The sequence below is a fragment of the Streptomyces sp. B15 genome (assembly GCF_018070605.1).
GTDB classification, from domain to species: domain Bacteria; phylum Actinomycetota; class Actinomycetes; order Streptomycetales; family Streptomycetaceae; genus Streptomyces; species Streptomyces smyrnaeus.
On the sequence record NZ_JAGPXJ010000027.1, the window covers coordinates 1 to 57,671 of the forward strand.

The 57,671-nt window shown below is 71.0% G+C and carries 40 protein-coding genes, 1 tRNA gene, 1 rRNA gene and 1 pseudogene (1 of these 43 running past the window's edge); 30 read left to right on the top strand and 13 right to left on the bottom strand.

From position 1 onward, the window contains the following. Positions 1–10 precede the first annotated feature (10 nt). The 3 genes from rrf (at position 11) to KBY19_RS14890 (ending at position 1,074) form a co-directional block, all read left to right on the top strand. Positions 11–127: ribosomal RNA gene (gene rrf / locus KBY19_RS14880) — 5S ribosomal RNA — on the top strand. A 98-nt stretch (positions 128–225) separates the two neighbouring features. Continuing rightward, positions 226–930 carry a DegT/DnrJ/EryC1/StrS family aminotransferase gene (locus KBY19_RS14885; RefSeq protein WP_185018270.1) on the top strand — a complete coding sequence of 235 codons (705 nt, stop codon included), beginning with the start codon at positions 226–228 and terminating at the stop codon, positions 928–930. Between the two features lie 71 nt (positions 931–1,001). After that, positions 1,002–1,074: transfer RNA gene (locus KBY19_RS14890), tRNA-Thr, on the top strand. Positions 1,075–1,149: 75 nt separating this feature from the next. Here the strand turns inward: KBY19_RS14890 and KBY19_RS14895 are convergent. Continuing rightward, positions 1,150–3,778: pseudogene (locus KBY19_RS14895) on the bottom strand (SpoIIE family protein phosphatase). A gap of 460 nt (positions 3,779–4,238) precedes the next feature. Here KBY19_RS14895 and KBY19_RS14900 point away from each other — a divergent pair. From KBY19_RS14900 to KBY19_RS14935, 8 genes are all read left to right on the top strand, one after another. Then, complete coding sequence (locus KBY19_RS14900) at positions 4,239–9,917, top strand: HAMP domain-containing protein (protein ID WP_099884739.1); 5,679 nt, start codon at positions 4,239–4,241, stop codon at positions 9,915–9,917. Positions 9,918–10,165: 248 nt separating this feature from the next. Then, positions 10,166–10,861 carry a two-component system response regulator gene (locus tag KBY19_RS14905; RefSeq protein WP_099884741.1) on the top strand — a complete coding sequence of 232 codons (696 nt, stop codon included), beginning with the start codon at positions 10,166–10,168 and terminating at the stop codon, positions 10,859–10,861. A 110-nt stretch (positions 10,862–10,971) separates the two neighbouring features. Beyond that, complete coding sequence (locus KBY19_RS14910) at positions 10,972–13,776, top strand: DNA translocase FtsK (protein WP_210965942.1); 2,805 nt, start codon at positions 10,972–10,974, stop codon at positions 13,774–13,776. A 415-nt stretch (positions 13,777–14,191) separates the two neighbouring features. Beyond that, positions 14,192–14,995, top strand: a complete 804-nt coding sequence (locus KBY19_RS14915; RefSeq protein ID WP_099884743.1) for a helix-turn-helix domain-containing protein — start codon at positions 14,192–14,194, stop codon at positions 14,993–14,995. A 173-nt stretch (positions 14,996–15,168) separates the two neighbouring features. Continuing rightward, positions 15,169–16,848 carry a 30S ribosomal protein S12 methylthiotransferase RimO gene (gene rimO / locus KBY19_RS14920; RefSeq protein ID WP_247690996.1) on the top strand — a complete coding sequence of 560 codons (1,680 nt, stop codon included), beginning with the start codon at positions 15,169–15,171 and terminating at the stop codon, positions 16,846–16,848. Then, positions 16,845–17,684: a CDP-diacylglycerol--glycerol-3-phosphate 3-phosphatidyltransferase gene (pgsA, locus tag KBY19_RS14925; RefSeq protein WP_185018272.1), complete on the top strand. Its 840-nt coding sequence runs from the start codon at positions 16,845–16,847 to the stop codon at positions 17,682–17,684. The genes rimO and pgsA overlap by 4 nt, the downstream gene beginning before the upstream one ends. Then, positions 17,681–18,265 (top strand): CinA family protein, encoded by a 585-nt coding sequence (locus KBY19_RS14930; RefSeq protein ID WP_221506922.1) that lies wholly within the window; start codon positions 17,681–17,683, stop codon positions 18,263–18,265. The genes pgsA and KBY19_RS14930 overlap by 4 nt, the downstream gene beginning before the upstream one ends. 130 nt (positions 18,266–18,395) lie before the next feature. Further along, positions 18,396–18,776: a helix-turn-helix domain-containing protein gene (locus KBY19_RS14935; RefSeq protein WP_019360111.1), complete on the top strand. Its 381-nt coding sequence runs from the start codon at positions 18,396–18,398 to the stop codon at positions 18,774–18,776. Between the two features lie 676 nt (positions 18,777–19,452). On the opposite strand, the gene KBY19_RS14940 is transcribed toward KBY19_RS14935, so the two are convergent. After that, positions 19,453–20,247 (bottom strand): SDR family NAD(P)-dependent oxidoreductase, encoded by a 795-nt coding sequence (locus tag KBY19_RS14940; RefSeq protein WP_210965943.1) that lies wholly within the window; start codon positions 20,245–20,247, stop codon positions 19,453–19,455. Positions 20,248–20,280: 33 nt separating this feature from the next. After that, positions 20,281–21,129: an Fpg/Nei family DNA glycosylase gene (locus KBY19_RS14945; protein WP_185018274.1), complete on the bottom strand. Its 849-nt coding sequence runs from the start codon at positions 21,127–21,129 to the stop codon at positions 20,281–20,283. A 156-nt stretch (positions 21,130–21,285) separates the two neighbouring features. On the opposite strand from KBY19_RS14945, the gene KBY19_RS14950 reads away from it, so the two are divergent. Beyond that, positions 21,286–21,909: a MarR family winged helix-turn-helix transcriptional regulator gene (locus tag KBY19_RS14950; protein ID WP_210965944.1), complete on the top strand. Its 624-nt coding sequence runs from the start codon at positions 21,286–21,288 to the stop codon at positions 21,907–21,909. Positions 21,910–22,127: 218 nt separating this feature from the next. On the opposite strand, the gene KBY19_RS14955 is transcribed toward KBY19_RS14950, so the two are convergent. Further along, positions 22,128–26,957: a crosslink repair DNA glycosylase YcaQ family protein gene (locus KBY19_RS14955; RefSeq protein ID WP_210965945.1), complete on the bottom strand. Its 4,830-nt coding sequence runs from the start codon at positions 26,955–26,957 to the stop codon at positions 22,128–22,130. A 121-nt stretch (positions 26,958–27,078) separates the two neighbouring features. Between KBY19_RS14955 and KBY19_RS14960 the strand changes: the two genes are divergently transcribed. The 3 genes from KBY19_RS14960 to KBY19_RS14970 all read left to right on the top strand — a co-directional run bounded on the left by KBY19_RS14960 (position 27,079) and on the right by KBY19_RS14970 (position 29,075). After that, positions 27,079–27,930, top strand: coding sequence for an AraC family transcriptional regulator (locus KBY19_RS14960; RefSeq protein WP_210965946.1), 852 nt, complete (start codon positions 27,079–27,081; stop codon positions 27,928–27,930). 78 nt (positions 27,931–28,008) lie between these two features. Further along, entirely contained in the window at positions 28,009–28,773 is a 765-nt protein-coding gene (locus KBY19_RS14965; RefSeq protein WP_099886827.1) for an AzlC family ABC transporter permease, read from the top strand. Continuing rightward, positions 28,770–29,075 (top strand): AzlD domain-containing protein, encoded by a 306-nt coding sequence (locus KBY19_RS14970; RefSeq protein WP_099884755.1) that lies wholly within the window; start codon positions 28,770–28,772, stop codon positions 29,073–29,075. Before KBY19_RS14965 ends, KBY19_RS14970 begins: the two co-directional genes overlap by 4 nt. 121 nt (positions 29,076–29,196) lie before the next feature. Here the strand turns inward: KBY19_RS14970 and KBY19_RS14975 are convergent, their stop codons facing one another. Next, complete coding sequence (locus tag KBY19_RS14975; RefSeq protein WP_210965947.1) at positions 29,197–30,102, bottom strand: hypothetical protein; 906 nt, start codon at positions 30,100–30,102, stop codon at positions 29,197–29,199. A 79-nt stretch (positions 30,103–30,181) separates the two neighbouring features. Between KBY19_RS14975 and KBY19_RS14980 the strand changes: the two genes are divergently transcribed. The 4 genes from KBY19_RS14980 to recX all read left to right on the top strand — a co-directional run bounded on the left by KBY19_RS14980 (position 30,182) and on the right by recX (position 33,889). Next, positions 30,182–30,376: a DUF3046 domain-containing protein gene (locus tag KBY19_RS14980; RefSeq protein ID WP_099884759.1), complete on the top strand. Its 195-nt coding sequence runs from the start codon at positions 30,182–30,184 to the stop codon at positions 30,374–30,376. A 258-nt stretch (positions 30,377–30,634) separates the two neighbouring features. Continuing rightward, positions 30,635–31,738 (top strand): AI-2E family transporter, encoded by a 1,104-nt coding sequence (locus KBY19_RS14985; protein WP_210965960.1) that lies wholly within the window; start codon positions 30,635–30,637, stop codon positions 31,736–31,738. A gap of 258 nt (positions 31,739–31,996) precedes the next feature. Continuing rightward, complete coding sequence (recA, locus tag KBY19_RS14990) at positions 31,997–33,172, top strand: recombinase RecA (protein WP_099884761.1); 1,176 nt, start codon at positions 31,997–31,999, stop codon at positions 33,170–33,172. A gap of 3 nt (positions 33,173–33,175) precedes the next feature. Then, positions 33,176–33,889: a recombination regulator RecX gene (recX, locus tag KBY19_RS14995; protein ID WP_307842423.1), complete on the top strand. Its 714-nt coding sequence runs from the start codon at positions 33,176–33,178 to the stop codon at positions 33,887–33,889. A gap of 149 nt (positions 33,890–34,038) precedes the next feature. Here the strand turns inward: recX and KBY19_RS15000 are convergent, their stop codons facing one another. The 5 genes from KBY19_RS15000 to KBY19_RS15020 all read right to left on the bottom strand — a co-directional run bounded on the left by KBY19_RS15000 (position 34,039) and on the right by KBY19_RS15020 (position 39,465). Then, on the bottom strand, positions 34,039–35,733 hold the full coding sequence (locus tag KBY19_RS15000; protein ID WP_210955818.1) for an FAD-dependent monooxygenase: 1,695 nt from the start codon (positions 35,731–35,733) through the stop codon (positions 34,039–34,041). Between the two features lie 217 nt (positions 35,734–35,950). Next, positions 35,951–36,853, bottom strand: a complete 903-nt coding sequence (locus KBY19_RS15005) for an amino acid ABC transporter permease (RefSeq protein WP_099884765.1) — start codon at positions 36,851–36,853, stop codon at positions 35,951–35,953. Continuing rightward, the gene (locus KBY19_RS15010) at positions 36,850–37,497 is read right to left on the bottom strand and encodes an amino acid ABC transporter permease (protein WP_099884767.1); all 648 of its coding nucleotides are present in this window, start codon (positions 37,495–37,497) and stop codon (positions 36,850–36,852) included. The genes KBY19_RS15005 and KBY19_RS15010 overlap by 4 nt, the downstream gene beginning before the upstream one ends. Positions 37,498–37,657: 160 nt before the next feature. After that, positions 37,658–38,569: a glutamate ABC transporter substrate-binding protein gene (locus KBY19_RS15015; RefSeq protein ID WP_099884769.1), complete on the bottom strand. Its 912-nt coding sequence runs from the start codon at positions 38,567–38,569 to the stop codon at positions 37,658–37,660. A gap of 110 nt (positions 38,570–38,679) precedes the next feature. Continuing rightward, positions 38,680–39,465 carry an amino acid ABC transporter ATP-binding protein gene (locus tag KBY19_RS15020; RefSeq protein WP_099884771.1) on the bottom strand — a complete coding sequence of 262 codons (786 nt, stop codon included), beginning with the start codon at positions 39,463–39,465 and terminating at the stop codon, positions 38,680–38,682. Positions 39,466–39,806: 341 nt separating this feature from the next. Here KBY19_RS15020 and KBY19_RS15025 point away from each other — a divergent pair, with 341 nt between their 5' ends. Both KBY19_RS15025 and KBY19_RS15030 read left to right on the top strand, forming a co-directional pair. Continuing rightward, entirely contained in the window at positions 39,807–40,532 is a 726-nt protein-coding gene (locus KBY19_RS15025; RefSeq protein ID WP_099884772.1) for a response regulator transcription factor, read from the top strand. A 27-nt stretch (positions 40,533–40,559) separates the two neighbouring features. Next, on the top strand, positions 40,560–41,987 hold the full coding sequence (locus tag KBY19_RS15030) for a HAMP domain-containing sensor histidine kinase (RefSeq protein WP_185018280.1): 1,428 nt from the start codon (positions 40,560–40,562) through the stop codon (positions 41,985–41,987). Here KBY19_RS15030 and KBY19_RS15035 read toward each other — a convergent pair. Together KBY19_RS15035 and KBY19_RS15040 are read right to left on the bottom strand one after the other, a co-directional pair. Continuing rightward, positions 41,953–45,048 carry a glycoside hydrolase family 38 C-terminal domain-containing protein gene (locus KBY19_RS15035; RefSeq protein WP_210965948.1) on the bottom strand — a complete coding sequence of 1,032 codons (3,096 nt, stop codon included), beginning with the start codon at positions 45,046–45,048 and terminating at the stop codon, positions 41,953–41,955. The genes KBY19_RS15030 and KBY19_RS15035 overlap by 35 nt on opposite strands. A 142-nt stretch (positions 45,049–45,190) precedes the next feature. After that, the gene (locus KBY19_RS15040) at positions 45,191–46,225 is read right to left on the bottom strand and encodes a TAXI family TRAP transporter solute-binding subunit (RefSeq protein ID WP_210965949.1); all 1,035 of its coding nucleotides are present in this window, start codon (positions 46,223–46,225) and stop codon (positions 45,191–45,193) included. A gap of 207 nt (positions 46,226–46,432) precedes the next feature. Here KBY19_RS15040 and KBY19_RS15045 point away from each other — a divergent pair, with 207 nt between their 5' ends. The 3 genes from KBY19_RS15045 to KBY19_RS15055 all read left to right on the top strand — a co-directional run bounded on the left by KBY19_RS15045 (position 46,433) and on the right by KBY19_RS15055 (position 49,425). After that, positions 46,433–46,981, top strand: a complete 549-nt coding sequence (locus tag KBY19_RS15045; RefSeq protein WP_180289778.1) for an ATP-binding protein — start codon at positions 46,433–46,435, stop codon at positions 46,979–46,981. 83 nt (positions 46,982–47,064) lie between these two features. Further along, positions 47,065–48,582: a tRNA (N6-isopentenyl adenosine(37)-C2)-methylthiotransferase MiaB gene (gene miaB, locus KBY19_RS15050; RefSeq protein WP_210965950.1), complete on the top strand. Its 1,518-nt coding sequence runs from the start codon at positions 47,065–47,067 to the stop codon at positions 48,580–48,582. A gap of 135 nt (positions 48,583–48,717) precedes the next feature. Continuing rightward, positions 48,718–49,425, top strand: coding sequence for a class III extradiol dioxygenase subunit B-like domain-containing protein (locus tag KBY19_RS15055; protein WP_099884775.1), 708 nt, complete (start codon positions 48,718–48,720; stop codon positions 49,423–49,425). A gap of 150 nt (positions 49,426–49,575) precedes the next feature. On the opposite strand, the gene KBY19_RS15060 is transcribed toward KBY19_RS15055, so the two are convergent. Further along, the gene (locus KBY19_RS15060; protein ID WP_099884777.1) at positions 49,576–49,869 is read right to left on the bottom strand and encodes an antitoxin; all 294 of its coding nucleotides are present in this window, start codon (positions 49,867–49,869) and stop codon (positions 49,576–49,578) included. Positions 49,870–50,489: 620 nt separating this feature from the next. Here KBY19_RS15060 and miaA point away from each other — a divergent pair. The 6 genes from miaA to hflX all read left to right on the top strand — a co-directional run. Beyond that, positions 50,490–51,449, top strand: coding sequence for a tRNA (adenosine(37)-N6)-dimethylallyltransferase MiaA (gene miaA, locus KBY19_RS15065; protein ID WP_210955814.1), 960 nt, complete (start codon positions 50,490–50,492; stop codon positions 51,447–51,449). Between the two features lie 107 nt (positions 51,450–51,556). Beyond that, entirely contained in the window at positions 51,557–52,027 is a 471-nt protein-coding gene (locus KBY19_RS15070; protein ID WP_185018283.1) for a hypothetical protein, read from the top strand. 152 nt (positions 52,028–52,179) lie between these two features. Then, positions 52,180–53,061, top strand: coding sequence for a diaminopimelate epimerase (dapF, locus tag KBY19_RS15075; protein ID WP_210965951.1), 882 nt, complete (start codon positions 52,180–52,182; stop codon positions 53,059–53,061). Between the two features lie 191 nt (positions 53,062–53,252). After that, positions 53,253–55,514 carry a bifunctional (p)ppGpp synthetase/guanosine-3',5'-bis(diphosphate) 3'-pyrophosphohydrolase gene (locus tag KBY19_RS15080; RefSeq protein ID WP_210965952.1) on the top strand — a complete coding sequence of 754 codons (2,262 nt, stop codon included), beginning with the start codon at positions 53,253–53,255 and terminating at the stop codon, positions 55,512–55,514. Positions 55,515–55,637: 123 nt separating this feature from the next. After that, a complete protein-coding gene (locus KBY19_RS15085; RefSeq protein WP_210965953.1) occupies positions 55,638–57,179 on the top strand; it encodes a M1 family metallopeptidase in 1,542 nt (513 codons plus the stop codon). A gap of 206 nt (positions 57,180–57,385) precedes the next feature. Beyond that, a protein-coding gene (hflX, locus tag KBY19_RS15090; RefSeq protein ID WP_185018286.1) for a GTPase HflX crosses the window boundary here: on the top strand, positions 57,386–57,671 show its start. The gene runs 1,214 nt beyond the window's last position; only the first 286 of its 1,500 coding nucleotides appear in the window; its start codon is at positions 57,386–57,388; its stop codon lies off the right edge, out of view.

Consider the following 57,671-nt stretch of genomic DNA (forward strand, 5'->3'; position numbering starts at 1 on the left):
TTCGCTGTGTTTCGGTGGTCATAGCGTGAGGGAAACGCCCGGTTACATTCCGAACCCGGAAGCTAAGCCTTTCAGCGCCGATGGTACTGCATGCGGGAGTGTGTGGGAGAGTAGGACGCCGCCGAACAATCTTTGAAAGTCGTGGTCCCTGGACGTCAGTTCGGGGACCACGACTTTTATGTGTGTGGTCACCGGCAGTTCACGTTGCCTGGACATCATCCGAGCATGGGGACACCACAGTTGACCGCAGCGGGCGTCAGTGCCGGGGACGAGGTCGTCGTGCCGTCGTTCGGCGGGGCCGACGTCGCGCGGGCCGTGCGGGAGCTCGGAGCGCGGCCCGTCTTTGCCGACATAGATGCCGACACCTACTGTCTCGATCCCGCGTCCGCAGCAGGTGCGGTGACTGCGCGGACCGCGGCCATCGTGCCTGTTCACCTCTTCGGTCGTGCTGCGGACCTTGCCGCACTGCGTGCGGCGGGGGAGCAGCTGGACGTTCGGGTCGTGGAGTGGGAGCCGCTGCCGCGTACGGATGCGATCGACGCGGTACGGCGGCGCCAGTACGCCACCTATCTGGGGCGTCGGCTCAGGGGAGTCGTGGTCCCCGTGGTCGGGGATGGCGTCGAACATGCCTGTACGGAGTTTGTGGTGCGGGTGCCTGGGAACGGGCGGCCCGATCGGGACGCCTTCCGGCGGGCGCTGCGTATGAAGGGCGTCGCGTGCGACGTTCCGGTGCGGGTGCCGGCCCACCGGCTGCCGGAGTACGCGCAGCACATGGAACAGGTGACGGCTGTCCGGCTTCCGGAGGCGGAGCGGGCTGCTGATGAGTGCCTGTCGTTGCCGTTGAGTGCGGCCATGACGAAGAAGGATCTGCACCGGGTGGTGTCGGCCTGCAACGCGCTCGGTGGACTGCTGCGGGAACGCGCCGGCTGAGTGCGGCGGGGCGCTCCGGTGCCAGTTCGATCCAGCGCCGTGGATCGGGTAAGATCCCTACCGCTGGCCGCGCCCCAATAGCTCAGTCGGCAGAGCGTCTCCATGGTAAGGAGAAGGTCAACGGTTCGATTCCGTTTTGGGGCTCTCCTTAAGCGAATTGAAGGCCCCCGCCCATCGGCGGGGGCCTTCTTCGTATGCGCTCTCAGCGCCGGAGCCGGGTCACTGGCACTCCGGGACGCGCATGGCGAGAATGGCCATGTCGTCCGAGGGGGCGTCGCTCGCGAAGCGTTCGACAGCGCGCATGATGCGGGCCGCCACCGCACCGGCGTTGAGGCCCGTGCAGGTGCCCAGGACGTCGGCCAGGCCGTCGTCGCCGAGCATGCGGGTGCCCTCGCGGCGCTCTGTCACGCCGTCGGTCACACACAGCAGGACGTCACCCGGGTCGAGGGAGACGGTCTGCTCGTACAGTTCCAGGTCCTCCATGACGCCGAGCAGGGGCTGGGGGTCGGCGGCCGGTTCCACGCTGCCGTCCTGACGCAGGCGCAGCGGGAGCGGGTGGCCCGCGCAGACGACCTTCAGCTCCGCGCTGCCGTCCTCCTGGGGGCGCATCTCGCCGTAGAGGAGGGTGAGGAAGCGACTGCGCGCTCCCTCGTCCAGGATGGCCGTGTTGAGGCGTTCCAGCACCGCCGGGCCGCCGAGGCCCTCGCGGGCGAGCAGGCGCAGCGCGTGGCGGGCCAGGCCGGTGACGGCAGCCGCCTCGGGACCCGTGCCGCAGACATCGCCGATGGCGAAGCCGTAGGTGCCCTCGCTGATCTCGAAGAGGTCGTAGAAGTCGCCGCCGACCTCGTTGCCCTCGCCGGCCGCGCGATAGATGACCTCGACCTCGACGCCGCCTTCGACCTCGGGCGTTTCGGGCGGCAGCGAGGCTGCGCTGCAGGGACTGGCTGATGGCGGTGCGCTCGGAGTAGAGGCGCGCGTTGTCCAGGGCCAGCGCGGCGCGGCGGGAGAGGTCCTCGGCGAGCTCCAGGATCTCCTGCCGGAACCGTTCGTCGGTGGGCTTGCCCAGGGTGAGCATGCCGATGACGCGGTTGCGCGCGACCAGGGGCAGCACGACGGTCTCACCGCCGACAGCGGCTGCCGTGGCCAGGGTGGTGCCGGGGGAGAGCTGGTGGTCCTCGCCGTCCAGCGAGACGTTGCGCAGCGAGGTGCGCAACGCCGCGGAGTGCGCGGCCTCGGTGGGGGCCGTCCAGACGCGTGCTCCGGGCGTGGGGACGGGCTCGGGCGGTTCGACCTTGGCGAGCAGCGCCTTGAGGTTGTCGATGCGGTCCTCGTCCTCGTGCAGGACGTAGGAGAGCTTGGGATCCGAGCCCTGGTCGGCGACGGTGTAGACGGCGCACCAGGTGGCCAGCGTCGGCACCGTCATCTGGGCCATCAGGGCGAGGGTCTGGTCGCGGTCGAGGGTTCCTGCGAGCAGGTCGGAGGCTTCGACGAGGAAGGAGAGCGACCCGCGGCGCAGGCGTTCCAGTTCGGTGAGGCGGGCGCGCTCGACGGCGAGGGCGATCCGGTCGGCGGCGAACTGGAGGCGCAGCGCCTCCTCGTTGGTGTAGCGGCCGGCGGCCTCGGTGGCGACACCGAGCGAGCCGGTGAGCCGGCCTTCCACCTTGAGGGGGACGGTGACCACGGAGCGCATGCCCGTCCCGTCGAGGAGGGGCACGGCGCCGGGGACCACGGTGAGGTCCTCGTGGACGGACGGCATCCGGGCGGAGCCGTAGCGGCCGCTGCCGGTCTCGACGGGGACGCGGGCGAACCGCTGTCGGGCCGAGGGGAGTCCGGTGGAGGCGCGGACCTCCAGCTCCGTCTCGTCGTCGGTGGCCAGCAGGAGGTACGCGGAGTCGCCGTCGAGCATGTCCCTGGCGCGTTCGACGGTGCGTTGGAGCAGGCCGTCGAGGTCGTCGGGGGCCGGGGAGCCGATGAAGACCTCGAAGGGGTCGGTGGCCGACTGCTCCTGGGAATCGCCTGCCGTACCGGTGTTGTCGTGCGAGTGGACGCGGGGCGGGGACTGCAGGACGGCCCGTTCGTGCTCGCGTACCAGCAGGCAGACGGTGGAGGGCTCGCCGTCGCTGTCCCGTACCCGTAGGTGGGAGGCGTAGACGGGGATGGTGCGGCCGTCCGAGCCGCGCATGCCGTAGGAGCCCTCCCAACGGGAGAGGCGCAGCGCCTCGGCGACCCCGGTGCCGGTGCCGGGGGTGTGGGGCCAGGCGGCGAAGTCGGTGAGCGGCTTGCCGATGACCTGGTCCGCGGGGTAGTCGAACAGCTCGGTGGCGTCCTCGTTCCAGGCGCTGATCGCGCCGCTGCGGTCGACCTGGACGACGGCGACACGGACGCGGGTGTCGGTGACCGGCAGTGCGGTGTCCGGGAGGGCGGGGCCTGCCGTGCGGGTGCCGACGGGGCGCTCGGGCAGGTCCAGACGGAACCAGACGCGCTTGTCGGAGGCGGTGTAGTCGACGCCCCAGCGGGTGGCCAGCGCCGAGGCGAGCAGCAGTCCGCGACCGCCTTCGCGGTCCGGGCCGGCGGGCTGCGGGTTGACCTCCTGGAGGGGCAGCTCGCGCTCGGGATAGCGGTCGATGACCTCGATGCGGACGCCGTCCTCGTCGCGCAGGCACAGCACCTCGGCGGCGGTTCCGGCGTGCACCACGGCGTTGGTGACCAACTCGCTGGTGAGTACGACGGCGTCGTCGACGATGTCGGACAGGCCCCAGCCCTGGAGGGTGTCGCGTACGAAGCCGCGCGCGGTGGCGACGGACCGGCCCACCGGTTCGAAGGTGGCGGCGGCTCGTGCGGTGATCACTGGTCTCCCCATGGATGTCCTGTCGGCCAGGCGCACTGGTGTGCGCTGTGCGGTCAGGGCCGTGACGGTCCCCGCCTCTTCGTTCGGGCCTTGTTGTGAGCCCACGGCGCTCGGGGGGATCCCGGTGGGAAATCCCCCGCGCTCGGCGCTCTGCTCTTGCGTCACCGCAGCGCCCCTCCGTCGCCCTTCGTACTCACACCGCTGCCCCCTGCGAAGCCCCTACCCATCGGACCCGGTCGGGCACCCCGCCGGCATGGGGGTGAACGGACAGCCGGGTGCCAGGTTACTTACGTATCCGCGACGAGTGGCTGCCGGATGCGGGTGATTTCCCTCCGGGTCCGCGAACGCAGTGCGATATGCCATGCTGCCGAACTGTTATCGCCGGGTTCGGGCAGGGTGAAACACTGGGAAGGCTCGGAGTACAGGGCCCGGGCAGGAAGGTCGACCCGCAGGAGGGGCAGTGGAGTCTGGCACAACCGCGCGTAGCGGCAACACGCGCGTGAAGGGCGGACGGTCCCGTAGGAGTGGGACGATCGAAGTGGACGCTGCGGCCGTCAACAAGCTCCTGGCGGGGCTGACAGCGATGCGGGACGGCAACTTCCGCAAGCGGCTCACCGTGACCGGTGAGGGCCCGATGGCCGAGATCGCCGCGGTCTTCAACGAGGTCGCGGACCAGAATCTGCATCTGACGGGCGAGCTGTCCCGGGTGCGGCGGGTGGTCGGACGTGAGGGAAAACTCACAGAGCGGCTGCAGACCGGCACCTGCGAGGGTTCCTGGGCGTCGGCGATCGACGCGGCGAACGCGCTGGTGGACGACCTGGTGTGGCCCGTCTCCGAGGTGGGCAGGGTGCTGTCGGCCGTCGCCGACGGTGACCTGGAGCAGCGTATGGACCTGCGCTCCCGGGGAGCCGAGGGCGGTGGGCACCCGCTGCGCGGGGAGTTCCTGAAGGTCGGCCGTACGGTCAACGGCCTGGTGGACCAGCTCTCGGCGTTCACGGACGAGGTGACGAGAGTCGCCAGTGAGGTCGGTACCGAGGGCAAGCTGGGCGGTCAGGCGCGGGTGCGCGGAATGTCCGGTTCCTGGAAGGACCTGACCGATTCCGTCAACACGATGGCGTCGCGGCTCACCGCTCAGGTGAGGGACATCGCGCTGGTGACGACGGCGGTCGCCAAGGGTGATCTGTCGCGCAAGGTGACCGTCCATGTCGCCGGCGAGATGCTGGAGCTGAAGAACACCGTCAACACGATGGTCGACCAGCTCTCCTCGTTCCAGTCCGAGGTCACCCGGGTCGCCCGCGAGGTCGGTACCGAGGGCGAGCTGGGCGGCCAGGCGCGGGTGCAGGGCGTCGCGGGCGTGTGGAAGGACCTGACGGACTCCGTCAACCTGATGGCGGGCAATCTGACGTCCCAGGTGCGGGAGATCGCGCAGGTGACCACGGCGGTCGCCAACGGCGACCTGTCGCAGAAGATCACCGTGAACGCGCGGGGCGAGGTGGCGCAGCTCGCCGAGACGATCAACGCGATGACGGACACGCTCCGTACGCTCGCGGACGAGGTGACGCGGGCCGCCAGCGAGGTCGGTACGGACGGCGTGCTGGGCGGCCAGGCGGTCGTCCCGGGCGCGGCCGGGATCTGGAAGGACCTGACCGACTCGGTCAACTCCGCTTTCCGCAATCTGACCGCTCAGGTGCGGGACATCGCGCAGGTGACGACGGCGGTGGCCAACGGTGATCTGTCGCAGAAGGTCACTGTGGACGTCTCCGGCGAGATGCAGGAGTTGAAGAACACCGTCAACACGATGGTGGACCAGCTGTCCGCTTTCGGTGCCGAGGTGACCCGGGTCGCCCGCGAGATCGGTGTCGAGGGTGAGCTGGGCGGTCAGGCGGCCGTGCCGGGCGCGGCCGGCACGTGGAAGGACCTGACCGACTCCGTCAACACCGCCTTCCGCAACCTGACGGGCCAGGTGCGCAACATCGCGCAGGTGACCACGGCGGTGGCCAACGGTGATCTGTCGCAGAAGGTCACTGTGGACGTCTCCGGCGAGATGCTGCAGTTGAAGAACACCGTCAACACGATGGTGGACCAGCTGTCGTCCTTCGCCGAGCAGGTGACCAGGATGGCCAGGGACGTGGGCACCGAGGGCCGGCTGGGCGGCCAGGCCCGGGTGGACGGCGTCTCGGGCACCTGGAAGGACCTGACGAACTCCGTCAACTTCATGGCCAACAACCTGACCTCCCAGGTGCGGCAGATCGCGCAGGTGACCACTGCGGTCGCCCGCGGTGACCTGTCGCAGAAGATCGAGGTCGACGCACGTGGCGAGATCCTGGAGCTGAAGAACACCATCAATACGATGGTCGACCAGCTCTCCGCCTTCGCCGACCAGGTCACTCGGGTGGCCCGGGAAGTCGGTACGGAGGGCAGGCTCGGCGGTCAGGCGCAGGTGCCGGGCGTCGCGGGCGTGTGGCGCGATCTGACCGACTCCGTGAACGGCATGGCGGGCAATCTGACCAGCCAGGTGCGTAACATCTCGCAGGTGGCGACCGCGGTCGCACGTGGTGATCTGTCGCAGAAGATCGACGTGGACGCGCGCGGCGAGATCCTGGAGCTGAAGACCACGCTGAACACGATGGTCGACCAACTGTCGTCGTTCGCCGAGCAGGTCACCCGGGTCGCCCGCGAGGTGGGCACGGAGGGCATCCTGGGCGGTCAGGCGGAGGTCAAGGGTGTCTCGGGCACCTGGAAGGACCTCACGCAGTCCGTGAACTTCATGGCGAACAACCTGACTTCGCAGGTGCGCAACATCGCCGAGGTCACCACGGCGGTGGCCCAGGGCGACCTGTCCAAGAAGATCACCGTCGACGCCAAGGGCGAGGTGCTCGCCCTGGTGACGACCGTCAACACCATGGTGGACACGCTCTCCTCGTTCGCCGAGCAGGTGACCCGGGTGGCCCGTGAGGTGGGCACCGAGGGCATTCTCGGCGGGCAGGCGCGGGTGCGTGACGTGTCGGGTATCTGGAAGGACCTGACCGACAACGTCAACATCATGGCCAACAACCTGACAAGTCAGGTCCGCAACATCTCCCAGGTCGCCACTGCGGTCGCCGGGGGTGACCTCACCAAGAAGGTCACCGTCGAGGCCAGTGGCGAGGTGGCGCAGCTCGCGGACACGGTCAACACGATGGTCACCACGCTCTCCTCGTTCGCCGAGCAGGTGACCCGGGTGGCCCGCGAGGTGGGCACCGACGGCGTGCTGGGCGGCCAGGCGCGCGTGCAGGGCGTCGCCGGCACGTGGAAGGACCTGACGGAGTCGGTGAACTCCATGGCGTCGAATCTGACCGGTCAGGTGCGGCAGATCGCGATGGTCACCACGGCCATCGCCAAGGGCGATCTGACCAAGAAGATCGACATCGAGGCCAACGGTGAGATCCTGCAGCTGAAGACGACCATCAACACGATGGTCGACCAGCTGTCGTCGTTCGCCGAGCAGGTGACCCGGGTGGCCCGCGAGGTGGGCACAGAGGGCCAGCTCGGCGGTCAGGCACGGGTACCGGGCGTCGCCGGTACGTGGAAGGACCTGACCGACTCCGTCAACGAGATGGCGGGTAACCTCACCCGCCAGGTGCGGGCCATCGCCGAGGTCGCCACCGCGGTGACCCGCGGCGACCACAACGTCCGTATCGACGTGGAGGCGGCCGGGGAGATCCTGGAGCTGCAGGGCTACATCAACACGATGATCGCCAACCTGCGGGACACCACCCAGGCCAACCAGGAGCAGGACTGGCTCAAGGGCAATCTGGCGCGCATCTCCGGACTGATGCAGGGCCGCCGGGACCTGCGGGACGTGGCGGGGCTGATCATGAGCGAGCTGACGCCGGTGGTCTCCGCGCAGCACGGCGCGTTCTTCATCTCGCTGCCCGAAGGCACTCCCGAGGGCGCGGTGGGCGTCGGCGCCGGACCGGGCGAGGACGGCAAGTACGAGCTGCGGATGCTGGGCAGCTACGGCTACTGCACCGACAGCATGCCCACCTCCTTCCTGCCGGGCGAGTCGCTGGTCGGTACGGCGGCGAAGGAGAAGCGCACCATCGAGATGGGCAATGTGCCGCCGGGCTATCTGAAGATCTCCTCGGGGCTCGGTGAGGCACCGCCCGCACATCTGGTGGTGCTGCCGGTCATCTTCGAGGGCACGGTGCTCGGTGTGATCGAGCTGGCGTCCTTCCAGCCGTTCGGGCAGATCCAGAAGGACTTCCTCAACCAGATCGCCGAAATGATCGCCACGAGTGTGAACACCATCAGCGTCAACATGCGTACCGAGCGACTGCTGGAACAGTCGCAGGAGCTGACGGCGCAGTTGAAGGAGCGCTCGGGAGAGCTGGAGAACCGGCAGAAAGCACTCCAGGAGTCCAACGCGGCGCTGGAGGAGAAGGCCGAACAGCTCGCGCAGACCAACAGCGACATCGAGATCAAGAACCGGGAGATCGAGGAGGCGCGTCAGGTCCTGGAGGAGCGTGCCGAGCAGTTGTCGGTCTCGATGCGCTACAAGTCCGAGTTCCTGGCCAACATGTCGCACGAGCTGCGCACGCCGCTCAACTCGCTGCTGATCCTGGCCAAGCTGCTGGCGGACAACGCGGAGAGCAATCTGTCGCCCAAGCAGGTCGAGTTCGCCGAGACGATCCACGGCGCGGGCTCCGACCTGCTGCAGCTGATCAACGACATCCTGGACCTGTCGAAGGTCGAGGCGGGCAAGATGGACGTCAGCCCGACACGGATCGCACTGGTGCAGCTGGTCGACTATGTGGAGGCCACTTTCCGGCCCCTGACGGTGGAGAAGGGGCTGGACTTCTCGGTGAGCGTCTCGCCGGAACTGCCGGCCACGCTCCACACCGACGAGCAGCGGCTGCTCCAGGTCCTGCGAAACCTGCTCTCGAACGCGGTCAAGTTCACCGACAGCGGCGCTGTCGAGCTGGTGATCCGGTCGGCCCGTTCGGATGTGCCCGATGCCATCCGGGAGCAGATGCTGGAGCACGGTTCGCTGCGGGATCCGGACTCGGATCTGATCGCCTTCTCGGTGACGGACACCGGTATCGGGATTGCGCAGAGCAAGATGCGGGTCATCTTCGAGGCGTTCAAGCAGGCCGACGGCACCACGTCGCGCAAGTACGGCGGCACGGGCCTGGGACTGTCCATCAGCCGGGAGATCGCGCGGCTGCTGGGCGGTGAGATCCACGCGGTCAGCGAGCCGGGCCGCGGTTCCACCTTCACGCTCTATCTGCCGCTGCACCCGACCGAGCTGCCTCCGCAGGGGTACGGGCAGCTCGCCTCGGGCAGCAATCCGCTGGCTCTGGCCCAGGCGCCCACGAGCGCGCCCGAGACGTCGGCCGCCGAGCTCGGCGAGGCGGCGCGGCCGGGGCAGGCAGAGCCCGCCGAGGGGGCCGGGGCGACGCCTGCTGCGCCCGAGCAGACCGCCGAGGAGGCGGCGCACTCGCTGGCCGACCGGCGTCGGCTGCGGGACGCCAGCGGGCAGGCGCAGCCCGAACTGCCCCCGGAGGCCCGCCCGTCGTCCCCGGCGGCCGAGAACGGTGCCGGGGCCGCCAACGGGACGGCGCGGGGCAACGGCGCGGCCGGGCGGACGGCCGCCCCCCGTGAGCAGCAGGACGGCGCGGAGGCCGAGACCGGTGGTGGGACCGCCGAGGCGCCCGGGCAGGGTGTGGCGGCCCGAGGCGACCAGGAGGCGCCGTCCACCGGGACGGGGGACACCGGCGGCCTGGCCGGCCGCAAGGTGCTGATCGTCGACGACGACATCCGCAACGTCTTCGCGCTCACCAGCGTGCTGGAGCAGCACGGTCTGCAGGTGCTCTACGCCGAGAACGGCCGGGAGGGCATCGAGGTGCTCGAACAGCACGACGACGCCGCCGTGGTGCTGATGGACATCATGATGCCGGAGATGGACGGCTACGCGACGACGGCGGCCATCCGCAAGATGCCGCAGTTCGCCGGTCTGCCGATCATCGCACTGACCGCCAAGGCGATGAAGGGCGACCGGGAGAAGAGCATCGAGGCGGGTGCCTCCGACTATGTCACCAAGCCGGTGGATACTGATCACCTGCTGGATGTCATGAGGCGGTGGATGGATGGCGGGTGAATATGACACCGTGTCGATGAGGGCCTTATGTTGACTCAGTGTGGTCAGGCGCGTGTGGAAACGCGGTAAACCGGGAACCTTTTGGTCCCCTGGGGCGTTTCTGCTACGTGCACAGTGACAACACGGTGACAGGGTGTGGCGGACCGCAGGGTGCGGCTACCATGACCGGCACAAGGACGGGCGGCGGCGACAGGAAGCCGCTCCCAGGGGCGGCGTCCGAGAGGCTGCCGGGGCGAGGAGGACGGGCCATGGTGCAGAAGGCCAAGATCCTCCTGGTCGATGACCGGCCGGAGAATCTGCTGGCGCTGGAGGCCATTCTCTCCGCGCTCGATCAGACGCTGGTACGGGCATCGTCAGGGGAGGAAGCGCTCAAAGCGCTGCTGACCGACGACTTCGCGGTCATTCTGCTGGATGTCCAGATGCCAGGTATGGACGGCTTCGAGACAGCCGCCCACATCAAGCGGCGTGAGCGCACCCGCGACATCCCGATCATCTTCCTCACGGCCATCAACCACGGTCCGCATCACACCTTCCGCGGCTACGCGGCCGGTGCGGTCGACTACATCTCCAAGCCGTTCGACCCCTGGGTGCTGCGGGCGAAGGTCTCGGTCTTCGTCGACCTCTACATGAAGAACGTGCAGCTGCGTGAGCAGGCGTCGCTGCTGCGGCTCCAGTTGGAGGGCAACGGCGGCGAGCGGCACCCCGGCGCCGGCGAGGACAGCGACGAGGCGCAGGGCCTGCTGGTCGAACTGTCCGCGCGGCTGGCGGCCGTCGAGGAGCAGGCCGAGGCGCTCACCAAGCAGCTGGGCGACTCGGCGGACGCCGCCACGGCAGCGACAGCCGCCCATCTGGAGCGCAAACTGGCCGGGTTGCGCAGGGCACTTGACGCGCTGGGGCCCGGCACGGACGGCGACCCTTCGGCTCAGGTGCCCTCCCAGAACTGACCGCCTCCCCGCCGTGTCTGACGTCGGCTCGGGAACAGGCGCCCCCGTGAGCGCATGCGGCCCCCCGGTCATCCGTGCCTCGGATGCCCGGCCCAGGTAACCTCACACCTATGGCCTCACGCGCGTCGGGAACAGGAAAGGCTGCCAAGAAAGCACCCGCCAAAAAGGCTGCCCCGAAAGCCGCGAAGGCGGCCCCGGCGAAGAAGGCGCCGCCCAAGAAGGCACCCGCCAAGAAGGCCGCGGCCAAGGGCGGCAAGGGTAAGGGGAAGGCCCAGGCGCCGTCCCCCACCAGCGGTGTGCTCAAGGTGCTGAAGGCTTGCTGGCTCGGCCTCGCGCACGCCGTCGGCGCCGTCCTCCGCGGGATAGGGCGCAGCGGCAAGGCGCTGGATCCGGCGCACCGCAAGGACGGTCTCGCGCTGCTGCTGCTGGGGCTGGCGCTGATCGTCGCCGCGGGCACCTGGTCGAATCTGCAGGGCCCGGTCGGCGACCTGGTGGAGATGCTGGTGACCGGCGCCTTCGGCAGGCTGGATCTGCTGGTGCCGATACTGCTCGCCGTCATCTCCGTGCGGCTGATCCGCCATCCGGAGAAGCCGGAGGCCAACGGCCGTATCGTGATCGGGCTTTCGGCGCTCCTGATCGGGGTGCTCGGGCTCGTCCACATCGGCTGCGGGGCGCCCGGCAGAGGCGAGGGCGACGACGCGCTGCGGGACGCGGGCGGCCTGGTCGGTTGGGGCGTCTCCCGGCCGCTGATCTTCACCGTGGGCGAGATGCTGGCGGTGGCGCTGCTGGCTCTCGTCACCGTCTTCGGGCTGCTGGTCGTGACGGCCACACCGGTCAACGCCATCCCGCAGCGGCTGCGGGCGGCCGGGATCCGGCTCGGCGTCATCCAGCCGGTGGCCGGCTACGACTACGACGTCGAGTCCGACGAGGAGGAGCCGGTCGCGGCGCGTCGTGCGCACAGCATGCGCAAGGAACAGATCGCGCCGGCACTCGCCGAGAAGGAAGCGCTCGACCGTCGTCGACGCGCCGGCCGGCAGGGCAGGCGGGGGGCCGGTACGCAGGAGCCGCTGCCCGAGGACGGTGTCGCCGCCGGCGCGAGTGCCGGGGAGACCGAGCGGACGCTGGACGCGTTCGATGTGGCCGCCGCTGCCGCAGCCTCGCTGGACGGAGCCGTGGTCAACGGCATCCAGCCCTCGCCGGTGGTCGCCGATCTGACCAGTTCGGTCGCCAAGTCCCGCGGCCGGAAGCGCCAGGACGGTGCTGCCGACTCCGCCGTGCCGGGCGCCCGGAGCAGGAGCGGAGCCAGCGGTGGGAACGCCTCTTCCTCCGGCCACTCCGACGATGAACACACCGAGCGGACCCCGGTGCCGGACCTGACCAGGGCACCGGCTCCGCCGGAGCCGGCCGAACTGCCTCCGCGTGCCGAACAGCTCCAGCTGGCGGGAGACATCACCTACGCGCTGCCGTCCCTGGACCTGCTGGAGCGCGGTGGGCCGGGGCGGTCCCGCAGCGCCGCCAACGACCAGGTGGTGCGGTCGCTGACCACCGTGTTCACCGAGTTCAAGGTGGACGCCGCCGTCACCGGCTTCACCCGTGGCCCGACCGTCACCCGTTACGAGATCGAGCTCGGCCCCGGGGTGAAGGTCGAGAAGATCACCGCGCTGGCCAAGAACATCGCCTACGCCGTCGCGAGCCCCGACGTACGCATCATCAACCCGATCCCCGGCAAGTCCGCGGTGGGCATCGAGATCCCCAACAGCGACCGCGAGATGGTCAACCTCGGCGATGTGCTGCGCTCCGCCGAGGCCGCGGGCGAGGAGCATCCGCTGCTGGTCGGGCTCGGCAAGGACGTCGAGGGCGGCTATGTCTCGGCCAACCTGGCGAAGATGCCGCACATCCTGGTCGCGGGCGCCACCGGCTCGGGCAAGTCCTCCTGCATCAACTGCCTCATCACTTCGGTGATGGCCCGGGCCACCCCGGAGGATGTGCGGATGGTCCTCGTCGACCCCAAACGCGTCGAGCTGACCGCCTACGAGGGCATCCCGCACCTGATCACGCCGATCATCACCAACCCGAAGAAGGCCGCCGAAGCACTCCAGTGGGTCGTCCGCGAGATGGACCTGCGCTACGACGATCTGGCGGCGTTCGGCTTCCGCCACATCGACGACTTCAACGAGGCGGTACGCGCCGGCCGGGTCTCGGCACCGGAGGGCAGCGAGCGGGAGCTGACGCCGTACCCCTATCTGCTGGTGATCGTGGACGAGCTGGCGGATCTGATGATGGTGGCGCCGCGCGACGTGGAGGACGCGATCGTGCGGATCACCCAGTTGGCGCGAGCCGCGGGCATCCATCTGGTGCTGGCCACCCAGCGGCCCTCGGTCGATGTGGTCACCGGTCTCATCAAGGCGAACGTCCCCTCCCGGCTCGGCTTTTCCACCTCCTCCCTCGCCGACAGCCGCGTCATCCTCGATCAGGGAGGCGCCGAGAAGTTGATCGGCAAGGGCGACGGGCTGTTCCTGCCGATGGGCGCCAGCAAGCCGACCCGGATGCAGGGCGCCTACGTCAACGAGCGGGAGGTCCAGGCGGTCGTCGAGCACTGCAAGGCGCAGATGACGCCCGTCTTCCGGGAGGACGTCACCGGCGGCCAGAGCAAGAAGAAGGAGATCGACGAGGAGATCGGCGACGACATGGATCTGCTCTGCCAGGCGGCGGAGCTGGTCGTGTCCACCCAGTTCGGCTCGACCTCGATGCTCCAGCGCAAGCTGCGGGTGGGCTTCGCCAAGGCCGGCCGGCTGATGGATCTCATGGAGTCGCGGGGCGTGGTGGGTCCGAGCGAGGGCTCCAAGGCGAGGGACGTACTGGTCAAGCCCGAGGAGCTGGACGGGGTGCTCACGGCCATCCGGGGCGGCGAGTAGGGCCTGCCGCGGCGGCCTGCGGACGGCGCACGGCAGCACGGGCGGTACGGGCAGGCGGTACGGGCAGCAAGGGTGGCGCAGGCGGCACTGACGGCGCCGGCGGCGCGCCGGGCGTCCGGCGCCACGGGGGGCCCGCTCGGCACCGGAACACCGTGCGGCACCCGCCGCACGGCGGGCACAGCTCACTCGAAAGGGCGAGCGAGGCAACCGTTTCCGTGGTGTATACGTCAAGTTGAGGGAAGGGACGGCTCAGGCGTCGGCGCACCCCGTTCGCGCGGGCGCCATCCGACGCAGCTCGGTCACACGTACGCCATACATATGGCGTACAAAGTTGCTCCGCCCGCTTGCCCCACCCTTTTGCCCCGCCCCTAGACTGAACCTCCAGCAGGTGGCTACACGCTCGAAAGGCGCCCCCGTGTCCATCGGCAACTCCCCGGAAGAAGACCGGCCCCCGGTCGGTCGAGCCCTCCAGCAGGCCCGAATCGACGCACGGTTGACCGTGGAGGAGATCAGTACCTCCACGCGGGTGCGAGTCCCGATCGTGCAGGCGATCGAGCAGGACGACTACTCCCGGTGCGGCGGGGACGTGTACGCGCGCGGCCACATCCGCACCCTCGCACGCGCCGTCGGGCTGGACGGCGACGCCCTGATCGCACAGTACGACGAGGAACACGGCGGCCGTCCCGAGCCCACCGCGCCCGCCACACTGTTCGAGGCCGAGCGCATCCGTCCCGAGCCGCGCCGGCCCAACTGGACCGCGGCCATGGTCGCGGCCATCGTCGCGGTGGTCGGTTTCGTCGGCTTCACCCTGGTCAGCGGAGGCGGTGAGGAATCCGGCAAGCAGGCCGCCGAGGAGGCGCCGTCACCGACCGCTTCCAAGGGCGCGTCCGAGGATCCGGCCCCCTCCAAGTCGAGCGATCCCAAGCCCTCCGAGAGCGCCATCGCGGGAGCACCCGCCGACAAGGTCACCGTGCGGATGACCGCGGAGAACGGCAGCAGCTGGGTTTCCGCCAAGGACCACAACGGGCGGCTGGTCCACGAAGGGGTGCTCAAGGAGGGGCAGTCGAAGACTCTCACCGACGACAAACGGCTCGACCTGGTGCTCGGTAACGCGGGCGGTGTGAAGCTCTACGTCAACGGCAAGCAGGTCAAACACGCGGGCGAGGTCGGCCAGGTGCAGCGGCTCAGCTACACCCGCGGCGACCCTGAGGCCGGCTGACCGGGCCGGGAGACCGGTCGACCGGCCGGGCTGCTCCGATCCACCCACCGTGGCCGACCTGCGCCCCGACCGGCCTGACCGGTTCACGGGTGACCGGACCCGCCCGGCGCGGTGAGCTGCGCGGCCGCAACCTCGCGGCGGGTGGTGCCTACCGGACGAAGTAGGCTGAGCCCATGCCCGAACGCCGTACCGTCGCCCTTGTCACTCTCGGTTGCGCACGTAACGAGGTGGACTCGGAAGAGCTCGCAGGCCGCCTGGCGGCGGATGGCTGGGATCTCGTCGAGGACGCCACCGATGCCGATGTCGCCGTCGTCAACACCTGCGGCTTCGTCGAGGCCGCCAAGAAGGACTCCGTCGACGCGCTGCTGGAGGCCAACGATCTCAAGAGCGCGGCCCGCGAGGGTGAGGGCAGAACCCAGGCCGTGGTGGCCGTCGGCTGTATGGCCGAGCGGTACGGCAAGGAGCTCGCCGACGCGCTCCCCGAGGCGGACGGAGTGCTCGGGTTCGACGACTACGCGAACATCTCCGACCGGCTCCAGACCATTCTGAGCGGTGGTGTGCACGCACCGCACGTCCCGCGCGACCGGCGCAAGCTGCTGCCCGTGAGCCCCGCCGAGCGCCAGGGCGCCGCTGTGGCACTGCCCGGGCACGGAGCTGCGGAGACCGCCGGTGCGCCGGACGCGCCTGGGACGTCGAGTTCTCCTGGGGCGCAGGAGTCCGCCGAGGCGGCCGAGTCCGCGCCCGCCGACCTGCCCGAGGGCGTCGCGCCCGCCTCGGGGCCGCGCGCGCCCCTGCGGCGGCGGCTGGGCAGCAGCCCCGTCGCCTCCGTCAAGCTCGCCTCCGGCTGCGACCGGCGCTGCTCCTTCTGCGCCATCCCCTCCTTCCGCGGCTCCTTCATCTCCCGGCGCCCCGCCGATGTGCTCACCGAGACCCGCTGGCTGGCCGAGCAGGGGGTACGCGAGATCATGCTCGTCTCGGAGAACAACACCTCCTACGGCAAGGACCTGGGCGACATCCGGCTGCTGGAGACGCTCCTGCCGGAGTTGGCCGCCGTCGACGGCATCGAGCGGGTGCGGGTGAGCTACCTCCAGCCCGCCGAGATGCGCCCGGGGCTGATCGACGTCCTCACCGGCACCGAGAAGGTCGCGCCGTACTTCGACCTGTCCTTCCAGCACTCGGCGCCGGGCGTGCTGCGCGCCATGCGGCGCTTCGGTGACACCGACCGCTTCCTCGGGCTGCTGGAGGAGATCCGCAAGCGTGCGCCGCAGGCCGGTGTGCGCTCCAACTTCATCGTCGGCTTCCCCGGCGAGAGCGAGCAGGACCTGGCCGAGCTGGAGCGCTTCTTGACCGCCGCCCGTCTCGACGCGATCGGTGTGTTCGGATACTCGGACGAGGACGGCACCGAGGCGGCCGGATACGCGGAAAAGGTGCCCGCCGACGAGGTCGCCGAGCGCCTCGCACACATGTCCAGGCTCGCCGAGGAGCTGACCTCCCAGCGCGCCGAGGAGCGTGTGGGGGAGACCGTGCGGGTACTGGTCGAGGCTGTGGACGAGGAAGAGGGACCCCTGGGGCGCGGTGCGCACCAGGCGCCGGAGACCGACGGCCAGGTGCGGCTGGTACGGCCGGCGGCGTCCGGGCCGGCGCCGGACGCGGACCAGGCCCTGAGGGTGGGCCGGATGGTCGAGGCGCGGGTCGTCGCGGCCGAGGGCGTCGACCTGGTCGCGGAGCCGCAGTCGCCGGTGGCCGCCGCGGCGGGGCACGGTGCGGTTCCGGCCACCCGTGCCGCTGCCGCGAGTGTGGTCGGCGGCGCCGACGACAGGCCTCGTGAGGTGAGCGGGGAGGCGGGCAGATGACCGGAGTCCCGGCTTCCGCGGCACGGCGTGGCGCCGTCCCGAAACCGAAGGCGGCGAGCACCGTACGCCCTGTGAGCCTGTGGAACATCGCGAACATCCTGACCATGGTGCGACTGCTGCTCGTGCCGGCGTTCGTGCTGCTCATGGTGGCGGACGACGGACACGATCCGGCCTGGCGCTCGTTCGCCTGGGCGGCGTTCACCGTCGCCATGATCACCGACCTGTTCGACGGGGAGCTTGCCCGCCGCTACGACCTCGTCACCGACTTCGGCAAGATCGCCGACCCCATAGCCGACAAGGCGATCATGGGGGCCGCGCTGATCTGTCTCTCCGCCCTGTCCGACCTGCCCTGGTGGGTCACGGGCGTGATTCTCTTCCGCGAGCTGGGCATCACGCTGATGCGCTTCTGGGTGATCAGACATGGAGTGATTCCGGCCAGCCGCGGCGGCAAGCTCAAAACGCTCGCCCAGGGCGTTGCCGTCGGGATGTACGTCCTGGCGCTGACCGGTCCGCTGGCGACGGCGCGGTGGTGGGCGATGGCGGTGGCTGTCGTGCTGACCGTCGTCACCGGGCTCGACTACGTACGCCAAGCCGTGGTGCTGCGCCGGGCCGGGCTGGCGGCCGAGAAGGCCACGCCCACGCCCTCCGGTGCATCGGCCCGGACCCCCTCGTCGGCCCCGTCGGCCCCGGCCGCCTCCGGGCGTGACGGTCGACGGGACGGCGAGAGGGCCGGTGACGGTGATGGGGATAACGCCGGGCCCGCTGGGAACACGGGGAATTCAGGAAGCGCTGAGAACGCTGGAAACAAGCGGAAGGCGGGGGGTGAAGGGTCCTGACAGATGTGGAGTCGCAGGCCGGCGGAGTGCTGGCGTTGCTCACCCAGCGAGGCCAGACGCTCGCCGTCGCCGAGTCGCTGACCGGGGGACTCGTCGCCGCTGAGATCACAGCCGTCCCAGGCGCCTCAGGAGCCTTCCGTGGTTCCGTGACGGCGTACGCTTCCGCGCTCAAGAGGGATGTACTCGGCGTGGACGGGGCACTCCTTGAGGAGCGGGGCGCTGTCGACCCCGAGATCGCGCGCCTGATGGCGTGCGGCGTACGCACCGCGCTGGGCGCCGACTGGGGCCTCGCGACAACGGGTGTGGCCGGGCCCGAGCCCCAGGACGGACAACCGGTCGGAACGGTGTACGTCGCTGTCGCCGGCCCCACGACCGAGGCAGTGGAGCGACTGCGGCTCGAAGGTAGCCGGAGCGGTGATCGAGCCGGTGACGCTGGCGAGGAAGCCGGGGAACGTGTGCGTGCCGGTATTCGTACGGAGAGTGTTCGAGGAGCGCTGGAGCTGCTCTACAAGGAACTGATCGAAAATGCTGGAGGGCAGGATAGGGAACAGACCGGGGGGAATGGATGTTTGCAGCCCTGAGTGAACACGACATCGCTCCCCGCACGGCTGCCTGCCAAGGCGGTACGGTGGAGCCTGAAGGAGTCGGGGCCAACTGGCCGTCCCGATACAGGCTGTGGAAGACGCCGCGCGTTGAGAGGGAGGAGCACCGATGATTCTGCTCCGTCGCCTGTTGGGTGACGTGCTGCGTCGGCAGCGCCAACGCCAGGGTCGTACCCTGCGCGAAGTCTCTTCGTCCGCCAGGGTCTCGCTCGGTTACCTCTCCGAGGTGGAGCGCGGCCAGAAGGAAGCCTCGTCCGAACTGCTCTCATCGATCTGTGATGCGCTCGATGTGCGGATGTCGGAGCTGATGCGAGAGGTCAGCGACGAGCTGGCACTCGCTGAGCTGGCCGAGTCCGCGGCGAGCGACGCTGTGCCCGCGCCCATGCGGCCGGTGCTCAACCCGCTGTCCGTCACCTCGGTCACCGGAGTGCCCGAGGAGCGTGTCACGATCAAGGCACCGACGGAGGCCGTGGACGTGGTGGCGGCCTGACCGCCGTACGACAGTCCGTGACCGTAGCTGCGGGCCGACCTTGTTCCCGCCGTCGAGGCCGGGGCACGGTAGGCGTGTGAGACGTGGAACGACAGGCCCCGCTGGAGGACACCGGCGGGGCCTTCGCGCGTCCACAGACGGTCGAGCGGGCCCTGCCTGAGGCACTCTGGGGGTGCAGACCTTGGGGGCGCCTTCCGAGGGGCGGGGGCGGGCGTTCGTAGGCGCGCGCCCCAAGTCGTTCGCGAGCGCCTTCATGGCGGAGGAGTGTGCCGCACGTAAGCGCACGCGGACTGCTCGTCGCACTGTGTGACCTACTTTCCGTGGTCGCGCGGTCGCTCGGAGTGCGGGACCATGGCTGTGTTCTCGACTTCGTCGACGGTCTTGTGTCCTTGCCGTGTGCGGCGTTCCCGCCGGGCCGGATGGACCGGCACCGTCGCGGGAGGTGGCGGCATGACGGCTGTGAGCCCCTTGCTGCTGTGCCGCTGGCTGCTCGGCAGCGCCTGCGCCGTCGGCTGGCTGTGCGCGATATGGCGGGTGGCCGTCGGGGAGGGCGGCCCGATAGAAGCTTCGGTGACGGCTGGGGGATGGGGGCTGAGCGTACTGCCCGTGCATGTGGCGCAGGGCGGCGCACGACGGGGAGCGCGGGGGGCGGCCGGGGGCGGCACCTGGAGGGGGACTACCACGGCATCGCGACGCCGCCGTTGGGGCGCAGGATCTGCCCCGTTGTGAAGGACGAGGCGTCCGAGACCAGATGCAGCACGGTGTGCGCGACCTCCTGGGCCTCGCCGACCCGTCCCAGCGGCGACATCCTCGCCAGCGCCTCCTCGGCCCGCTGCTGGCCGGCGGGGTCGCTCCGCTCCGTCATGGGTGTACGCACCCAGCCGGGTGCCACCGCATTGACCCGGATGCCATGCTCGCCGACCTCGGAGGCGAGGGTCCTGGTGAGCTGGACGACGGCGGCTTTGGCGGCGCCGTAGCACAGCAACCCGGTGGCGCCGGTGTCCACCGCGCCGGAGGCCATGGTCACCAGGGTGCCCCGGGTGCCGGTCCCGATCATGCTGCGGGCCGCTTCCTGGCAGGTGTACAGGACTCCTTTGAAGTTGACGGCGAGGACGCGGTCCAGATCGGAGTCCTGGGTGTCCAGCACCGAGCTGCGGTGCATGACTCCGGCGATGGCCGCCGGGATGTGGAGACTGCCGCCCGTGCGTACCGCCGCCGCGACAGCGGTGGTGAGTGCCGCGCGGTCGGTCACGTCGAGCGGATGCGCCCAGGCGTCGCCGCCGGCTTGCGTGATCAGCTCCGTGGTGCGTGCCAGGCCCTGCTCGTCCTGGTCCGCGCAGTGCACGGCGGCGCCCGCCCGGGCGAGCAGTACGGCTGTCGCGCGGCCGATCCCGCCGGCGGCGCCGGTCACCAGGGCGGTCCGGCCGGTCAGGTCGTACGCCGGGAGGTTCCCGTATGCCGGGAGGCTCATGGACAACGACGCTACGGAGAACCTGACGGCCCGTCAATTGGTCGTGCGGCTACGAGGGATGTCGGCCGCCGCGGACGGTGGTGGCTGGCAGTGCGGGCAGAACCAGACGGTGCGCGGGCGCTCCGGCGGACCGTGGGAGCCGGTGCGGATGGGGGTGCCGCAGCGGAAGCAGGGGCGGTTCTCCCGGCCGTAGACGGCCAGATTGCGATCGGGGCGCGGACTGTTGGTCGTACGGCGGCGAGCGCTGTCCTTGTTGGCCTCCAACAGCCGCTTGGCCGCCGCGAGCAGGCGCGCGGGCAGCGGCGGCGTCAGCGAACCCACCGGAGTCCAGGGAGAAGTGCGAGCGAGGAAGCACAACTCCGCCGCGTACACGTTGCCGATCCCCGCCAGGTTGCGCTGGTCCAGCAGCGCCTCGACCAGCGGTCGCGCCGGGTCGTGGAGCAGGCGCCGCTCCGCTTCGGCCGCGTCCCAGTCGGGGCCCAGCAGATCCGGCCCCAGATGGCCGACGACCGAGAACTCCTCCGCCGTGCGCAGCAGTTCCAGCACCGGAAGCCGAATCCCGGCCGCGGTTCGCTCCCCGGTCACCAGCAGGGCGCGGATCTGATGGGCAGGCCCGAAACCGCGCGCAGGGCTGCTGTTGTCCGCGGGATTGTCCTTCACCCGCCAGGCGCCCTCCATGCCCAGGTGCGAGTGCACCGTCAGGCCGCCTTCGACGCGCATCAGCAGATGTTTGCCGCGCGGGGTGACGTCCAGGAGCGTGCGGCCGGACAGATCGACGGTCGCCAGCCGGGGTACCCGGAAATCCGTGCGGGTCAGCACCTTCCTGGCCAGCGCGGAGTGCAGGGTGTGCGCCGTGCGCCAGACGGTGTCTCCCTCGGGCATCCGACCGCCACCCCTTCAGTGATCTTCCGGCATCCAGCGGGCATCCCGCGCCATCACCGGCTCCTTGAGGACATATGCCCATGATCGCAGGAACCACTGACGGAACCTGGAGAGCGGCGAGAAGTGGGAGACGATCACGGGATACGATCCGGAGCCATGGGGCAGTGGGGATACCGACGACAGCACGACGCGCTCGACGTGGACGGAGAGGCCGAGGCCGAGCAGCGGGACGCGCTCGAAGGGGCGCGGGACTGGGTCGACGATCATGTGGACCGCTGGCAGCCAGTGCTGCCCGACCTCAACCCCCACATCGAGGGCGCCGTCACCCGTATGCAGTTCCTCGCCGACCATCTGCGGCGGGCGGGGGAGCGGGCCCTGGCGGAGTTCGGACTGCGCCGTGAGGAGCACGAGACGCTGCACATGCTCGCCGGACACGGCGGGCGCAGGACCCTCACCGAGCTCGCCATGGACCTGGGGGCCGCCCCCAACACCTTGTCCGAGCGGCTGGACGTGCTGGAGAAGCGGGGCTTCGTGACCCGTACGACCACCGGCCGCCGCCGCGCCCTCGAGGACGAGCAGGGCGACGAGGTCGAGCTGACCGACGAAGGGCACGCCAACTGGCTCGCCGCCATAGAAGCGGCGGGCGCGGAAGAGCGGCGCCTGTTCGGCACCCTCGACTGGCATGAGCAGCGCCTCCTCGCCGGTCTCCTCCGCCAGATGATGCTGGCGACCGGGTCGCACGACGAGGCGAGCGGGGCCTACGACGACGAAGAGGGCTGAGGGCAGCCCTGTCGACCGACGGCCGGCGCAGTGCCGTGCCGCGCCGACGGCGCCCTGTCGTCGACCGACGGGTGCTCTGTCGTCGACCGATGGTCGCTGTGACGTGTCGATGGTCGCCGTGCCGTCCCGGCGACCGCCACGCCACGGGCGGGGCACCGTCGGCCTCGGCCGTACGGACCCGACCCGGGGCGCAGGCACCGGGCGGCGAAGCGGTCCGGCTACCCCGCCCGCAGCCGCAGACCGCGCGGGGTCGGGTGGAAGCCCGCGGCCTCCAGCGCCGTGCCCAGCGGTGAGGACAGTGCCGCCGTGCCGTTGACGCGCTCCACCGTGACGGTTCCCAGCGCGCCCTGGCGTGCTGCCTGGGCCAGCGCTTCGACGGCCGCCGCCAACCGGGCCGCACCCGCCTCGCCGTCGCTCCCGGCGGTCGAGGGCACCGGCTCGGACTCTCCGGTGGCGCCCTCCGGCGCCTCGGGATCCCGATTCCAGGCCAGCAGCGTCTTGCCGCCCCGCTCGACATACCGCGTCAGCACACCGTCGACCAGCACCACCAGCGCGCCCGCCTTGCGGCCCGGTTTGTGCGTGGCGCCCTGCGGGGGCGAGGGCCAGGGCAGCGCCGCGCCATAGGCGTTCGCCGGGTCGGCGGCGGCCAGCACCAGCGCGCGCGGGCCGGTGCGGTTGCCGCCCCCGCGCGATCCGCCGTACGCGCCCGGCGCCTCGTACGGGCCGCCGAACCCGCCCGATGCGCCGCTCTCCCGCTCGCGTGCCGTACTGACCGCGCGCAGCCTGTCCACGGCACCGTCCATCGCGAACTGCGCCGCCCCCAGGCCCTCGACCACATAGCCGCGCCGCGCCTGCCCGCTCTCCTCGAAGGCGGACAGCACCCGATACGCGGCCGAGAAACCGCCCTCCACACCCTCGGCGGACACCGCGCCGCGGGTCACCACACCGTGCCGGTCCAGCAGCGTACGGGCCAACGCGTGTGCCCGGTGGGTGGGCTCGCTCTCCGGCGGCGGCAGCAGCGACCAGCGTCCCGCGACGGTCGGCGGCGCGGAGGCCGGGGCGCGGCCCGGGCCACGACGGCCCACGCCGCTGCCCGCGGCCACCGCGGCTGCCGTGAAAGAGCCGTAACGCCCGCGCGGTGTGGGGCGCTTGGCACGGTGCGCCGTGGAGCCGGCCGTACGCCCCGAGCCCAGCAGCGCCCGCAACGGCGCGAGCGTGTCACCGGTGACCCTGCCCGACCACACCAGGTCCCACAGCGCCTCGGCCAGCTGCGGATCGGTCGCCTCGGGGTGGGCGGCGCGGGCCCGTTCGGCGATCTGCCGGAAGAACAGTCCGTACCCGCCCTCCAGCGCGGCGAGCACCGCCTGGTGGACCGGAGTCAGCTCCAGCGGATGTGGGTCAGGCAGCAGCAGCGGAGCGGCCTCGGCCAGATGGAGGGAGATCCAGCCGTCCTTGCCGGGCAGCGCACCCGCACCCGCCCAGACCACCTCCCCCGAGGCGGTCAGCTCGTCCAGCATGGGCGGCGCGTAGTCCGCGACCCGTCCGGGCAGCACCAGCTTCTCCAGCGCGGACGCCGGAACCGGAGCCCCCTGCAACTGCTCGACCGTGCGCAACAGCCCCTCCACGCCGCGCAGACTGTTGGTGCCCACGTGCTGCCACTGCGGCAGAAACGCCGCCAGCGACTGCGGGGCGACCGGCTCCAGCTCCTGCCGCAGCGCCGCCAGCGAACGGCGGCGCAGCCTGCGCAGCACCCCCGCGTCGCACCACTCCTGGCCGATCCCCGACGGGTGGAACTCGCCCTGCACCAGCCGGCCGCCGGCCGCCAGCCGGTGCAGCGCGCCGTCCGCGACGGCGGTGCCGAGGCCGAAGCGGGCCGCTGCATCGGCGGAGGTGAACGGGCCGTGCGTGCGGGCATAGCGTGAGAGCAGATCGCCCAGCGGGTCGGCGACCGGCTCGGTGAACGCCTCGGGAACACCCACGGGCAGCGCGGCACCCAGCGCGTCCCGCAGCCGCCCCGCGTCCTCGACGGCCGCCCAGTGCTCCTGACCGGCGATCCGTACCCGGATGGCGCGCCGGGTCGCCTCCAACTCAGGTGCCCAGCCCGGCTCGGCGCCCCGCTCCGCCAGCTCCTGGGAGGTGAGCGGGCCCAGCAGCCGCAGCAGGTCCGCCACGCCCTCCACATCCTTGAGGCGGCGGTCCTCGGTGCGCCACTGGAGCTCGGCCTCCAGCTCGTGCAGTACGTCGGCGTCCAGCAGCTCGCGCAGCTCCGCCTGGCCCAGCAGCTCCGACAGCAGCCGTGAATCCAGGGAGAGCGCTGCGGCACGGCGCTCGGCCAGGGGCGAGTCGCCCTCGTAGAGATACTGCGCCACATAGCCGAACAGCAGGGAGCGGGCGAACGGAGACGGCTCCGGCGTGGTGACCTCGACCACCCGCACCCGGCGGGACTCGATGTCGCCCATCAGCTCCGTGAGGCCCGGCAGGTCGAACACGTCCTGCAGGCACTCGCGGACCGCCTCCAGGATGATCGGGAAGGAGCCGAACTCACTGGCCACCTGGAGCAGCTGGGAGGCTCTCTGCCGCTGCTGCCACAGGGGAGTGCGCTTGCCAGGACTGCGGCGCGGCAGCAGCAGTGCCCGCGAGGCACACTCCCGGAAGCGGGCCGCGAACAGCGCCGAGTTGCCCACCTGATCGGTGACGGTCTGCTCGATCTCGCCCTTGTCGAAGAGCACGTCGCCGACGCCCAGCGGCGGCTGGTCCGGATCGGCCGGGAGTTCCTGTTCCGGGGTGCGCGGGGAGCGCGGCTCCGCGTCGAACAGATCGAGATCCATCAGCTCGGCGTCCGGCAGCCGCAGCACCAGGCCGTCATCGGCGTGCATGACCTGGGCGTCCATGCCGTACCGCTCCGTGAGCCGCGCACCGATCGCCAGCGCCCAGGGGGCGTGCACCTGAGCGCCGAACGGGGAGTGCACCACAATGCGCCAGTCGCCCAGCTCGTCGCGGAACCGCTCCACGACGATCGTCCTGTCGTCGGGCACATGACCGGACGCCTCGCGCTGCTCATCCAGATAGGCCAGCAGATTGCCGATCGCCAGCGCGTCCATACCGGAGGCGGCCAGCCGCTCCTCGGCCTGCTCACGGGTGAGCGAACCGATCTCGCGCAGGAACGCGCCCAGCGCCCGGCCAAGCTCCAGCGGCCTGCCCAGTTGGTCGCCGCGCCAGAACGGCAGCCGCCCCGGCACCCCGGGCGCGGGCGTGACCAGCACGCGGTCCCGGGTGATGTCCTCGATCCGCCAGGTCGTCGTCCCCAGGGTGAAGACATCACCCACCCGGGACTCGTAGACCATCTCCTCGTCCAGCTCACCCACACGGCCGCCGCCCTTCTTCGGGTCGGCACCCGCCAGGAACACCCCGAACAGACCCCGGTCCGGGATGGTGCCGCCGGAGGTGACGGCCAGCCGCTGCGCACCGGGGCGGCCGCTGACCGTGTTCGCCACCCGGTCCCACACCAGACGGGGACGCAGCTCGGCGAACGCGTCGGACGGATACCGCCCGGCGAGCATGTCCAGCACCGAGCTGTACGCGGACTCCGGGAGCGCGGCGAAGGGCGCCGCCCGCCGCACCAGCGTCAGCAACTCCTCCACGTCCCAGGTGTCGACCGCGACCATGGCGACGATCTGCTGGGCGAGCACGTCCAGCGGGTTGGCGGGGATGCGCAGCGCCTCGATGGCGCCCTCACGCATCCGCTCGGTGACCACCGCGGACTGCACCAGATCGCCCCGGTACTTCGGGAAGACCACGCCTGCCGAGACCGCCCCCACCTGGTGGCCCGCCCGCCCCACGCGTTGCAGCCCGGAGGCCACCGAGGGCGGTGACTCGACCTGGACGACCAGATCGACGGCGCCCATGTCGATACCCAGCTCCAGGCTGGAGGTGGCCACCACGGCAGGCAGCCTGCCCGCCTTCAGATCCTCCTCGACCTGGGAGCGCTGCTCCTTGGAGACCGAACCGTGGTGCGCCCGGGCGATCAACGGGGGCGCACCGGTGACCGCGCCCGCGTTGCCCATCAGCTCGGCGGGCGAGTGGTCCTCGGGCATGGGCTCGCCCGTGGCGCGCTCGTAGGCGATCTCGTTCAGCCTGTTGCACAGCCGCTCGGCCAGGCGCCGCGAGTTGGCGAAGACGATGGTGGAGCGGTGCTCCTGGATGAGATCGGTGATCCGTTCCTCCACCGAGGGCCAGATCGACGGTTTGCCGCCACCGCCCGGGCCTTCGGCACCCGTCGCGTCCTGCGCCGGGGAACTGCCCAGCTCCCCCATGTCCTCCACGGGGACCACGACCGACAGCTCGAACTGCTTGCCCGAGGGCGGCTGCACCACGGCGGCGTTTCTGCGGGGCGAGAGGAAACGGGCCACCTCGTCCACAGGGCGGACAGTGGCCGACAGCCCGATACGCCGCGCGGGGCGCTCCAGCAGGTGGTCCAGTCGTTCCAGGGAGAGGGCGAGATGGGCGCCGCGCTTGGTGCCGGCCACCGCGTGCACCTCGTCCACGATGACCGTCTCGACGCCGGAGAGCGCTTCCCGGGCGCTGGAGGTCAGCATCAAGAACAGCGACTCGGGCGTGGTGATCAGGATGTCCGGCGGGCGGCGGGCGATCGACCTGCGCTCGGCGGCGGGAGTGTCGCCGGAGCGGATCCCGACCCTGATCTCCGGCTCGGGCAGGCCCAGCCGCAGCGACTCCTGGCGGATGCCGGTGAGCGGGCTGCGCAGATTGCGTTCCACATCGACAGCCAGCGCTTTCAGCGGTGACACATACAGCACCCGGCAGCGCTTGAGCGGGTCGGCCGGCGGCGGCGTCGCCGCGAGCGCGTCGAGCGACGCGAGGAAGGCGGCCAGCGTCTTGCCGGACCCCGTCGGCGCCACCACCAGCGCGTCCGACTCCTCGGCCAGCGCACGCCAAGCCCCCTCCTGAGCAGCGGTGGGCTCGCTGAAGGCGCCCGTGAACCATGCACGGGTCGCTGGTGAGAAGGCGTCCAGCGCCGATGTCCGACCCATGCTCCCCATCGTGCAGCACGGCACTGACAGCGGCCCGCGACCGTCCAGGGCGGCGGGCCCGCGGCCGGACGGGGAACCGTGCGGTCGTACGGAGAACGGGGCCGGGACGGAGAATGGGGGCATGACGCACCGGGAGAGCGCGCACTACTGGCAGTCACCGAAGCTGCCCGGTGTCGACCTGCTGCGCGCCCGCTACATCCGCAAGACCTTCGCACGGCACACCCACGAGACGTATGTGATCGCCGCGATCACTCAAGGCGTGGAGGCGTTCCACCACGGCGGCAGTGTGCACCGGGTGGGGCCCGGCGGGCTGGCGCTGATCAACCCCGACACCATGCACACCGGGCACGCCGGGGAGCCCGAGGGCTGGACCTACGAGGTGCTCTACCCGGACGCCTCCCTGGTGACCCGGATAGCGGCCCAGACCACCACCATCCGGGGCACCCCCGGGTTCCGCGTCGCGGCGGCCGACGACCCGGTCTCATCCCGCCACGTCCAGTCGATACACCGGGCGCTCGAAGAGGGCAACGCGCTGGCCGCCGACACCCTCATGCACGCGGTGGTCGCCCGGTTGCTGCGGCTGCACGGTGGCCCGCTGCCCGAGCGGGCCATCCACACGGCGGGCGCCCGGAACGCCCTGCGGGCCCGCGCGGTGCTGGAGGAGCGCATGGCCGACCCGCCGTCCCTGGAGGGCCTCGCCGCCGAGCTGGGGACAAGCCCCTTCGCACTGCTGCGCGCCTTCCGCCGGACGTACGGGATGCCGCCGCACACCTGGCTGACGGACGCGCGCGTACACCGGGCACGCGCCCTGCTGGACGCGGGGCTGCCGCTCGCCGAGACCGCCACCGCTGTCGGCTTCACCGACCAGTCCCACCTGACGCGGCACTTCGGGCGGATCATAGGGGTCCCGCCCGGCGCCTATCGCCGGGGGCGCGCAAGAACGTACAAGAACAGAGCACGTCCGGTTCCCTAGCGTGGCCGCGTGCCACAGCAGAGAGACACCTTCGACCGACCGGAGGCCCCGGACGCCTCCGCACCGGATACCTCCGCCATACCCGAAGCGCCCGACGGGGGCGCATCGGAAAGCTCACCGGGCGGCCGCGACGACCGCGCTGTCGTGCGGGACGCGCTGGGCGTCGGCATCGCCGTCGGGCTCTCCGGCTTCGCCTTCGGCGTGACGGCCGCGGGCGCCGACATCTCCCTCGCGCAGACCTGTGCGCTGAGCCTGTTCGTGTTCACCGGGGCCTCCCAGTTCGCCCTGGTCAGCGCGCTCGCCGCCGGAGGCGGCCCGCTGACCGCCGCTGCCGGTGCCTTCTTCCTCGGCTTCCGGAACGCCTTCTACGGGCTGCGGCTGTCCCGTCTTCTGGGGCTGCGCGGCGGTGCGCGGATCGCGGCCGCGCACTGGGTGATCGACGAGACCTCGGCCGTCGCCCTGGCGCAGCGCGGACGGCACGCCGTCCGGCTGGGCTTCACCGTCACCGGCGCGACGCTCTTCGTCCTTTGGAACCTCACCACCCTGCTCGGTGCGCTGGGCGCGGAAGCACTGGGCGACACGGACGCCTGGGGCCTGGACGCTGCTGGCCCCGCGGTCTTCCTCGCCCTGCTGGCACCCATGCTCCGCACCGGTGTCGAGCGGGCGACGGCGGGACTCGCCGTCGTCCTGGGCCTGGGGCTGCTGCCGGTACTGCCGGCCGGCGTCCCGGTGCTGGTCGCCGCACTGGCGGCCCCTGTCGTCCTGCTGGTGCACAGCAGGATGCCGCCCGGGCGGCGCGGAGAGCGAGACGGAGAACGGACGGCGGAGGAGGAGTCCCGGTGAGTGTGTGGATCGCCATCGGGGCCACGGCCCTCGGCTGCTATCTGGTGAAGTTGCTCGGACTCTCGGTTCCCGCAGGAATGCTGGAGCGGCCGTTGGTCCAGCGGCTGGCCGCCCTCCTGCCGGTGGCGCTGCTGGCGGCACTGACCGCGCAGCAGACCTTCGAGCACCAGTTGTCCCTGGTCCTCGACGCCCGGGCGGCAGGTCTGGCCGCCGCCGCACTCGCGCTCTTGTTCCGGGCTCCGTTCCTGGTGGTCGTCGCCGCCGCGGTCCTGGTCACGGCAGGCGTACGGGCGCTCGGCTAGCCGCGCCGGCACGCGCGCCGAGCGACGCCCGGCAGCCTCGCACCCGCTCGGGGCGCGCGCCCCCGCGCTCCGAGCGGCTCTTGCGCTCCGGGCGGCGCCCCGCTCCCGTTCGGAGCCGCGCTCAGAGGCGGCCGTACGCGCGCAAGGTGTGCAGCGCCTCCAGCGTGACCAGCGGCCGCCCCTCCAGCGCCGTTCCCGGTGCCCAACTGCGCCAGTTGATGTCCCAGCCGCCGTCGTCCTGCTGACGGCTCTTGAGATGGTCGAGCGCGCGGTCCAGCTCCGCGTCGGAGAACCAGCGGCGGGCCAGTGAGTCGGGGCTGCGCGCGAAGTCGGTCACATAGCGGTACTCGCCCGGCGCGTACCCGTCGGGGAGGGGGAAGTCCGCCGCGCGGCCCGGGTCCGTGACCACGAGCCGCTGCTCGCGCACCAGCGTGCCGAGCCGCCCCGCGGCAGCCTCGGCGCGCGGCCGGTCGGGTACGCCGTCGAGGAAGGCGAGCGCCGCCCGCACCTCGTAGGGATGGGTCTTGTCCAGGGTCTCGATGGTGTTCCAGCAGTAGTCCGTTGCGCGGAACAGCCAGGCGTGCCAGACGCTGTTGCGGTGCAGTGTGCCGACCACCGGACCGGTCGCCAGCAGGTCGCTGGGCGGCGCGTCCTGGACGGGGATCCACGGTGCGGCGGGGTAGCCGTGCAGCGAGGGGTGCACAGCGGGCAGGGCGCCCTCCGGAGTGGAGACCGCCGTCAGATAGCGGCCGATGCGCTCGACCCGCTGTCCCGCACAGCGCCCGATGCTGTCCAGCACCCGGACGGCGGCGGCGGTGTGCAATGGCTGGCTCACGGGGCCCCGCAGGTCGGGCTCCAACGCGTGGCCGTAGCCGCCGTCGGCGTTGCGGTAGGCGTCGAGCGCCGTCTCGACGGTGCTCGGATCGCCGTCCAGGAAGTCGTGCTCGAAGCGCCGCTGTTCCAGCACGCGCGCTGTCAGCCAGATGAAGTTCTCCGCACGGGAGAGGACCGATCCACAGGGAGCCATTCTTCGACGGTAGGCCGCGCGGCCCCCCAGGTCACTGCTGTCGGCGAGAGCCAACCCTTGAGGGCGGGATACTGGAGTCATGCGGTTGACGGACTTCTGGCAGCGGATGGCGGAGCACTTCGGTGAGACGTACGCCGACTCCTTCGCACGCGATCATGTGATGGCCGGTCTCGGCGGGCGGACGGTGCACGAAGCGCTCGCCGCAGGCTGGGACGCGAAGGACGTCTGGCGCGTGGTGTGCGACGTCATGGAGGTCCCCGCACACAAGAGGTGAGCCCTCGGCGCGGGAGGCGAGTCCCGCCCGCAAGGGGGTGAGTCGTTTACCGCACGCGGTCTCCCCGGGCGCGAAACTTGCCCGGTGGGCGCGCCAGACGACGGTGACCGGGACCGGGACGAGAGGGACGGCGACGGGGAGCGGGAGGACCGCGCCCGCGGCCGCTCCGGGAACGTCGGTCCGGCCGGACCCGCAGACGGGAGCGCGGACTCGCAGGGCACGGTGCGCAACCCGGGGCGGGGGCCGCGGTCCGACGGGATGCCGCGCTGGCTGCCGCGGGCCCTCGTGCTCGCTCTGGCCCTCTTCGGCGCCTACCAACTCCTCAGCTGGGCGTTCCTGCGTACTCTCGGGCTGCTGCTGAACGTGCTGATCGCGTTCTTCCTGGCGCTGGCCATGGAACCCGCCGTCGCCGGGCTGGCCCGGCGCGGTATGCGCCGGGGGCCGGCCACCGCGCTCGTCTCCGTCGTCCTCCTGGTGGCGGCGGCCGGCTTCTTCGTGGCGCTCGGTTCGCTCTTCGTCGAGCAGATCAGCCGGATCGTGGAGAACCTGCCCCGGTACGTCTCCGAGGTGCTCCACTGGAGCAACGTCCATTTCCACACCGATCTCGACGTCGACAAGCTGCGCTCCAAGGTCATCCACTCCGACTGGGTGAGCGGCTATCTGCGCAGCGGCGCCCAGAACGTGTGGGGGATCTCCGCGACGCTGCTGGGCGGGGTCTTCCAACTGCTGACGGTCGCCCAGTTCACCTTCTACTTCGCCGCGGACGGGCCGCGGCTGCGGATGGCACTGTGCTCCGTACTGCCGCCCGCGCGACAGGCGGAAGTGCTGCGCGCATGGGAGATCGCGGTGACCAAGACCGGCGGCTACATCTACTCGCGGGCCCTGATGGCGCTGATCTCCGCCGGTGCGCACTATGTCTTCCTGGAACTGCTGGGGGTGCCCTACGCCGCCGCGCTGGCCGTCTGGGTCGGGGTGGTCTCACAGTTCGTGCCCACCGTCGGCACCTACCTCGCCGGGGCGCTGCCGCTGCTGATCGCGTTCACCGTCGATCCCTGGTCCGCCCTGTGGGTGCTGGTGTTCATCGTCGTCTACCAGCAGTTGGAGAACTACATCCTCCAGCCGCGCATCACCGCCAGAACCGTGGCCGTCCATCCCGCCGTCGCCTTCGGTTCGGTGGTCGCCGGGGCCTCGCTGATGGGGGCCGTCGGCGCGTTGGTAGCGATCCCCGCCATGGCGACGCTCCAGGGGTTCCTCAGCGCCTACGTCAAGCGCTACGACGTGCCGGACGTGCGGGTCGGACCGGGTTCGCGGGTGGGGACAGGCCGCAGCGGACGCGGTCGGTGGTGGCGCCGCGGCCGCTGAGCGGGAAGCTTCTCGGGCGGGCGTACGGGCCCCATCGCGGCCATTTCCACGCCTCTCACCTGCAGGTTTCCGGGTTGTCCACAGGAAGGCGGGGCGACTTGACGCAAAATTCGAACATCGATTCTTATAGAGGCTCCGGCGAGCACGCCCGCTCAGGCCATGGCCCAGTGAGCGCGGGTCCGGACCGATTGTCAGTGGCAGGCGCTAGCGTCGTTTGACGTGAAGCGATCGACTCAAGCAAACAACCGGGTGGCACCCATGGCAGGAACCGACCGCGAGAAGGCGCTCGACGCCGCGCTCGCGCAGATTGAACGGCAATTCGGCAAGGGCGCCGTGATGCGCATGGGCGAGCGGCCGAACGAGCCGGTCGAGGTCATCCCCACCGGGTCGACCGCCCTTGACGTGGCCCTCGGCGTCGGCGGTCTCCCTCGCGGCCGCGTGGTCGAGGTCTACGGGCCGGAGTCCTCCGGTAAGACGACCCTGACCCTGCACGCGGTGGCCAACGCGCAGAAGGCGGGCGGCACGGTCGCCTTCGTGGACGCCGAGCACGCGCTGGACCCCGAGTACGCCAAGCGCCTCGGCGTCGACACCGACGCGCTGATCCTCTCCCAGCCGGACAACGGCGAGCAGGCCCTCGAGATCACCGACATGCTGATCCGCTCCGGCGCGCTCGACCTGATCATCATCGACTCGGTCGCGGCGCTGGTGCCCCGTGCCGAGATCGAGGGCGAGATGGGAGACTCCCACGTCGGCCTCCAGGCCCGGCTGATGAGCCAGGCGCTGCGGAAGATCGCCGGTGCGCTCAACCAGTCCAAGACCACCGCGATCTTCATCAACCAGCTCCGCGAGAAGGTCGGCGTGATGTTCGGCTCTCCGGAGACCACCACCGGTGGCCGTGCCCTGAAGTTCTACGCCTCGGTGCGGCTCGACATCCGCCGCATCGAAACCTTGAAGGACGGCACCGATGCCGTCGGCAACCGCACCCGCGTCAAGGTCGTCAAGAACAAGGTCGCGCCGCCCTTCAAGCAGGCGGAGTTCGACATCCTCTACGGCATGGGCATCAGCCGCGAGGGCGGTCTGATCGACATGGGCGTGGAGAACGGCTTCATCCGCAAGTCCGGAGCCTGGTACACCTACGAGGGCGATCAACTCGGCCAGGGCAAGGAGAACGCCCGCAACTTCCTGCGGGACAACCCCGACCTCGCCAACGAGATCGAGAAGAAGATCAAGGAAAAGCTGGGCATCGGCGTACAGCCGCAGGACCCGGCCGGCGAGCCGGGTGCGGATGCTGCGGGCAGCACCACACCGGAGACCCCCGCAGCGGCCGGTGCGCCGGATGCCGCGGACGCCTCAGCGGCCAAGACCGTCCCGGCCCCGGCGGCCAAGGCGGCGAAGACGACCAAGGCGTCCAAGGCCGCCGCGGCCAAGAGCTAGTCCGTGACACGGCGCAGCGACTGGCCGGAGTACACCCCTTCCCCGGACCCGCCACCGGCCTCCGCCCCTGGGGGCGACGGCTCGGTGGCGGATATCCAGGACAGCGATGGTCCCGCTTCGTCGAGGGCCGAAGCGGGACCATCGCGTGCGTCGTCCAGGACTCCGGGCCGACGCCGGGACGGAGGCCGGGCGGAGCGGGAGGCCGAGCCGAAGGATCCGGTGGAGCGGGCCAGAGCCATCTGTCTGCGACTGCTCACCGGTACGCCCAGAACGCGTCAGCAGCTTGCCGACGCGCTCCGCAAACGGGAGGTGCCGACGGAAGCGGCCGAGGAGGTGCTGGCCAGATTCGAGGACGTCGGCCTCATCGACGACGCCGCGTTCGCCGCCGCCTGGGTCGATTCCCGACACCACAGCCGGGGTCTGGCCCGCAGGGCGCTCGCCCGCGAACTGCGCACCAAGGGTGTGGACTCCACGGTGATCGACGAGGCCGTGGGCCGGCTCGACTCCGAGCGGGAGGAGGAGACGGCACATGCCCTGGTGGCACGGAAGCTGCGCTCCACCAGAGGCCTCGACAGAGAAAAACGCCTCCGCCGGCTCGCCGGAATGCTGGCCCGCAAGGGCTACTCCGAAGGGCTTGCCCTCCGGGTGGTCCGGCGGGCGCTGGAGGAGGAGGGCGAGGATCCGGAAGTGCTGGAGGAGCATTTCCCCGGATTGTGAGGGGAAGTCGGCTGGTGCCCGAGGTGGAGCGGAGCGGCTGCCGGACGGGCAGCGGGGTCGCGCCTGGGCACCTTCTTGAGCTTCGCGTCGACGCAGCCGCCGGCAGCCCGGCACCGACAGCACGCCATATGCCCCTCCCCGCCGGGTGTTCAGGAGTGCGCCCCGCCGCGTACGGCCTCCGCACAGACGCGCAGCGCGCCGGAGCGGCCCGCCGGGAAGGCCGCCGCGAGATGCCCGTCGGCGCGGACCGCCAGCACCGTGTGTGCCGCCGCCCCCGGGTAGCTCTCGGTGACCAGCAGCGTGGCACGCAGCGGGAGCCCGGCCACGGTGGAGGCCAACTCGGGCATCATTCCCGCCGTCAGCCAGTGCCGGCTGTCCCACACTCCGGTACCGGGCGCCACCAGCAGCACCAGCAGCTCCCCGCCGGGGCCGCCCAGCCAGGCGTGCAGGTCGCCCTGTGAGCCGTCGGCGGCGGTGACCGGAACGTCGGACACGGGAGCCCCCGGCGCCGTCCCGACGGGCACCTCGTCGACGCTCGCGCGTGAGGGGGTCAACGGCGTACGGGTGTACGCGGGCGGCGCACCCAGCAGGCCCCGCCCCAGGTGACCGTCGGTCAGCAGTCCCAGATGGGCGCGGGCGCCCCCGCCGGGGAGCAGCGCACGCAGCCCGCCGCCGTGCCGTACGACGGGCAGGGCCTGGTCGACGGCGCGCAGCCGGGCGACCATGGCGCCGCGCCGCTCGGTCTCGTAGCTGTCCAGCAGGGTCTCCGCTGCCGCGCCGTGACCGTGGTGCCAGGCCAGTGCGAGCTTCCAGGCGAGGTTGGAGGCGTCCCGCAGTCCCTCGTCGACGGACTGCACTCCCAGCGCACCCGTCAGATGTGCGGCGTCCCCGGCGAGGAAGACGCGGTCCACGCGCCAGTGCCGGGCCAGCCGCTGGTGGGCGGTGTGCACGCCGGTGTCCACCAGTTCGTACGGCCCGATGCCGCTGCCGCCGCCGTCCTCGGCGCCGGCTCCCCGCCCGGCAACTCCGGCGGGCCCGCCGTTGGCCGGTACGACGGCTTCGGCCGCATCTTTCAGCGCCTCCTCGGACCAGACGGCGAGGGTGTCCGCCACCCGCTCCAGCATCTCCTCCGGCGTCACCAGGTCGCCGCGCGGAGACAGCAACCAGTCCAGCCGCCATCGGCCCCCGGGCAGCGGGCGGGCCGTGACCTCGCCCGGCACGCCTCCCGGATCGCGGTGCAGCAGCGCGCTGCCCACGCTTCCCTGCTCCCACCCGCCGTCCTTGTCGTACTCCCCTCCTTCCCAGGGCAGCCGCACCCGCAGCGCGGCGACCGCGTGCCGTTCGACTGCCGTCCGCCCCGGGAAGCGCACTCCGAGCAGTTTGCGGACCATCGAACGGGCACCGTCGCACCCGACGGCGTAACTGCCGCGCCACCAGGTGCCGGAGGGGCCCCGGGTGTGTGCCGTGACGCCGTTCGCGTCCTGTTCCAGCAGGTCGACATGGCTGTCGGTGATGACGCGCGCCAACTTCTCCTTGGCCAGCGCGTCGCGCAGGGTGCGCTCCAGCGCATGCTGCTCGATGTGCACCGGCGCCTGCTGCGGGACCAGGTCCACCTTGTCGACCTGTTGGGCGCGCCGTTGGGTGCGCCAGGAGCGCCAGCGCAGTCCGGGCAACGTGGGCAGCACGGCGGCGGTGTCCGGGCGCAGCACGCAGCTGCGAGCTGCGCGCGGCGGCGGATTGCCGTCGGTGGAGTCCAGGACCAGGGAGGGGACGGCGTGCCGGGCAAGAGCGAGGGAGAGGGCGAGTCCGACCGGACCCGCTCCGACGACGATCACCGGATCCACAGTGTGGAAACCTCACAGCCCTGGTGGTGCTGACGGGGGCCGGGTTTCTCTGGGGGTGGAGCCTGGTGCGCGATCACGCTGGTATGCAACCCACTGCCTGAGCATGCGTCAAGTGACGCCATAAGATGCCAACACGGGCCATGGTGCGGGCGGGTGCCCGTTCCATGGCCCGTGGCGGAGCGGCGGGCGCCGAGCGGTGTCCGACGCGTGGTGCGGCTCAGTCCTTGGAGACGGCGTCGCCGGGGGCGCCCGGGTCCGGCGTGCCGGCGGCCGCCACCTCCTTGGGTTCCTGCGCCTGCGCCGGCACGATGCCCGCCTTCGACCTCCGGCCGCGCTGTTCGACGAACTTGGCCAGCCAGGCCAGGATGAGGCACAGCCCGATGTAGATGGCGCCGAAGACGATGACGGTCTGGACGGTCGGGTAGACACCGCCCACCGGGGTGTTGTTGGCGATGAGCCGGGCCGAGTACAGCAGCTCCGGGTAGAGGATGATGTAACCCAGCGAGGTGTCCTTGAGGGTCACCACCAGCTGGCTGATGATCGACGGCAGCATGGAGCGCACGGCCTGCGGGAACAGCACCGAGGCGGTCACCTGGGTCTTGCGCAGCCCGAGCGCGTAGGCCGCCTCCACCTGCCCCTTCGGCACCGCGTTCACTCCGGCGCGCAGCACCTCGGCCTGGACGCAGCCGTTGTAGATGGTCAGCCCCAGCACCAGTGCCCACATGGGGGTCATGTCGCCGACGATGCCGACCCACAGGGCGAAGATCGTGATGAGCAGCGGGATCGACCGGAACAGGTCGATGAAGACGACGGCCACCCAGCGCACCGGTTTGTGGTCCGACAGCCGGGCCACGCACAGCACCACCGCGAAGGCCAACGAGAAGACGCCCGCCAGCGCGAAGACCTTCAGTGTGGACAGCAGGGCGTCGAAGATGTTCTGCCGGATGCCCGCGTAGTTGAAGATGTCCCACAGCTCGCCCGCGAACTGCCCCTTGTCGTACAGCCGGTAGCAGACCCAGGCGATCAGCGCGGCGAGGCCGATGCTGCCGACGACGGAGTAGATCAGGTTGCGGACGCGAGCCTTCGGGCCGGGCGCGTCGAACAGGACGCTCGCGCTCATCGGGCGACCTCCAGACGGTTCTCCAGCAGCCGGAAGAGGCCGTTGATGGCGTAGGTGATGATCAGGTAGCCGAGCGTGATCCAGACGAAGATCACGGCGATGTCGTAGCCGTCGTTGCTCAGCGTCTTCTGGATGTTGAACAGATCGACGTTGTCGAAGGCGCCGGCGATCGCGGTGTTCTTCGTCAGCGCGATGAAGATGCTGCTCATCGGCGGCACGACCGTGCGTGTGGCCTGGGGGAGCACCACGATGCGCATGGTCTGGGTGAACGTCATGCCGATGGCGCGGGCGGCCTCGGCCTGGCCCATCGGCACGGTGTTGATGCCGGAGCGCACGGCCTCGGCGACGAAGGACGAGGTGTAGAAGCCGCAGGCGCAGACGGCCAGGACGAAGGAGTTGACGCCTGGGAAGAGCACCTTGGGCACCACGAAGAAGGCCACCAGGAACAGCAGCGTCAGCGGGGTGTTCCGCAGCACGTTGACCCACAGCGTGCCGAATATGCGCAGCGGGGGCACCGGCGAGACGCGGAAGCCCGCGATCACCAGACCGAGCACGACGGCGAGCAGCGCGCTGACGACCGTCAGCCACAAGGTGCCGAGGAATCCCTCGCGGAACAGCGCCAGGTTGTCGAGAAGTACGTTCATGAATTCTCCGCGAGGAGTCGCGTAGGGGCGGCGGGAAGGGCCGGACCGGGCAGGGGGCGCTCTCCGCCGGGTGGGGAGTCGGCGCCCCGGCGAACGGGGTGCCCGCAACAGGCACGCCCCGCCCCGCGCGGCGCCGGCGCCGGGGAGCGGGGCGTGGACATCACTTCTCGGTGATCTCCGGCGGCGTCTTGAACTTGGAGCCGGACTTGCCCAGCGTGGCCTCGTACGCCTTCTTGTAGTCGCCGTTGTCCTGGTGCTTCTTCAGCGCGTCGGCGACGGCCTTCTGCAGCGCGTTGTCGCCCTTCTTCAAGCCGACGCCGTAGGGCTCGTCGGAGAAGGGCTTGCCGACGACCTTGAGCTTGCCGGGGTTCTGCGCGGCGTAGCCCATCAGGATCGCGTCGTCCGTGGTGACCGCGTCGACCTGGCCGTCGAGGAGCTGCGAGACACACTCGGAGTACTTGCTCAGCTCGGTGACCTTGGCGCCGTACTTGGGCTCCTTGATGGTCTGCAGCGGCGTCGAGCCGACGATGGAGCAGACCTTCTTGTCCTTGACGGTGTCCGGCCCGGTGACCTCCTTTTCGTCCTTGCGGACGAGCAGCGAGGCGCCGGCGTGGAAGTACGGGCCCGCGAAGTCGATCTGCTTCTTGCGCTCGTCGTTGATCGTGTACGTACCGATCATCAGGTCGACGTCGCCCTTGGAGACGGTGGTCTCGCGAGCGCCGGAGTCGACCGTCTTCCACTCGATCTGCTTGGGGGAGAAGCCCAGGTCGGCCGCGATCATCTTGGCGATCTCGATGTCGAAGCCGGAGTACTTCTTCGTCGACTGGTCCTGGAAACCGAGGTAGGGCTGGTCGGCCTTGGCGCCGATGATGATCTTGCCGCGCTTCTGGGCCTTCTTCAGGACGGGCGAGTCGACCTCGACGTTCTTGGCGACCTCGTACTTCGGCAGCGCCTTCTCGTCGGTCTGGTCCTTGGGCTTGTCGCCGGCGGAGCCTTCCTTGCCACCGCAGGCGGCGGTGGCGGCGAGAGCCAGAACAGCGGCTGCCGCCGCGGCGGTCTTGTGGAACTTCATAGTGAACATCCCTTGCTTGAACAGTCGTTGGCCCGGTGCGCTGGTGCACAACCCGCTCGGTGCGCCCCCTCGGGGGCGGGGGCGCGGCTGCGGGCCTCAGTGATGAAGGCTCAGTGGTGCAGGATCTTCGAGAGGAAGTCCTTGGCACGGTCGCTGCGCGGGTTGCTGAAGAACTGCTCGGGGGTCGCCTCCTCGACGATCCGGCCGTCCGCCATGAAGACCACGCGGTTGGCGGCCGACCGCGCGAAGCCCATCTCGTGGGTGACGACGACCATGGTCATCCCGTCCCGGGCCAGCTGCTGCATGACCTCCAGGACCTCGTTGATCATCTCGGGGTCGAGGGCCGAGGTGGGCTCGTCGAAGAGCATCACCTTCGGATCCATCGCCAGCGCCCGGGCGATCGCGACACGCTGTTGCTGACCACCGGAGAGCTGCGCGGGATACTTGTCGGCCTGGTTGCCGACACCGACCCGGTCGAGCAGCGTGCGGGCCTTCTCCTCCGCCACCCGCTTGTCCGTCCTGCGGACCTTGACCTGGCCCAGCGTGACGTTCTCCAGCACCGTCTTGTGCGCGAAGAGGTTGAAGGACTGGAAGACCATGCCGACGTCGGCACGCAGCTTCGCCAGTTCCTTGCCCTCCTCGGGCAGCGGCTTGTCGTCGATCGTGATGCTGCCCGAGTCGACCGTCTCCAGACGGTTGATGGTGCGGCACAGGGTGGACTTGCCGGACCCGGAAGGACCGATGACGACGACGACCTCGCCACGGGCGATGGTCAGGTCAATGTCCTGGAGGACGTGCAGCGCACCGAAGTGCTTGTTGATGTTGTCCAGCACGACCAGCTTGTCGGTCGCGGACTCGGGACCGCCTGCGTCCTTGGTCACCGATACTTCGCTCATCGACGTGTAGCTCCGTCCTCGTCGGTTGCGAGGACCTTAGTGAGCGGTCGGCGTGAGCGTCATTACATCTGAGCTGAAATTGAGCATAACGATCCGGCTGCGGCCCGGCACATTGGGTAAAGGGGGCAATGGGGGGCCGACCGGCGGCTCCCCGGTCCACCCGCCTCCCGTCGGTAGCCGTCCGGACGGTGGCCGTAGTGGCTGTATGACGGTCGTCGTACCGGCTGTATAACGGATGCCCGCCTGGTCCCGGCGACCCCTTGACTCACCTGCGCCGATCGGCGTGGATGCACTGTCGAATCGTTTGCCGGAGGCGGTGTCGAGAACAGGAGGGCGTCGGGGTGAGACTGCTGCTCGTCGAGGACGACGATCGCGTCGCCGCGGCGCTCTCGGCCGTGCTGGCGCGGCACGGCTTCGAGGTCACCCACGTGCGCAGCGGCGCCGAGGCGCTCCAGGAGCTGCTCGTCGGCGGTCAGGAGGGGCCCGGTTTCGCCGTCGTCCTGCTCGACCTCGGCCTGCCCGACCAGGACGGTTTCGAGGTGTGCGGCCGTATCCGCCGCACCAGCACCACCCCGGTGATCATGGTGACCGCGCGTGCGGACGTACGGTCCCGCATACACGGCCTCAACCTCGGTGCGGACGACTACGTCGTCAAGCCCTACGACATGGGCGAACTCCTGGCCCGCATCCACGCCGTCAGCCGCCGCTCGGCCGGTGAGGAGCCGTCCGCGACCGGCGAGCGGGCGGCCTCCGGGAGCCCGGACCCGACCGGCACGCTGCGGCTGGGCGCCGTGACCATCGAGCTGCCCACCCGGCGGGTCAGTGTGGACGGCGCGCTGGTGCCGCTCACCCGCAAGGAGTTCGACCTGCTGGCGCTGCTGGCCCAGCGCCCCGGCGTCGTCTTCCGGCGCGAGCAGATCATCAGCGAGGTGTGGCGTACCAGCTGGGAGGGGACAGGGCGCACCCTTGAGGTGCATGTGGCCTCGCTCCGCTCCAAGCTGCAGCGGCCCGCTCTCATCGAGACGGTGCGCGGGGTGGGCTACCGCATGGCCACCCAGGGCGACTGAGCCGGCGAACCGGACCGGAACGACGACGTGCGCAGCCGCCTCCTCCCCCTTCTGATCGTCCTGCTGGCCGGGGTCCTGCTCGCGCTGGGCTTCCCGCTGGCGCTGAGCCAGGCGCAGGCCGAGCAGCAGCAGGTGGTGGTCGACAGGATCGACGACACCGCGCGCTTCGCCTCGCTCGCCCAGTTCGTCACCTCCACCAGCCTGCCGGACGAGCGCCGCGCGACCCTGCAGCACGAACTCGACCGCTACCACTCCCTCTACGGCATCCGCGCCGGTGTCTTCTACCGCGACGGCCGCACCATGGCCGCCGCTCCCGCAGACTGGCGGGTGCCGGGAGACGGACAGCAGGCCGGTCGCAAGGGCCGGCCGGACGGCGCGCGCGCTTTCGCCGAGGCGCTGGCCGGACGCCGCAGCCACGATCCGCCACAGGTGTGGCCGTGGCAGAGCGACGGCCGGATCGCCGTCGCCTCTCCTGTCATCCGGGACGGTGACGTGGCCGCGGTGGTGCTGACCGACTCACCCACCGGCCCCATGCGGTCGCGGATCCTGCGCGGCTGGCTGGCCATCGCCGTCGGTGAGGCAGCCGCCATGCTGCTGGCCCTCGGTGCCGCGCTCCGTCTGACCGGGTGGGTGCTCAAGCCGGTACGGACGCTGGATCGGGCAGCGCACGAGATCGCCACCGGCAAGCTCACCTCCCGTGTCGCCGACTCGGTCGGCCCTCCCGAGCTGCGCAGACTGGCGCACTCCTTCAACGAGATGGCGGGCAACCTGGAGAGCGTGCTGGAGCAGCAGCGCGCCTTTGTCGCCGACGCCTCGCACCAGCTGCGCAATCCGCTGTCCGCGCTGCTGTTGCGCATAGAACTGCTCGCACTGGAGCTGCCCGAGGGAAACGAGGAGATGGCCTCCGTACGGGCCGAGGGCAAGCGCCTGGCACGTGTGCTGGACGACCTGCTCGACCTCGCACTGGCCGAACACTCCGACACCGCGCACGTCCAGCTGACCGACGTCGCCGAGATCGCCGCCGAACGGGTCGCCGCCTGGCGGCCCACCGCGGAGCACAAGGGCGTGGAGCTGAACCTGGCCGGGCAGTCGGCCGCGACCGGATGGGCCGACCCGGTGGCCCTCTCCAGCGCGCTGGACGCCGTTGTCGACAACGCGGTGAAGTTCACCCCCGAAGACGGCACCGTCACGGTCACGGTGCGCGCGGAGGGCGACAGCGTCACCGTCGAGACGGCCGACGCGGGCCCCGGACTGACCGATGAGGAACTGGAGCGGGTGGGCGACCGCTTCTGGCGCAGCGGCCGCCACCAGAACGTCTCCGGCTCGGGGCTCGGTCTGTCGATCACCCGCGCCCTGCTCACCGGAGGCGGCGCGGGGCTGTCCTTCACGCACAACGAGCCGCGGGGACTGCGGGTGCTGATCACCGTCCCCCGGAACGCCCCAGACGCAGAGTGACGATCTGGAAGGGCCGCAGCGTCACCCGGACCCCGGCGTCCTCCACGGTGTGGTGGGTCTGCTGGTCGGGCAGCGGCCGCTCCAGCAGGTCCGTCTCGGTCACCGAGGTGACGGGGAAACCCGGTGCCAGCAGTGCGCTCGCCCGGCCGCCCAGCGACTCGTAGAGGCGTACCACGACATCGCCACTGCGGTCCTCCGCCAGTTTCACCGTCTCGGCGACGACCTGGTCGCCCTGTTCCCCCTCCAGCGTCACCAGGGGCGTGACGGGGCTGCCGTCGCCGCGTACGGCCCGCTCGGGCAGGTTGATCCAGTGGCCCTCGCGCACCGCGTCCTGGAGGGTCGCACCCGGTACCAGCCCGTAGCGCATCCGGTGCCGCCCCTGGTCGGTCTCCGGGTCCGGATAGCGGGGAGCGCGCAGCAGCGAGAGCCGGACGGTGGTGGTCTGGCCGCCGTCCTCGCGGATGTCCCGTGTGACGTCGTGCCCGTACGTCGAGTCGTTGGCCAGCGCGGCGCCCCAGCCCGGCTCCGCCACGTGCAGCCAGCGGTGTGCGCAGATCTCGAACTTCGCCGCCTCCCACGTCGTGTTGGTGTGGGTGGGCCGGAAGACGTGTCCGAACTGGGTCTCAGCGGCGGACCTGTCGGCCTTCACATCCAGCGGGAACGCGGCCTTGAGCAGCTTCTCGCTCTCGTGCCAGTCGACATCGGCCTCCAGGAGCAGCATCGCGCTGCCCGCCTGCAGGGTCACTGTCTGCACCACGGCCGAGCGGCCGAAGGACCGGGCCGCCCGGACGGTGGCGCTGCTTCCGTCGGCCTCGGCGACGGTCAGCTCGTCAGCCTGCGTCAGATCGGTGGCCGTGTGCCGGTAGAACGCGTCGACGTCCCAGGCGTCCCAGTGGTTGGGCAGGTCGGGGTGCAGTTGGAGGAGGTTGGCCGCCTGCCCCGGTGCGACCGCCTCGCGCCGGGCGCGCCGGTCGTAGGCGGAGACGACCAGACCACGGCTGTCCACCTCCACGCGCAGCAGCCCGTTGTCCAGCGTCCAGCCGCCGTCTGTCCGCTCGGCCACGGTGACGGGCCCTTCGCCCTGCGGGCGCCCGTGCGGCTCGCCCTGCTGGGGCCCGTGGGCCCCGCGCCCGTCGACCGGCAGGGCACCGCCGGCGGGGACGCCGTGGCGGGTGTGCGGGGAGCCGTTGAAGACGAGCTGCCGGTCCCCGCGCCCGGCGAGCGCCTGCTGCGCCCCGTCGATGATCTCCGTCAGCTCCTCGGCCACGCGCGCGTACGTCTCGCGGGCCTCCCGGTGCACCCAGGCGATGGAGGAGCCGGGCAGGATGTCGTGGAACTGGTGCAGCAGCACCGTCTTCCACAGCCGCTCCAGCCGTTCGTACGGGTAGGCGTAGCCACCGGTGCGCACGGCCGCGGTCGCCGCCCACAGTTCGGCCTCGCGCAGCAGCGACTCCGAGCGCCGGTTGCCCTGCTTGGTCTGAGCCTGCGACGTGTACGTCCCCCGGTGCAGCTCCAGATACAGCTCGCCCTGCCACACCGGCGCGTCCGGGTACTCCTGCCGCGCCTTCTCGAAGAACTCCGCGGGCCTCTCCACCGTCACCCGCGGTGAGCCGTCCAGGTCCCGCAGCCGGGCGGCGCGGGCCAGCATCTCGCGGGTCGCGCCGCCCCCGCCGTCGCCGTGGCCGAACGGCACGAGGGAGCGGGAGGCGGCGCCCTTCTCACGGAAGTTGCGGGCCGCGTGTGCCAGTTCCTCGCCGCTGAGCGTCGAGTTGTAGGTGTCGACCGGGGGGAAGTGGGTGAAGACCCGTGTGCCGTCGATGCCCTCCCACCAGAAGGTGTGGTGCGGGAACGGGTTGGTGCTGCTCCAGGAGATCTTCTGGGTCAGGAACCAGGTCGACCCCGACAGTTTCACCAGCTGCGGCAGCGCGGCCGTGTAGCCGAAGGAGTCGGGCAGCCACACCTCCTCGGTCTCGACGCCGAACTCCTCCAGGAAGAACTTCTTGCCGTAGAGGAACTGCCGCGCCATGGCCTCGCCACCGACCATGTTGGTGTCCGACTCGACCCACATGCCGCCCACGGGGACGAACCGTCCCTCGGCGACCTTCCGCACGACCTTGGCGTACACCTCGGGCCGGTGTTCCTTGATCCAGGCGAACTGCTGGGCCTGCGACATGGCGAAGACGAACTCCGGGTGGTCGTCCATCAGCGCCACCATGTTGGAGGCCGTACGCGCGACCTTCCGGACCGTCTCGCGCAGCGGCCACAGCCATGCCGAGTCGATGTGCGCGTGCCCCACCGCGCTGACCCGGTGCGCGGAGGCCCGCGCGGGGGCCGTGAGCGCGGCTGTGAGCCGTTTCCGGGCCCGTTCGGCGCTGTCGGGCACATCGGCCGGATCCAGGGCGTCCAGGGCCCGTTCAAGGGCGCGCAGCAGTTCCCAGCGGCGGGCGTCCTCCAGCGGCAGCTCGCGCATCAGCGAGCCCGCCACCTCGAGATCCATGGCCAGCTCCCACACCTGCGGCTCGAAGACCGCCAGATCCATCCGCGCCAGCCGGTAGAGCGGTTCGCTGTGGGCGGTGTGTACGTCGCCCTGGTACGTCGGTGTCTGCGGTGTGTTGACGATGGGGTTGGAGGCGGCCTCGATGTACAGCTCGACCTCTTCGCCGCCGGCGGCCGCGTCCGCCAGCCGCACCCAGGAGTTGCGCGGGTGCAGCCCTTTGACCGCGGTGCCGTCCGCGCGGTGGACCAGCCCCTCGCACTGGAAGCCCGGCATGTCCCGCTCGAACCCCAGGTCCAGCACGGCCTCCACGGTCCGGCCCGCCCACGCCTGCGGCACCTGCCCCGTCACCCGGAACCAGGTGGTGCCCCAGGCCGGCCCCCAGGCCTCGCCCACCGCCGCCGGCCGGTAGGGCGCGGAGAGGCCCTCGGCGACCGGTACGGGCTCTCCCGGTGCCTCCCAGCGTTCGACGGTCAGCGGCAGTGCGCGGGTGTGGACAGCGGGCCGTACGCGCTCGTCCAGTACGCGGCGCAGCCGGTCCTCGACGGTGCGGCGGTCGTCATGCATCGGTCGGCTCCTTGGCGGGGTCGGGGCCTGGCGTCGGCGGCGACGTTCCGGTCATGCGTTCCGGTTGGTGGGGTGTTCGGTGCGGACGGTGTTCTGGTGCGGACGGAGTTCCGATCCGGTGGGGACGGGGACGGTGTTCCGGTCAGGGCTTGGCGGAGCGGTAGTAGCGGCGTGCGCCCTCGTGCAGCGGTACGGGGTCGGTGTAGATGGCGGTACGCAGGTCGACCTTCTGCGCGGCGTGCACCTCACGTCCGATCTGGTCCCGGCTCTTGATGACGGAGCGGGTGACGCCCTCGGTCAGCGCGGCGTCGGTACGGTCCATGGTCACCAGCAGGTTGGCGATGGCCACCGTCTTGACGGACCGGCCACGCTGCACGGTGGGGTAGGCGTCGGGCGGCATCACGGCTGCTCGGTAGTAGCGCGTCCCGGGGCGCTGTTCATGCAGCCGGGGCAGCAGGTCGCCGAGCTGCACCAGCCGGATGTCCGCTCCTTCCGCCAGACGCTCGATGGCGCCGGTCGGCAGTCCGCCCGACCAGAAGAACGCGTCGAGCTTCCCCTCGGTCAGCAGCCCGGGCATCGTGTCGATGCCCTTGCGCACCGGGTGCACGTCGTGGTCCATGTCCAGCCCCGCGGCCTTCAGCAGTCTCTTGGTCACCAGGGCGACCCCCGAGCGTTTCTCGCCGACGCCCACCCGCATCCCCTTGAGGTCCTTCGCGCTGTCGACCGGTGAGTTCCTGGGCACCACCAGGTGTATGTAGTCGTCGTACAGCCGCGCGCACGCCCGGATGCGGGAGGCGTCCTTTCCGCCCTTGTTCCGGTAGGCGGCGAGTGCGTCGGCGGCGGTGATGGTGAAGTCCGCCTGTCCGGAAACGATCCGCGTCAAGTTCTGGACGGACCCCTGGCTGTGCTGCAGCTCCAGGTCGACACGGGGTAGATCGCGGGCCAGCCGCTGTTTGAACAGCGTGCCGTAGCGCTCGTACACACCGGTGCGCACACCCGTGGCGAAGGTGACCTTCCCGCCCGGCGAGGGCGACGGGGACGGCCGCAGCCACCACACCAGCAGCCCGCACACGACGAGCACGGCAGCCGCGCCCCACAGGAGGCGTCGCCGACCGGTGCTGGGTCCGCCCGGGCGGCGCTTCGGACGGGACACCGTTCGCGGACGCAGGCTGGCCATGAACAGGGATACTGCCAGCACTGCGGCCACGAGGGGAGTGGTGCGAGTCACCACGCAGAGTGGCCGAGTGCGAACGCGCCGATTCGCGAACTGCAAATTTCACACTGTCGCTTGCTGAGTGGAACTGCAGAGGCCATAGTGACGGGCAGACCACGCGTCACGGCCCTTCCGCGGGGCCGGGACCAGCTCGACGGAAGGCGCCTCCACGTGTACGCCGCCCCCGCTCGCAGGGATCCCGCAGCAGCCTCCACGACAGCGTCTCCGGCGTCCGGCGGTGCCTCGCACCCCACGGCGCCACCCGGACGCGCGGAAGACCCCACATGGCAGCTGCGCTTCCCCGCTCGGGAGCAGTACATCGGCCGGGCGCGCCTCGCCTTCACCTCGTGGCTGAGGGAGCGGCAGGATCCGTCGATACCCGCCGAGACGGTGGACGACGCGGTGCTCCTGCTCTCCGAGCTGACCACCAACGCCGTCGTGCACACGCGCTGCCTGCCCGATGCCGAGCTCGTCTGCCGTGCCGCTCTGGCCCCCCGGGAGACGCCCACTGCCGCACTGTTGCGCATCGAGGTGCACGACCACGCCGAAGGCGACGACAGGCCGCAACTGAAGGACAGCGAGGCCGCCGACGAGAGCGGCCGGGGCCTGTGCATCGTGGCCGCGCTCGCCGCCGACTGGGGAGTGCGGCCCTCGACCGTCACCGACGGCAACACGGTCTGGGCGACGCTGCGGCTGCCCCACGAACTCCCCGCCACGTGATGTGTGTCACGGTGCCCCGGTGACGTCCGAGGGTACCCGCCCGGGCGGCCGGCGCCACCCGCATGAACGCCTACCCTTGTCGCATGAGCAGCAGCGACCGGAGTCAGGCAGTGGACGTCAAGGGGACGTACGAGGTGCGCACCTTCGGGTGTCAGATGAACGTCCATGACTCCGAGCGGATGGCGGGCCTGTTGGAGGACGCCGGCTATGTCCGTGCGCCGCGGGACGCCGACGCAGCCGATGTCGTCGTCTTCAACACCTGCGCCGTACGTGAGAACGCCGACAACCGGCTCTACGGCAACCTCGGTCAGCTCGCGCCCAAGAAGGCCGCCCGCCCCGGTATGCAGATCGCGGTCGGCGGCTGCCTGGCGCAGAAGGACCGGGACACCATCGTCAAGAAGGCTCCCTGGGTCGACGTCGTCTTCGGCACCCACAACGTCGGGAAACTGCCCGTACTGCTGGAGCGCGCCCGTCTGCAGAGCGAGGCGCAGGTGGAGATCGCCGAGTCGTTGGAAGCGTTCCCCTCCACGCTGCCCACCCGTCGCGAGAGTGCCTACGCGGCGTGGGTCTCGGTCTCCGTGGGCTGCAACAACACCTGCACCTTCTGCATCGTTCCGCAGCTGCGCGGCAAGGAGAAGGACCGCCGTCCCGGCGACATCCTCGCCGAGATCGAGACGCTGGTCGACGAGGGCGTCAGCGAGATCACCCTGCTCGGCCAGAACGTCAACGCCTACGGCTCCGACATCGGCGACCGGGAGGCGTTCAGCAAACTGCTGCGCGCCTGCGGCCGTATCGAGGGGCTGGAGCGCGTCCGCTTCACCTCCCCGCACCCCCGCGACTTCACCGACGATGTGATCGCCGCCATGGCCGAGACGCCCAATGTGATGCCGCAGCTGCACATGCCGCTGCAGTCCGGCTCCTCCCGCGTCCTGAAGGCGATGCGCCGTTCCTACCGGCAGGAGCGCTTCCTCGGCATCATCGAGAAGGTCCGCGCCGCCATCCCCGAGGCCGCGCTCTCGACCGACATCATCGTGGGCTTCCCCGGCGAGACCGAGGAGGACTTCGCCGAGACGCTGCACGTGGTGCGCGAGGCCCGGTTCGCCCAGGCCTTCACCTTCCAGTACAGCAAGCGCCCCGGCACGCCCGCCGCCGAGATGCCCGACCAGATCCCCAAGCAGGTCGTCCAGGAGCGTTACGAGCGCCTGGTGGCCCTCCAGGAGGAGATCTCCTGGGAGGAGAACAAGAAGCAGGTCGGCCGCACGCTGGAGTTGATGGTCGCCGAGGGCGAAGGCCGCAAGGACGACGCCACCCGACGGCTGTCGGGCCGCGCCCCCGACAACCGGCTGGTGCACTTCACCCGGCCCGAAGAGCCGGTGCGCCCCGGCGATGTCGTGACCGTCGACATCACCTACGCCGCGCCCCACCACCTGCTCGCCGAAGGCCCCGCCAAGGCCGTGCGCCGCACCCGCGCGGGCGACGCCTGGGAGCGCCGCACCGCTGCGCCGCAGGAGGAGCAGGGCAAGGGCGTCATGCTCGGTCTGCCCACCGTCGGCGCCCCGGAGCCGCTGCCGGCCGCCACCGGCGGCTGCGGCCTGGGCTGACGCCCCGGAGCGGCCGGGAGGACGTAAGCCGTCGGCCGCTCCCGCGTCATCCGTTTCGGCCGATCTCGCACGCTCGGGTGAGTCACGGCGCGGGCAGGGTGGGAAGTGGTGCGAACGGCACTTAAGCTGCGCGCCATGCTTGTCGCCGCAGCCGTATGCCCCTGCCCCCCGCTGCTCGTTCCCGAGGTCGCGGGTGGTGCCGCTCCCGAGATGGACGCCGCACGCGCCGCCTGCTACGACGCCCTGGGCGTCCTGGCGGCGGCCCGCCCCGACCAGCTGTTCGTGCTCGGCCCCGCCGAACCGTCGGGGCGTGGCCCGCATCCGCAGGGCACGCGCGGATCGTTCGCCGGGTTCGGTGTTCCGCTGGAGGTGAGCCTCGGCAAGGGCGAGCCGGCCCGGCGCGAGCTGCCCCCGTCGCTGGCCGTCGGCGCCTGGCTGCTGGAGCGCACGGAATGGACCTGCTGCCCGGTCGAGGGGCTCGGCATCGGTGAACCGCTCACGCGGGCCCGCTGCGAGGAGACGGGGCGTGGGCTGGCGGCGCGCGCGGACCGGGTGGCGCTGCTGGTGATGGGTGACGGCAGCAACTGCCGCACCCTCAAGGCACCGGGTTACTTCGACGAGCGGGCCGCCGCCTTCGACGCGGAGGCGGCGCGTGCGCTGGGCAGCGCCGACACCGCGGCGCTGCTCGCCCTGGACGAGGAGCTGGCGTACGACCTGAAGGCCGCCGGGCGCTCGTCCTGGCAGACGCTCGCGGGTGCCGCACAGGGGGCCGACCTGGCCGGACGACTGCTCTACGACGAAGCGCCCTACGGCGTGGGCTACATGGTGGCGAGCTGGTCGTGAGCCGTGAGCCGTGAGCCGTGAGCCGTGGAACGCGGTGAAACGCGGCGGAACGGATGCGTACACGGCAGCGGGGGTGTGCGGTGCTGATCGCCGCACCGTACACCCCCGCTGAGCGCCGAGAGAGCTCGCTGAGGCTCGCAGGCTCCCGAATCAGGAGCCGGAGCCGGAGCCGGAGCCAGGGCCCTGGCCCGTGGGGCCGGAGCCGCTGCCGCCGCCGGTGGGGCCGGAGCCGCTCGGTCCGTTGCCCGAGCCGCCCTGTCCGCGGCCCCCTTCGTCGGCGAGTCGCTGTGTGGCGTCCTTCGCCTTCCGGGCACCGTTGTTGATCTTGTCGCTGTACTTGCCCTTGGTCTTGGAGTCCGCAAGCTTCGCGGCCTTGTCCACCCCTTGGTGGACCTTGTCGCCATGCTGGCCGAGCATGCCCTTGACCTTGTCCATGAAGCCCATCGCGGTCCCCTTTCTGCCGTGCCGTGCGGCAATTTGCCGCGCGGCCTATTTGTGAGCGCTCTCGCCTGTCCCGCTGTCGGCGGCCTCGTCCGCGGCCGGCTGCTTGGGGATTCCGACGCTTGCCCCGCCGGACCCGGCATCAGTCGCATCAGCCGCGGTGGCCCCGTCGGACGGTGCGGCGTCGCCACCGACCGTATCGCTCGCGCGCCCGGGCGCCTCGGTCTCGGTCGCCGACGGGCTCTCCCGGGAGGGCTCCCCGTCCGGGCTCCGGGCATCGCCCCGGTCCGGCGCGTCGGCACCGGAGTCCGCCGCTGCCGCCCCGTCGTCCCTCTCGACGGTGGGCTCGTCCGCTCCGGTTTCCTCCGTGGGGGTGGCCTCGGGGCTGTCCTGTGTTGACTTGCTGGACGAACGGCGGAGAAGCCTCGCAAAAACGCCCATATCTACTCCAGATCCTACTCGTGTGGGCGAAATCCCGCGCCTTGCGGAGCGTCCCATTGCGCCGCCCCGGGGCACCGGTGCGGAAACCGGCTGTCGGAACCTCGCAACGGGGAACGACCCCGAGAGCGGTCCGTCACGTCGCTCGTTCGAGGAGCCTGAGGCGGGTTTGCGAGACTTGACCCGTGAATGACGCAGCCGCCCCCTCGCCTGTCTCGTCGGACTCCCCACCGGTCGTCGCCGTCGTGGGCCCCACCGCAGCCGGCAAATCCGATCTGGGTGTCTTCCTCGCGCGTGAGCTGGGCGGCGAGGTCATCAACGCCGACTCGATGCAGCTCTACCGCGGGATGGACATCGGCACCGCCAAACTGACCGTGGACGAGCGGCAGGGTGTGCCGCACCACCTGCTCGACATATGGGACGTCACCGTCGCCGCGAGCGTCGCCGAGTACCAGCGGCTGGCCCGCGCCGAGATCGACAGGCTGCGCGCCCAGGGGCGGGTGCCCGTACTGGTCGGCGGGTCCGGACTGTATGTGCGCGGGGCACTGGACGCCATGGAGTTCCCCGGCACCGACCCGCAGGTGCGCGCCCGGCTGGAGGCGGAGCTGACCGAGCACGGCCCCGGCGCCCTGCACGCCCGGCTGGCCGCGGCCGACCCGGAGGCCGCCCGCGCCATCCTGCCCAGCAACGGACGCCGCATAGTACGTGCCCTGGAGGTCATCGAGATCACCGGGCGGCCGTTCACGGCCAATCTGCCGGGCCACGAGGCCGTCTACGACACCGTGCAGATCGGCGTCGACGTGGCCAGGCCCGAGCTGGACGAGCGGATCGCCCGCCGCGTGGACCGGATGTGGGAGGCGGGGCTGGTGGACGAGGTGGAGGAGCTGGAGCGGCAGGGGCTGCGGGAGGGGCGCACAGCCTCGCGCGCCCTGGGATATCAGCAGGTCCTCGCGGCTCTCGCGGGGGAGTGCACGCTGGAGGAGGCGCGCAGGGAGACGGTCCGTGCCACCAAGCGTTTCGCGCGCCGTCAGGATTCCTGGTTTCGCCGCGATCCACGGGTGAACTGGCTCAGTGGGGCGGTGGCGGACAGGCCGGAACTGCCGGGTGCGGCGCTGTCGTTGCTCACGAAGGCGGTTACAGCCTGATCACGTGATGGCATCGGGAAGCCCTGAGCGACCGTCCCGTTACCCCCGGCGTGCCATCATCGACCATCGTTGAGAGCCTGAAGCCGGAGTTGGGAGGGCGCGTGGCAATGGAGGCCAGCCCTCGCGACAACTCTTCCTCCGCGGATGCCGGGCCCCACTCGGACCGTGAGCCGTCCGCGGAGCGCGAGCTGCCGGACGAGCCGTCCGTCGTGGACCCCGGGCCGGAGCCCGGCCCCCCGGTGGAGCCGCACGAGCTGCGTCCGCAGCGCAAGCTGCGGCTGTGGCAGCTGGCACCCATCGTGGTGCTCGGTGCTCTCGGCTCGCTGATGTTCGCCTTCCCCCTGGCCTTCGAGCCCGGTGGTAGCTCAGGAGCGGTGGTCTCGATGCTCGGGCTCCTGCTGTGCGGCTGCGCGGCGGGCTGGGGCGTGATGGCGGCCCGCAGGGTGGGCCACACCTGGCCGGGGCTCCCGGCGCGCGGCTCGGGCGGACGTCCGGACTGGCGCGTCGTCCTGATGTACACCGTCGTGGTCTGCACCGTCGTCGTCCTGGCCGTCTGGCGGGTCGCCCGACTGCGCTGACCCCGTGCCGCCGCGTGCGAGGGCCGTCCGCGGTCGCCGCTTCGCGGTCGGCCGTGCGCCGCGTCCGGCGACGGTCCGCTCCTCCTCCCCACAACCGGGGCGCGTCCTCCCCACAACCGGGGCGCGCCGGGATCTCCCGTACGATCGGCAGCGTGACCAGCGCACCAGGCGTGCCGTTCCTCAAGGGGCACGGCACAGAGAACGATTTCGTGATCATCCCGGACCCGGACGGCACGCTCGACCTGTCGCCGGAGGCGGTGGCGCGGCTGTGTGACCGGAGGGCGGGCATCGGCGGGGACGGCGTGCTACGCGTCGTGCGCTCCGCCGCACACCCCGAGGCACGGTCCATGGCCGCCGAAGCGGAGTGGTTCATGGACTACCGCAACAGCGACGGCTCCGTCGCCGAGATGTGCGGCAACGGGACCCGGGTCTTCGCACGCTATCTGGAGCGCGCCGGACTGGCCGGGCCCGGCGACCTGGCCATCGCCACCCGGGCGGGTGTGCGCAAGATCCACATCGCCAAGGACGGCGGCGGCATCACCACCGGGATGGGCGCGGCCGAGCTGGCGGAGCCGGGCGGCGAGGGCGACGCGATCACCGTCACCGTCGGCGGGAACACCTGGCCGGTGCGCAAGGTCGGCATGGGCAATCCGCACGCGGTCGCCTTCGTCTCCGACCTGGCGGACGCCGGACCACTGCTGGAGTCCCCCGAGGTACGGCCGGCCGCTGCCTACCCGGACGGCGTCAACGTCGAGTTCGTCGTCCCGCGCGGACCTCGGCACGTGGCGCTGCGGGTGCACGAGCGCGGCGCGGGGGAGACCCGGTCCTGCGGCACCGGCGCCTGCGCCGTGATGGTCGCGGCAGCCCGCAGGGACGGCGTGGACCCCCGCAGGGACGGCGCCGCGGTGACCTACACGGTGGATGTGCCAGGAGGCCGACTGGAGATCACCGAGCGGGCCGACGGTGAGATCGAGATGACGGGCCCGGCCGAGATCGTCGCAGAGGGCACGATCGCTCCCGAGCTGCTCGCGTGACAGCGTTCCCGATTCTCGTACGGTCGTGAGGCCGTCTGCTGACAGGCCGTCCGTTTCCGTGACCGCTCGCTGACCCGGCGTCGCACGATGGGGTGATCCGCCTCACGCTCGACAGGAGCCGGCCGAAGGCACGTGATGGGGTCGGTACCATCGCACCCCCGGCCCGGGGTGCGCAAGAGCGGGAGGTGCCCATGAGCGCGGTGCGCAGTCTGCGGAAACTGAGCAGAGTGGCACTGCTGGGCGCCACGCCACGGGACTCCTTGCCGGACGCCATCGAGCACGTCGCCAAGGTGCACAGGGCGCATCATCCGAGGGCCGATCTGCGGCCACTGCGCAGGGCCTACATGCTGGCCGAGTCCTCGCACCGAGGACAGATGCGCAAGAGCGGTGAGCCCTACATCACCCATCCCCTCGCGGTCACTCTGCTGCTCGCCCAGCTCGGCGCGGAGACCACCACATTGACCGCGTCGCTGCTGCACGACACGGTCGAGGACACCGCCGTGACGCTCGAACAGGTGCGGCAGGAGTTCGGCGATCAGGTCTGCTATCTGGTGGACGGCGTCACGAAGCTGGAGAAGGTCGACTACGGGTCGGCCGCCGAGCCGGAGACGTTCCGCAAGATGCTCGTCGCCACCGGCAACGACGTGCGGGTCATGTCCATCAAGCTCGCCGACCGGCTGCACAACATGCGCACCCTCGGAGTGATGCGGCGTGAGAAACAGGTGCGCATCGCCAAGGTGACCCGCGATGTGCTGATCCCACTCGCCGAACGGCTCGGCATCCAGGCCCTCAAGAGCGAACTGGAGGACCTGGTCTTCGCGATCCTCCACCCGGAAGAGCACACCGTCACACGCGAGTTGATCCGCGAGCACAACTCGCGCCCCGACCCGCTGACCGGTTTCGCCGCACAGGTGCGCCGCACGCTACGCGAGGCCGGGATCGTCGCCCAGGTGCTCATCCGCCCCCGGCACACCGTCTCCGTGCACCGGTTGCGGCTCAAACGCGGCCAGCTGGGCGACTGCGACTACGCCCGGCTGCTGGTCCTCGTGGACGAGGACGCGGACTGCTACGCCGTGCTGGGGGAACTGCACACCTGCTTCGCCCCCCTCGTCTCCGAGTTCAAGGACTTCATCGCCGCGCCCAAGTTCAACCTGTACCAGTCGCTGCACACCGCCATCGCCGACGAGGAGGGCAGGGTCGCCGAGGTGCTTGTGCGCACCCGCCGGATGCACCAGGTGGCCGAGACCGGCGTCATCGCCCTCGGCGACCCGCATGTGGCGGGGGAAACGGCTCCCGACGCCGCCGAAGGGGCCGCGCAGGGCCCAGCCGACGCGACCGCCGACGCGACCGGGGAGCGCACCGACCCGACCCGACCCGGATGGCTCTCGCGACTGCTGGAGTGGCAGAGCCACGCACCCGACCCGAACACCTTCTGGCAGGAGCTGCGCGACGAACTGGCGCAGGACCTGGAAATCACCGTCTACTGCGCCGTCCCCGGGGCGGAGGGGACCGCCGGTGGCGCACTGCCGCTGCCCGCGGGCGCGACCTGTGTGGACGCCGCGTACGCCCGGTTGGGGGAGGCCGCTCACCGGTGCATCGGGGCCCGCGTCAACGGCCGGCTGGCGGCACTCACCACGGCGCTGCGGGACGGGGACGCGCTCCAGCTCTTCCTGGAGTCCAGCCACGGCAGCCCCTCGGGCCCATCCCCCGAGTGGCTCGACCATGTCAGGACACCGTCCGCGCGGCTCGCCATCCGGGAGTGGCTCGCCGCGCACGGCCGACGCGAGGGCGACCAGGCCGTGAGCGAGCCGGCTGCCGGCCAGGAAGGCACTCGGCAGGCGGCCCGCGAGGTCCTTTCCGAAGCGGCGCGGGAGGAACTCCACCAGGAGCGCCGGCGCCACCAGGAACTCCGGGACGAGCCGCACCGGAGGCTGGGGGAGCGGTACGTACCGCAGGAGGTCGAGGAGCACCCGGAGCAGTACGCGGAGTACGGGGAGAACATTCCCGTCGTCCCCGGCCACCCCGGGACGCCCGTGCGGCTCGCCCGCTGCTGCACGCCCGTACCGACGGACGCGGTCACCGGGTTCCCGGTACGGGGCGGCGCCGTCACCGTGCACCGCGACAGCTGTCAGTCGGTGGCCCGGATGGCCTCCGCCGGGCGCCTCACCCTGCCGGTGCGCTGGGAGCAGGGCGACGCCGGGTGCAGGGTCACCCTGCGGGCCGAGGCGTTCGGACGGCCGCACCTGCTCGCCGATCTCACCGAGGCCATCGCCGCCCAGGGCGCCGCCGTCGTCTCGGCCGACGTCGAGCCCCCGTGCGAGCAGCGTGTGCGGCACACCTACACGCTCCAACTCCCCGACGCGGCGGGGCTGCCCGCGCTGGTGCGCGCCATGCGCCGGGTGCCGGGCGTCTACGACGTCACCCGCTCCGTCCGCCAGACCGCCGCGAACTGACGGACTGTCCGACCGCCGGGCCGGGGACCGGGACCGTACGGGCGGAGGCGCCCGACGTCCCCTTTCGGGTGGACGCGCCCCGGTGGAGTCGGCAGCGGCACCGGCCGCTGGTAGCGATGACCCATGGCCCTCACAGCCCTCACACGCTCACCCGCCGGACGGCGCGGTGCCCTCGCCGGTACGGTCACCGTCACAGCGCTCGCACTGGTCGGCGCCGCACTCCCCGCGCCGACGGCGGCCGGGATCGGCGACCACCTCTTCCCTCAGCTGGGCAACCCCGGATACGACGTCCGTACCTACGACCTGTCCTTCGACTACGACGGTGACAACAGCAAGCCGCTCAACTCCCGTACCGTCATCGAGGCGCAGGTCACCGCCGGGCCCATGGAGCGGTTCAACCTGGACTTCGCGGGCGGCGAGGTCAGCTCGGTGCAGGTCGACGGGCAGCCCGCGCAGCACGCCAGGGCGGGCGAGGACCTGGTGGTCACCCCGCGGACGCCGCTGCGGCGCGGTGCCCGGATGCGGGTCGAGATCCGCCACACCAGTGACCCCACCATCAAGAACGGCGGCTGGGTGCGTACCAAGGACGGCCTGGCCATGGCCAACCAGGCCGACGCCGCGCACCGGGTCTTCCCCTCCAACGACCACCCGGCGGACAAGGCCATGTTCACCTTCCGGGTACGGGCTCCGCGCGGGCTGACCGTCGTGACGGGCGGGCTGCCCACCGGCCGGTCCCGCGTGGGACAGGACACCGTCTGGACGTACCGGATGGTGCATCCCATGGCCACCGAGCTGGCGCAGGTGTCGATCGGCCGTTCCACTGTCGTACGCTCGAAAGGCCCGCACGGCCTGCCGCTGCGCCACGTCGTCCCTACAGGACAGCGAAAAGCACTGGAGCCCGTGCTGAACGAGACGTCACGGCAGATCGCCTGGATGGAGCGCAGGGCGGGGAAGTACCCGTTCGAGAACTACGGTCTGCTGGCCGCCGAGGTGGAGACCGGCTTCGAGCTGGAGACGCAGACCCTCTCGCTCTTCGAGCACAAGCTGCTCTCTTCCCGTAAGTACCCGGACTGGTACCGGGAGTCACTGATGATGCACGAGCTGGCGCACCAGTGGTACGGCAACAGCGTCTCGCCGCACCGCTGGACCGATCTGTGGCTGAACGAGGGCCATGCGACCTGGTACGAGTGGGCGTACGCCGCGGAGCGGGGCGGCTTCTCGGTGGACGAGCGGGCGCGCGCCTCCTACGAGCAGTCCGACGCCTGGCGCAAGCGCTACGGCCCGCCGGCCGCGCTCTTCCCGGCGCGGAAGAGCGGGAAGATCCAGCTGTTCAGCCCCATCGTCTACAACGGCTCCGCCGTCGTGCTCTACGCGCTGCGGGAGCGGATCGGCAAGGAGGCGTTCGCCCGGCTGGAGCGCGCCTGGCCGCGCCGGCACCGTGACTCCACGGCCACCACCGCCGACTTCATCAAACTGGCGAGCGAGATCTCCGGCAAGGACCAGAGCGCCTTCCTGAAGAAGTGGCTCTACGGGAAGACCACCCCGCCCATGCCGGGGCACCCGGACTGGACCCAGAAGAAGCCGGCCAAGAGCCCGACCGCGAAGCCGGGCACCGACTCCGCGGGCTCCGCCAGAGCCCTCGAGAGGCACCACAACCACCCGTAGGCCCCACGGGGCCCTGTTCCCGGGCGACGCGGGCCGGGGGCGCAAATACGGATGACGACGTCGCTGCGCCGTGCGACCATCCTTGTGGCCGCGCGGCGCGGTGGCGCGGGAGCGGACCGATTCGGGACCGCACCCCGCCGGGGGAATCTTCCCCGGCGTCCGGGCGTTGTGCGGTACAGAATCGTCCCTCGACCTTAAGGATCCACTTGACCCACTCCTCTTCCCTTCCACAGAACGGCCAGCGCATCGCCACGACGAACCGCCGAGCCGACGCCCTGATGGAAGAGGACGTCGCTCTTAGTCACACGTTCGACGAGAACCGTGACGGTGATCAGCTCGACCGCTCCGAGCGAGCGGCGCTGCGGCGAGTGGCCGGTCTCTCCACCGAGCTGGAGGACGTCACAGAGGTTGAGTACCGGCAGCTGCGCCTGGAGCGTGTCGTGCTGGTCGGCGTCTGGACCTCCGGTACGGCGGACGACGCCGAGAACTCCC

What these genes read in the sequence shown, in the direction of transcription:
- KBY19_RS14910 (WP_210965942.1), top strand. Translation starts at nt 10,972, where the DNA reads ATGGCCTCACGCGCGTCGGGAACAGGAAAGGCTGCCAAGAAAGCACCC.
- KBY19_RS14955 (WP_210965945.1), bottom strand. Translation starts at nt 26,957, where the DNA reads ATGGGTCGGACATCGGCGCTGGACGCCTTCTCACCAGCGACCCGTGCA.
- KBY19_RS14985 (WP_210965960.1), top strand. Translation starts at nt 30,635, where the DNA reads ATGCCGCGCTGGCTGCCGCGGGCCCTCGTGCTCGCTCTGGCCCTCTTC.
- KBY19_RS15005 (WP_099884765.1), bottom strand. Translation starts at nt 36,853, where the DNA reads ATGAGCGCGAGCGTCCTGTTCGACGCGCCCGGCCCGAAGGCTCGCGTC.
- KBY19_RS14935 (WP_019360111.1), top strand. Translation starts at nt 18,396, where the DNA reads ATGATTCTGCTCCGTCGCCTGTTGGGTGACGTGCTGCGTCGGCAGCGC.
- KBY19_RS15040 (WP_210965949.1), bottom strand. Translation starts at nt 46,225, where the DNA reads ATGGCCAGCCTGCGTCCGCGAACGGTGTCCCGTCCGAAGCGCCGCCCG.
- rimO (WP_247690996.1), top strand. Translation starts at nt 15,169, where the DNA reads ATGCCCGAACGCCGTACCGTCGCCCTTGTCACTCTCGGTTGCGCACGT.
- KBY19_RS14960 (WP_210965946.1), top strand. Translation starts at nt 27,079, where the DNA reads ATGACGCACCGGGAGAGCGCGCACTACTGGCAGTCACCGAAGCTGCCC.
- KBY19_RS14975 (WP_210965947.1), bottom strand. Translation starts at nt 30,102, where the DNA reads ATGGCTCCCTGTGGATCGGTCCTCTCCCGTGCGGAGAACTTCATCTGG.
- KBY19_RS14940 (WP_210965943.1), bottom strand. Translation starts at nt 20,247, where the DNA reads ATGAGCCTCCCGGCATACGGGAACCTCCCGGCGTACGACCTGACCGGC.
- KBY19_RS15060 (WP_099884777.1), bottom strand. Translation starts at nt 49,869, where the DNA reads ATGGGCTTCATGGACAAGGTCAAGGGCATGCTCGGCCAGCATGGCGAC.
- KBY19_RS15035 (WP_210965948.1), bottom strand. Translation starts at nt 45,048, where the DNA reads ATGCATGACGACCGCCGCACCGTCGAGGACCGGCTGCGCCGCGTACTG.
- KBY19_RS15070 (WP_185018283.1), top strand. Translation starts at nt 51,557, where the DNA reads ATGGAGGCCAGCCCTCGCGACAACTCTTCCTCCGCGGATGCCGGGCCC.
- KBY19_RS15085 (WP_210965953.1), top strand. Translation starts at nt 55,638, where the DNA reads ATGGCCCTCACAGCCCTCACACGCTCACCCGCCGGACGGCGCGGTGCC.
- KBY19_RS15010 (WP_099884767.1), bottom strand. Translation starts at nt 37,497, where the DNA reads ATGAACGTACTTCTCGACAACCTGGCGCTGTTCCGCGAGGGATTCCTC.
- KBY19_RS15080 (WP_210965952.1), top strand. Translation starts at nt 53,253, where the DNA reads ATGAGCGCGGTGCGCAGTCTGCGGAAACTGAGCAGAGTGGCACTGCTG.
- KBY19_RS14945 (WP_185018274.1), bottom strand. Translation starts at nt 21,129, where the DNA reads ATGCCCGAGGGAGACACCGTCTGGCGCACGGCGCACACCCTGCACTCC.
- KBY19_RS14980 (WP_099884759.1), top strand. Translation starts at nt 30,182, where the DNA reads ATGCGGTTGACGGACTTCTGGCAGCGGATGGCGGAGCACTTCGGTGAG.
- KBY19_RS14905 (WP_099884741.1), top strand. Translation starts at nt 10,166, where the DNA reads ATGGTGCAGAAGGCCAAGATCCTCCTGGTCGATGACCGGCCGGAGAAT.
- KBY19_RS15020 (WP_099884771.1), bottom strand. Translation starts at nt 39,465, where the DNA reads ATGAGCGAAGTATCGGTGACCAAGGACGCAGGCGGTCCCGAGTCCGCG.
- pgsA (WP_185018272.1), top strand. Translation starts at nt 16,845, where the DNA reads ATGACCGGAGTCCCGGCTTCCGCGGCACGGCGTGGCGCCGTCCCGAAA.
- KBY19_RS14950 (WP_210965944.1), top strand. Translation starts at nt 21,286, where the DNA reads ATGGGGCAGTGGGGATACCGACGACAGCACGACGCGCTCGACGTGGAC.
- recA (WP_099884761.1), top strand. Translation starts at nt 31,997, where the DNA reads ATGGCAGGAACCGACCGCGAGAAGGCGCTCGACGCCGCGCTCGCGCAG.
- KBY19_RS15015 (WP_099884769.1), bottom strand. Translation starts at nt 38,569, where the DNA reads ATGAAGTTCCACAAGACCGCCGCGGCGGCAGCCGCTGTTCTGGCTCTC.
- miaB (WP_210965950.1), top strand. Translation starts at nt 47,065, where the DNA reads ATGAGCAGCAGCGACCGGAGTCAGGCAGTGGACGTCAAGGGGACGTAC.
- KBY19_RS15055 (WP_099884775.1), top strand. Translation starts at nt 48,718, where the DNA reads ATGCTTGTCGCCGCAGCCGTATGCCCCTGCCCCCCGCTGCTCGTTCCC.
- KBY19_RS14885 (WP_185018270.1), top strand. Translation starts at nt 226, where the DNA reads ATGGGGACACCACAGTTGACCGCAGCGGGCGTCAGTGCCGGGGACGAG.